The sequence below is a fragment of the Methylobacterium currus genome, from assembly GCF_003058325.1.
Lineage (GTDB): Bacteria > Pseudomonadota > Alphaproteobacteria > Rhizobiales > Beijerinckiaceae > Methylobacterium > Methylobacterium currus.
This window is the reverse complement of the sequence record NZ_CP028843.1, coordinates 938092-994223: the sequence shown is the minus strand read 5'-3', so window position 1 is coordinate 994223 and position 56132 is coordinate 938092. Positions and strand designations below refer to the sequence as shown.

56 protein-coding genes (2 of these 56 only partly in view) are annotated in these 56132 nt (G+C 71.4%); 37 read left to right on the top strand and 19 right to left on the bottom strand.

From position 1 onward, the window contains the following. A protein-coding gene (locus tag DA075_RS35715; protein WP_123834127.1) for a hypothetical protein crosses the window boundary here: on the top strand, nt 1-224 show its 3' portion. 109 nt of this gene lie to the left of the window's left edge; 224 of the gene's 333 nt are visible here — the last part of the coding sequence; its start codon lies off the left edge, out of view; it ends in the stop codon at nt 222-224. 84 nt (nt 225-308) lie between these two features. Here the strand turns inward: DA075_RS35715 and DA075_RS04535 are convergent, their stop codons facing one another. Beyond that, a complete protein-coding gene (locus tag DA075_RS04535; RefSeq protein WP_099952201.1) occupies nt 309-1022 on the bottom strand; it encodes a TetR/AcrR family transcriptional regulator in 714 nt (237 codons plus the stop codon). 99 nt (nt 1023-1121) lie between these two features. Between DA075_RS04535 and DA075_RS04530 the strand changes: the two genes are divergently transcribed. The 8 genes from DA075_RS04530 to DA075_RS04495 all read left to right on the top strand — a co-directional run bounded on the left by DA075_RS04530 (nt 1122) and on the right by DA075_RS04495 (nt 9801). Next, nucleotides 1122-2033, top strand: a complete 912-nt coding sequence (locus DA075_RS04530; RefSeq protein ID WP_099952200.1) for an FAD binding domain-containing protein — start codon at nt 1122-1124, stop codon at nt 2031-2033. Then, on the top strand, nt 2023-2535 hold the full coding sequence (locus DA075_RS04525; protein WP_099956403.1) for a (2Fe-2S)-binding protein: 513 nt from the start codon (nt 2023-2025) through the stop codon (nt 2533-2535). Before DA075_RS04530 ends, DA075_RS04525 begins: the two co-directional genes overlap by 11 nt. Then, nucleotides 2532-4916 carry a xanthine dehydrogenase family protein molybdopterin-binding subunit gene (locus DA075_RS04520; RefSeq protein ID WP_099952199.1) on the top strand — a complete coding sequence of 795 codons (2385 nt, stop codon included), beginning with the start codon at nt 2532-2534 and terminating at the stop codon, nt 4914-4916. Before DA075_RS04525 ends, DA075_RS04520 begins: the two co-directional genes overlap by 4 nt. A 138-nt stretch (nt 4917-5054) precedes the next feature. Continuing rightward, complete coding sequence (locus DA075_RS04515; protein ID WP_099952198.1) at nt 5055-6290, top strand: ABC transporter substrate-binding protein; 1236 nt, start codon at nt 5055-5057, stop codon at nt 6288-6290. A 37-nt stretch (nt 6291-6327) separates the two neighbouring features. Next, nucleotides 6328-7227, top strand: coding sequence for a branched-chain amino acid ABC transporter permease (locus tag DA075_RS04510; protein ID WP_099952197.1), 900 nt, complete (start codon nt 6328-6330; stop codon nt 7225-7227). Beyond that, a complete protein-coding gene (locus DA075_RS04505) occupies nt 7224-8252 on the top strand; it encodes a branched-chain amino acid ABC transporter permease (RefSeq protein ID WP_099952196.1) in 1029 nt (342 codons plus the stop codon). Before DA075_RS04510 ends, DA075_RS04505 begins: the two co-directional genes overlap by 4 nt. After that, complete coding sequence (locus tag DA075_RS04500) at nt 8246-9028, top strand: ABC transporter ATP-binding protein (protein WP_099952195.1); 783 nt, start codon at nt 8246-8248, stop codon at nt 9026-9028. The genes DA075_RS04505 and DA075_RS04500 overlap by 7 nt, the downstream gene beginning before the upstream one ends. Further along, nucleotides 9025-9801: an ABC transporter ATP-binding protein gene (locus DA075_RS04495; RefSeq protein WP_099952194.1), complete on the top strand. Its 777-nt coding sequence runs from the start codon at nt 9025-9027 to the stop codon at nt 9799-9801. Before DA075_RS04500 ends, DA075_RS04495 begins: the two co-directional genes overlap by 4 nt. Nucleotides 9802-10207: 406 nt before the next feature. Here DA075_RS04495 and DA075_RS04490 read toward each other — a convergent pair whose 3' ends face one another. The 3 genes from DA075_RS04490 to DA075_RS04480 form a co-directional block, all read right to left on the bottom strand. Continuing rightward, the gene (locus DA075_RS04490; RefSeq protein ID WP_099952193.1) at nt 10208-10831 is read right to left on the bottom strand and encodes a response regulator transcription factor; all 624 of its coding nucleotides are present in this window, start codon (nt 10829-10831) and stop codon (nt 10208-10210) included. A gap of 89 nt (nt 10832-10920) precedes the next feature. Next, complete coding sequence (locus DA075_RS04485; RefSeq protein WP_099952192.1) at nt 10921-11304, bottom strand: response regulator; 384 nt, start codon at nt 11302-11304, stop codon at nt 10921-10923. Continuing rightward, on the bottom strand, nt 11286-12824 hold the full coding sequence (locus DA075_RS04480) for a sensor histidine kinase (protein ID WP_099952191.1): 1539 nt from the start codon (nt 12822-12824) through the stop codon (nt 11286-11288). Before DA075_RS04480 ends, DA075_RS04485 begins: the two co-directional genes overlap by 19 nt. A gap of 179 nt (nt 12825-13003) precedes the next feature. On the opposite strand from DA075_RS04480, the gene DA075_RS04475 reads away from it, so the two are divergent. Next, on the top strand, nt 13004-13906 hold the full coding sequence (locus DA075_RS04475; protein WP_099952190.1) for a helix-turn-helix domain-containing protein: 903 nt from the start codon (nt 13004-13006) through the stop codon (nt 13904-13906). A 197-nt stretch (nt 13907-14103) separates the two neighbouring features. Then, entirely contained in the window at nt 14104-15015 is a 912-nt protein-coding gene (locus DA075_RS04470; protein ID WP_099956402.1) for a helix-turn-helix domain-containing protein, read from the top strand. 11 nt (nt 15016-15026) lie between these two features. On the opposite strand, the gene DA075_RS04465 is transcribed toward DA075_RS04470, so the two are convergent. The 6 genes from DA075_RS04465 to DA075_RS04440 form a co-directional block, all read right to left on the bottom strand. Next, nucleotides 15027-15716: a TetR/AcrR family transcriptional regulator gene (locus DA075_RS04465; RefSeq protein WP_232386311.1), complete on the bottom strand. Its 690-nt coding sequence runs from the start codon at nt 15714-15716 to the stop codon at nt 15027-15029. Nucleotides 15717-15860: 144 nt separating this feature from the next. Then, on the bottom strand, nt 15861-16319 hold the full coding sequence (locus DA075_RS04460; protein WP_244936502.1) for a cupin domain-containing protein: 459 nt from the start codon (nt 16317-16319) through the stop codon (nt 15861-15863). Between the two features lie 13 nt (nt 16320-16332). Next, nucleotides 16333-17997: a cation/acetate symporter ActP gene (gene actP / locus DA075_RS04455; protein ID WP_174800058.1), complete on the bottom strand. Its 1665-nt coding sequence runs from the start codon at nt 17995-17997 to the stop codon at nt 16333-16335. Beyond that, a complete protein-coding gene (locus tag DA075_RS04450) occupies nt 17994-18323 on the bottom strand; it encodes a DUF485 domain-containing protein (RefSeq protein WP_244936501.1) in 330 nt (109 codons plus the stop codon). The genes actP and DA075_RS04450 overlap by 4 nt, the downstream gene beginning before the upstream one ends. A 15-nt stretch (nt 18324-18338) precedes the next feature. Then, nucleotides 18339-19571 (bottom strand): FAD binding domain-containing protein, encoded by a 1233-nt coding sequence (locus tag DA075_RS04445; protein ID WP_414468060.1) that lies wholly within the window; start codon nt 19569-19571, stop codon nt 18339-18341. Between the two features lie 125 nt (nt 19572-19696). After that, nucleotides 19697-20572, bottom strand: a complete 876-nt coding sequence (locus DA075_RS04440; protein ID WP_099952186.1) for a LysR family transcriptional regulator — start codon at nt 20570-20572, stop codon at nt 19697-19699. A 120-nt stretch (nt 20573-20692) separates the two neighbouring features. On the opposite strand from DA075_RS04440, the gene DA075_RS04435 reads away from it, so the two are divergent. The 5 genes from DA075_RS04435 to DA075_RS04420 all read left to right on the top strand — a co-directional run bounded on the left by DA075_RS04435 (nt 20693) and on the right by DA075_RS04420 (nt 24490). Then, on the top strand, nt 20693-21880 hold the full coding sequence (locus DA075_RS04435) for an MFS transporter (protein WP_210207017.1): 1188 nt from the start codon (nt 20693-20695) through the stop codon (nt 21878-21880). A 90-nt stretch (nt 21881-21970) separates the two neighbouring features. Continuing rightward, nucleotides 21971-22531, top strand: a complete 561-nt coding sequence (locus DA075_RS04430; RefSeq protein ID WP_099952185.1) for a hypothetical protein — start codon at nt 21971-21973, stop codon at nt 22529-22531. Nucleotides 22532-22757: 226 nt separating this feature from the next. After that, nucleotides 22758-22931 carry a hypothetical protein gene (locus tag DA075_RS36390; protein WP_164712206.1) on the top strand — a complete coding sequence of 58 codons (174 nt, stop codon included), beginning with the start codon at nt 22758-22760 and terminating at the stop codon, nt 22929-22931. After that, nucleotides 22915-23259, top strand: a complete 345-nt coding sequence (locus tag DA075_RS04425) for a hypothetical protein (RefSeq protein WP_123834122.1) — start codon at nt 22915-22917, stop codon at nt 23257-23259. The genes DA075_RS36390 and DA075_RS04425 overlap by 17 nt, the downstream gene beginning before the upstream one ends. Before the next feature lie 415 nt (nt 23260-23674). After that, complete coding sequence (locus DA075_RS04420) at nt 23675-24490, top strand: alpha/beta fold hydrolase (protein WP_099952183.1); 816 nt, start codon at nt 23675-23677, stop codon at nt 24488-24490. 177 nt (nt 24491-24667) lie between these two features. On the opposite strand, the gene DA075_RS04415 is transcribed toward DA075_RS04420, so the two are convergent. After that, on the bottom strand, nt 24668-25909 hold the full coding sequence (locus tag DA075_RS04415) for an adenylate/guanylate cyclase domain-containing protein (RefSeq protein ID WP_099952182.1): 1242 nt from the start codon (nt 25907-25909) through the stop codon (nt 24668-24670). A 282-nt stretch (nt 25910-26191) separates the two neighbouring features. Between DA075_RS04415 and DA075_RS04410 the strand changes: the two genes are divergently transcribed. The 6 genes from DA075_RS04410 (at nt 26192) to DA075_RS04385 (ending at nt 32230) form a co-directional block, all read left to right on the top strand. Next, nucleotides 26192-26842, top strand: coding sequence for a hydrolase (locus DA075_RS04410; RefSeq protein ID WP_164712531.1), 651 nt, complete (start codon nt 26192-26194; stop codon nt 26840-26842). A 47-nt stretch (nt 26843-26889) separates the two neighbouring features. Then, nucleotides 26890-27123, top strand: a complete 234-nt coding sequence (locus DA075_RS04405; protein WP_099952180.1) for a DUF1427 family protein — start codon at nt 26890-26892, stop codon at nt 27121-27123. Between the two features lie 38 nt (nt 27124-27161). Beyond that, entirely contained in the window at nt 27162-29051 is a 1890-nt protein-coding gene (locus tag DA075_RS04400) for an amidohydrolase (protein WP_099952179.1), read from the top strand. Nucleotides 29052-29154: 103 nt separating this feature from the next. After that, complete coding sequence (locus tag DA075_RS04395; RefSeq protein WP_420813112.1) at nt 29155-30042, top strand: glyoxalase; 888 nt, start codon at nt 29155-29157, stop codon at nt 30040-30042. After that, nucleotides 30039-31442: an alginate export family protein gene (locus DA075_RS04390; RefSeq protein ID WP_099952177.1), complete on the top strand. Its 1404-nt coding sequence runs from the start codon at nt 30039-30041 to the stop codon at nt 31440-31442. The genes DA075_RS04395 and DA075_RS04390 overlap by 4 nt, the downstream gene beginning before the upstream one ends. A gap of 29 nt (nt 31443-31471) precedes the next feature. Then, nucleotides 31472-32230 (top strand): YoaK family protein, encoded by a 759-nt coding sequence (locus DA075_RS04385; RefSeq protein ID WP_099952176.1) that lies wholly within the window; start codon nt 31472-31474, stop codon nt 32228-32230. A gap of 203 nt (nt 32231-32433) precedes the next feature. On the opposite strand, the gene DA075_RS04380 is transcribed toward DA075_RS04385, so the two are convergent. After that, entirely contained in the window at nt 32434-34533 is a 2100-nt protein-coding gene (locus tag DA075_RS04380; protein ID WP_164712205.1) for a methyl-accepting chemotaxis protein, read from the bottom strand. 222 nt (nt 34534-34755) lie between these two features. Here DA075_RS04380 and DA075_RS04375 point away from each other — a divergent pair, with 222 nt between their 5' ends. Together DA075_RS04375 and DA075_RS04370 are read left to right on the top strand one after the other, a co-directional pair. After that, nucleotides 34756-36618 (top strand): tetratricopeptide repeat protein, encoded by a 1863-nt coding sequence (locus DA075_RS04375; RefSeq protein ID WP_174800057.1) that lies wholly within the window; start codon nt 34756-34758, stop codon nt 36616-36618. A 134-nt stretch (nt 36619-36752) separates the two neighbouring features. After that, nucleotides 36753-37640: a 4-(cytidine 5'-diphospho)-2-C-methyl-D-erythritol kinase gene (locus tag DA075_RS04370; RefSeq protein WP_099952174.1), complete on the top strand. Its 888-nt coding sequence runs from the start codon at nt 36753-36755 to the stop codon at nt 37638-37640. Between the two features lie 220 nt (nt 37641-37860). Here the strand turns inward: DA075_RS04370 and DA075_RS04365 are convergent, their stop codons facing one another. Beyond that, nucleotides 37861-38889, bottom strand: coding sequence for a polyprenyl synthetase family protein (locus DA075_RS04365; protein ID WP_099952173.1), 1029 nt, complete (start codon nt 38887-38889; stop codon nt 37861-37863). A gap of 205 nt (nt 38890-39094) precedes the next feature. Between DA075_RS04365 and DA075_RS04360 the strand changes: the two genes are divergently transcribed. Beyond that, nucleotides 39095-39337, top strand: coding sequence for a putative signal transducing protein (locus tag DA075_RS04360; RefSeq protein WP_099952172.1), 243 nt, complete (start codon nt 39095-39097; stop codon nt 39335-39337). After that, nucleotides 39334-40098 carry a tRNA1(Val) (adenine(37)-N6)-methyltransferase gene (locus DA075_RS04355; protein WP_099952171.1) on the top strand — a complete coding sequence of 255 codons (765 nt, stop codon included), beginning with the start codon at nt 39334-39336 and terminating at the stop codon, nt 40096-40098. The genes DA075_RS04360 and DA075_RS04355 overlap by 4 nt, the downstream gene beginning before the upstream one ends. Nucleotides 40099-40102: 4 nt before the next feature. Here the strand turns inward: DA075_RS04355 and dprA are convergent, their stop codons facing one another. From dprA to DA075_RS04330, 5 genes are all read right to left on the bottom strand, one after another. Beyond that, nucleotides 40103-41293, bottom strand: coding sequence for a DNA-processing protein DprA (gene dprA / locus DA075_RS04350; RefSeq protein ID WP_099952170.1), 1191 nt, complete (start codon nt 41291-41293; stop codon nt 40103-40105). Between the two features lie 56 nt (nt 41294-41349). Continuing rightward, complete coding sequence (plsY, locus tag DA075_RS04345) at nt 41350-41949, bottom strand: glycerol-3-phosphate 1-O-acyltransferase PlsY (protein ID WP_099952169.1); 600 nt, start codon at nt 41947-41949, stop codon at nt 41350-41352. Then, the gene (locus tag DA075_RS04340) at nt 41949-43244 is read right to left on the bottom strand and encodes a dihydroorotase (protein ID WP_099952168.1); all 1296 of its coding nucleotides are present in this window, start codon (nt 43242-43244) and stop codon (nt 41949-41951) included. The genes plsY and DA075_RS04340 overlap by 1 nt, the downstream gene beginning before the upstream one ends. Further along, nucleotides 43241-43648: an endonuclease domain-containing protein gene (locus DA075_RS04335; protein ID WP_244936500.1), complete on the bottom strand. Its 408-nt coding sequence runs from the start codon at nt 43646-43648 to the stop codon at nt 43241-43243. The genes DA075_RS04340 and DA075_RS04335 overlap by 4 nt, the downstream gene beginning before the upstream one ends. A 238-nt stretch (nt 43649-43886) precedes the next feature. Further along, nucleotides 43887-44834: an aspartate carbamoyltransferase catalytic subunit gene (locus DA075_RS04330; RefSeq protein ID WP_099952166.1), complete on the bottom strand. Its 948-nt coding sequence runs from the start codon at nt 44832-44834 to the stop codon at nt 43887-43889. A gap of 188 nt (nt 44835-45022) precedes the next feature. On the opposite strand from DA075_RS04330, the gene topA reads away from it, so the two are divergent. Then, a complete protein-coding gene (gene topA / locus DA075_RS04325) occupies nt 45023-47776 on the top strand; it encodes a type I DNA topoisomerase (protein ID WP_099952165.1) in 2754 nt (917 codons plus the stop codon). Between the two features lie 238 nt (nt 47777-48014). Here topA and ruvX read toward each other — a convergent pair whose 3' ends face one another. Beyond that, nucleotides 48015-48506 carry a Holliday junction resolvase RuvX gene (ruvX, locus tag DA075_RS04320; protein WP_099952164.1) on the bottom strand — a complete coding sequence of 164 codons (492 nt, stop codon included), beginning with the start codon at nt 48504-48506 and terminating at the stop codon, nt 48015-48017. Between the two features lie 110 nt (nt 48507-48616). Here ruvX and DA075_RS04315 point away from each other — a divergent pair, with 110 nt between their 5' ends. The 10 genes from DA075_RS04315 to DA075_RS04270 form a co-directional block, all read left to right on the top strand. Continuing rightward, on the top strand, nt 48617-49318 hold the full coding sequence (locus DA075_RS04315) for a metal-dependent hydrolase (protein WP_099952163.1): 702 nt from the start codon (nt 48617-48619) through the stop codon (nt 49316-49318). A gap of 253 nt (nt 49319-49571) precedes the next feature. Continuing rightward, the gene (locus DA075_RS37000; protein WP_174800055.1) at nt 49572-50093 is read left to right on the top strand and encodes a hypothetical protein; all 522 of its coding nucleotides are present in this window, start codon (nt 49572-49574) and stop codon (nt 50091-50093) included. 111 nt (nt 50094-50204) lie between these two features. Further along, a complete protein-coding gene (gene gatC / locus DA075_RS04305) occupies nt 50205-50492 on the top strand; it encodes an Asp-tRNA(Asn)/Glu-tRNA(Gln) amidotransferase subunit GatC (RefSeq protein WP_099952162.1) in 288 nt (95 codons plus the stop codon). 65 nt (nt 50493-50557) lie between these two features. Further along, nucleotides 50558-52066 (top strand): Asp-tRNA(Asn)/Glu-tRNA(Gln) amidotransferase subunit GatA, encoded by a 1509-nt coding sequence (gatA, locus tag DA075_RS04300; protein ID WP_099952161.1) that lies wholly within the window; start codon nt 50558-50560, stop codon nt 52064-52066. Next, nucleotides 52057-52371: a hypothetical protein gene (locus tag DA075_RS04295; RefSeq protein WP_420813111.1), complete on the top strand. Its 315-nt coding sequence runs from the start codon at nt 52057-52059 to the stop codon at nt 52369-52371. Before gatA ends, DA075_RS04295 begins: the two co-directional genes overlap by 10 nt. A gap of 87 nt (nt 52372-52458) precedes the next feature. Further along, nucleotides 52459-53931, top strand: a complete 1473-nt coding sequence (gene gatB, locus DA075_RS04290) for an Asp-tRNA(Asn)/Glu-tRNA(Gln) amidotransferase subunit GatB (protein ID WP_099952160.1) — start codon at nt 52459-52461, stop codon at nt 53929-53931. 132 nt (nt 53932-54063) lie between these two features. Next, a complete protein-coding gene (locus tag DA075_RS04285; protein WP_099952159.1) occupies nt 54064-55209 on the top strand; it encodes an oxidoreductase in 1146 nt (381 codons plus the stop codon). Nucleotides 55210-55582: 373 nt separating this feature from the next. Continuing rightward, nucleotides 55583-55792, top strand: coding sequence for a cold-shock protein (locus DA075_RS04280; RefSeq protein ID WP_048449032.1), 210 nt, complete (start codon nt 55583-55585; stop codon nt 55790-55792). A 22-nt stretch (nt 55793-55814) separates the two neighbouring features. Continuing rightward, nucleotides 55815-56102 (top strand): hypothetical protein, encoded by a 288-nt coding sequence (locus DA075_RS04275; protein ID WP_420813110.1) that lies wholly within the window; start codon nt 55815-55817, stop codon nt 56100-56102. A gap of 3 nt (nt 56103-56105) precedes the next feature. Next, on the top strand, nt 56106-56132 hold the 5' portion of the coding sequence (locus DA075_RS04270) for a DUF6481 family protein (RefSeq protein WP_164712204.1). It continues 357 nt past the right edge of the window; 27 of the gene's 384 nt are visible here — the first part of the coding sequence; it begins with the start codon at nt 56106-56108; the stop codon falls past the right edge of the window.

Below are 56132 nucleotides of genomic sequence, written 5' to 3'. Positions count from 1 at the left end.
AGATCCCGGCTCCGCCCCGTCCCGGATCGTGCGAAGCGTTTGCTGTCGATTTCAGGGCAGCCGCGGCGATGGGATGCCGCCTCGCCTTCCTGCCGGGCCGGCTCATCGGCGCGGCGATGGACGCCGTCGACGCCGCGCTGCGGGACGTCATCATCGAACCGGCGTCGCCGGTTTCGCTGATACCGCCGCGCCTTCGAACGGACCCGTTCGAAGGCGCTGGCTAAGCCCGAACGGGCGTCGGCGCTGATGCGCCGGACGCCTTGGCATCGACGTGTCGATGCCAAGGCGCGAGGGTATGAGAAGACCGTTCACTCGCCGATCGGCGTGATGGATCTGGCCCTCGTCACCACTCGGCGATGGGTCGCGAGCAGGCCGGGCAAGGCGGCATCCAACATCGCGGCGCGGACGGCGTCGCGATCGGCCGTGCCATCCATCCCGTAGACCCTCGAGCGCAAGCCCACATAGACCAGGGCACCGTGGATTCCGAAGAGCAGCTCGAACTCGTCCGCCGCGAGGGGCTGGGCCTGCGGGCTCGGCAGGTTGGATTCCGCCCGCATGTCTTCGAGGAGCGGCGCGAAGATGCGCTCGCGCACCATGCCGAGGTAGCGGCTCGGGAGATCGAAGCCTTTCAGCCCGGCCGAGACGAAGATCCGCAACCAGGCATAATCGTCGATCGTTCGCTGGTAATCGATCTCGAAGCGCCGGAACCGCTCCAGGCACGGCAGTGAGGCGTCGCGCACCGTCTCCTCCCAGGCGAGCTTCCAGCGCTTGAGGTAGACTTCCTCGTAGATGCGCTCGATCAGCGACGCCTTGGTGGGGAAGTACCTGAACAGGAGCGGCTGCGCGATGCCGAGGCGGCGGGCGAGCTCGCGGGTATGCCCGTCGAGGCCGACCTCGGCGAAATAGGCGATCGCCCCCTCGACGATCTGGCGCTCGCGGCTCTCCGCCGTCAGCCGCCGTCCGGTCGGGGCGCTCGCGGCCCTGTTCGCCGCCTGTTGGCCTTCAGGCCTGCTTGACGCCATCGCGGATTTGGCCTTCTCTTGAGCGGTCGATCAACAAGGGCATCCAGCCTGTCCCATCGGGGCGGTCATGGGCAAGCCCATCGGGAGGAGGACCAGCGCGTGAAGGCGCCCGACTTCGCCTATGTGCGTCCCGCCTCGCTCGATGCGGCTCTGGCGCTGCTCGCCGAGCACGGCGAGGATGCGGTGCCCCTCGCGGGCGGCCAGAGCCTCGTCACGGCGCTGAACATGCGGCTCGCCTCTCCCCGCCTGCTGGTCGACCTGAACGCGATTCCCGATCTCGCCGGCGTCTCCGAGGCGGGCGGCCAGGAGGGCGGCCAGGAGGGCGGCTTCGTGCGGATCGGCGCCATGACGCGCCATCGCGACGTGGGCACCGCGTCGGTCGTGCGCGAGCGCTTGCCGCTCCTGGCCGCGGCCATGCCCCACATCGCCCATCCGGCGATCCGCAACCGCGGCACGATCGGCGGCTCGGTGGCTTTGGCGGATCCGGCCACCGAATGGCCCGCCTGCTGCCTGGCCGCCGGCGCCACCATCGTGGCGCGCGGGTGCCATGGCGAGCGGCGCATCGCCGCCGAGGACTTCTTCCTCGGTCTCTACGCGACGGCTCTGGAGCCCGGCGAGATCGTCACCGCGGTCGAGTTCCCGGTGCCGGGTCCCGACGCGGTGTGGGGGTTCGAGGAATTGTCGCGCCGCCACGGCGACTACGCCCTCGTCGGGCTCGCCGCGACCGGGCGGCGGGCCGGCGGGCGCCTCACCGATCTGCGCCTCGCCTTCTTCGGGGTCGCCGACCGGCCGGTCCTGGCGCGGGCCGCCGCGGCGGCGGTCGAGGCTGGGGACGTCGCGGGCGCGCAGGCGGCGCTCGCCGGCGAGATCGACCCGCCGGACGACCCCGCCACGAAGGCCGCGACACGGCGGCACCTCGCCCGCGTCCTCCTCGGCCGCGTGGCGGGCCGGCTCCGGGAGGATGCCGCACCGATAGGGACCGTTCGCGGTGGAGGCCTCGATGGCGTCTGAGAGCCCGGACCGCGAGCACGCGGTCGCGTTCACGCTCAACGGCGAGGCCGTGCGCGCCCGGGTCCCGGCGCGGATGCATCTCGGCGACCTCCTGCGGGGAACCTTCGGCCTCACCGGGGTGCATCTCGGCTGCGAGCACGGCGTCTGCGGCGCCTGCACGATCCTGGTCGACGGGCGGGCGGTGCGCGCCTGCCTGATGCTCGGGGTCCAGGCCGACGGCGCCACCGTCGAGACCGTGGAGGGACTGACCGAGAGCGGCCGCATCGGCGACCTGCAGGACGCCTTCCACGCCCGCAACGCCCTGCAATGCGGCTACTGCACACCCGGGATGCTGGTGACCGCCGCCGAGCTTCTGGCCGACGAGACGGCTGCCGCCTCGCGCGAGGAGATCCGCGCGGTGATCTCCGGCAATTACTGCCGCTGCACCGGCTACCACGCCATCGTGGACGCGATCGCCACCACGGCGGAGGCGCGCCGCAACCGCCGGGAGACCGCCGAATGAGCACGGATCCGGGTGGCCTGACCTTCCTCGACCGGCCGAACAGCTATATCGGCCGGTCGGTCCCGCGGCCGAACGCGCGGCGCCTGCTGGAGGGCCGCGGGACTTACGTCGACGACGTTCCCGCCGCCCGCCTCGCCCACGTCGCCTTCCTGCGCAGCCCCCACGCCCATGCGCGCATCCTCTCGATCGAAACGGATGCCGCCCGGGCGATGCCGGGGGTGATCGCGATCGTGACCGGGCCGGAGCTGGCGCGGGTCTGCACGCCGTGGATCGGGGTGCTCGGCCACTTCAAGGGCCTGCGCTCGGCGCCTCAATACGCCCTGGCGCCCGAGCGGGTGACCTGGGTCGGGGAGCCGTTCTGCGCGGTCGTCGCCCGGAGCCGCGCCGAGGCCGAGGACGCGCTCGCCGCGATCGAGGTCGCGTTCGAGCCCCTCCCCGCCGTGGTCGAGATGGAGACGGCCCTCGATCCCGAGACGCCGGCGATCCACCCGGATCTCGGCGACAACCTCGCCTTCGAGCGCGTCCTCGACGTCGGCGAGGTGGATGCGGCGTTCCGCGACGCGGCGGTGGTGGTCGAGGAGACGTTCCGGTTCGGCCGGCATACCGGCGTCTGCCTGGAGCCCCGGGCGATCCTGGCCGACTGGGCCCCGGCGGACGGCCTGCTCACCGTGCATCACTCCTTCCAGGCGCCGCACATGATGCAGGACATCCTGTGCAAGCACCTCTCCCTGCACGAGGGGGCGGTGCGGGTGATCTGCAAGGATGTCGGCGGCTCGTTCGGGATCAAGGTCCATATCTACCCCGACGAGATGGCGACCTGCGCGCTGGCGCTGATGCTCAAGCGCCCGGTCAAGTTCGTCGCCGACCGGCTGGAGAGCTTCCAGAGCGACATCCACGCCCGTGACCACCGGGTCGCCGCCCGGATGGCGTTCTCGGCCGAGGGCGACATCCTGGCGATCGACATGGACGACCTGACGGGGATCGGGCCCTACTCGGTCTATCCGCGCACCAGCGCGGTCGAGGCCAACCAGGTCGTCAACCTGACCGGCGGCCCCTATCGCCACCGGCATTACCGTGCCCGGGCCCGGGTCGTGCTCCAGAACAAGGCGCCGACCTGCCAGTACCGGGCGGTGGGCCACCCGATCGCCACGATGGTCGCCGAGGGCCTGGTGGATCTCGGCGCCGCCCGGCTCGGGCTCGATCCGCTGGCCCTGCGCGAGCGCAACGTCATCCCGGACGATGCCTATCCGTGCGCCGGCGTCTCGGGCATCAAGCTCGAGAAGCTGTCCCACCAGGCGGCGCTCGCCAAGCTCAAGGCGATGATGGGCTATGACGCGTTGCGCGCCGAGCAGGCGGTCTTGCGCGAGCAGGGCGTCCATCGCGGCATCGGGCTCGCCGCCTTCATCGAGATCACCAACCCGTCCGCCGCCTTCTACGGGGTCGGGGGCGCGCGCATCTCCTCGCAGGACGGCTGCACGGTCCGGCTCGACCCGCAGGGCGGCGTCGTCGCGGCCATCAGCGTGACCGAGCAGGGCCAGGGCACCGAGGGCATCATCGCCCAGATCGTCGCCACCGCCACCGGCGTGCCGATGGACAAGGTCCGGGTGGTCTCGGGCGACACGCAGGCGACCCCCTATGGCGGCGGCACCTGGGCCTCGCGCGGGGCCGGCATCGGCGGCGAGGCCGCCTGGCAGGCGGGCAAGGCCCTTCGCGAGAACGTCGTGGCGGTGGCGGGCGCGATCCTCCAGGCCGATCCCCGGAGCCTCGACATGCGCGACGGGGCCGTGGTGGATGCCGCCACGGGCGCGGAGCGCATGACGCTCGCCGAGCTCGGCCGCATCGTCTACTTCCGGCCCGACACCCTGCCGCCCGGCGTGCAGCCGGAATTCGTCGCGACCCGGCACTACGTGCCGAAGGACTACCCCTTCGCGTTCACCAACGGCGTGCAGGCCTCCTATGTCGAGGTCGACCCGCAGACCGGGTTCGTGCGGCTCCTCAAGCATTGGTGCGTCGAGGATTGCGGCACCGTCCTGAACCCGCTCCTCGTCGACGAGCAGATCCGCGGCGGCATCGTCCAGGGGATCGGCGGGGCCTTGTTCGAGCACTGCCTCTACGACGCGGACGGCCAGCTTCAGAACGGCTCGATGGCCGATTACCTCGTGCCGATGGCGTGCGAGATGCCGGATATCGAGGTCGCCCATGTCGTCTCGGCGACGGCCTCCTCGGAGATCGGGGCCAAGGGCGCGGGCGAGGCCGGCACCGCCGGCGCGCCGGCGGCGGTGGTCAACGCCATCAACGACGCGCTCCGGCCCTTCGGGGCCCGGGTCTCGCGCCAGCCGGTGACGCCGGAGGTGGTGCTGGAGGCCATGGGCCTGATCTGAGCGCACGCCCGGCGCGCCGCCCCGACCGGGCGGCGGCCGGGGGTCGCGTGAGGCAGAGGGACACGACATCCGGCAACCGGTCCGCCCGAACGAGACCGGTCCCGGCGAGGACGACGCCACTTCAGGAGGGACGACAGGATGACGACGGGCTTCGACAGGCGCCGGCTGCTCCAGGGCAGCGCCGCCGCATCCGCGCTGGCGCTCGCCGCCCCCGCCCTCCTGCGCTCCGCGGCGGCGCAAGGAGGCCCGATCAAGATCGGGTTCCCGGTGCCGCTCACCGGCGCGTTCGGGGCCGAGGCGAACGACCAGGTCCGCGCCGCCCAGCTCGCGATCAAGGAATTCAACGAGGCCGGCGGCTTCCAGGGCCGCCAGGCCGAGCTCCTGGTGCGGGACGACAAGCTCAATCCCGGCGAGGCCGCCGGCCGCACCCTCGAGCTGATCGAGAAGGACAAGGTCAACTTCCTCGTCGGCGGGTTGTCGGCGGCGGTGACGCTCTCGATCAACAACGTCGCCCGCGAGCGCCGGGTGATCTACAACTCGATCAGCCAGTCGGACGCGATCAACGAGGCCAAGGATTTCGGCCGCACCACCTTCCACGAGGCGTTGAACCCGCACATGACCGCCGGTGCGGTCGGCCGCTACGTCTTCCCGAAGAGCGGCAAGCGGGTCGCTTTTCTGAGCGCCGACTACGCCTACGGCCACGAGATGGTGCGCGGCTTCAAGCGCGCCGGCGAGGCCTCGGGCATCGAGGTCGTCGCCGATATCCGCCACCCGATCGGCGCCTCGGACTACTCGGCCTTCCTGCCCCGGATCGCCGCGCTCAAGCCCGACGTGCTGTGCCTGTGCAATTTCGGCCGCGACCAGGTCGTGTCGATCCAGCAGGCGACCGAGTTCGGCCTGAAGCGCAACACCAAGCTCGTGGCGCCGGTCCTCCTCTTCACGTCGCGCAAGGCCGGCGGCGAGGCCTTCGACGGCGTGATCGGCGGGACCTCGTATTACTGGCGCCTGGAGGACACCGTGCCGAGCGCCAAGGCGTTCAACGACAGGTTCCGTGCCGCCTATAACGGGGCGGTGCCCTCCGATTACGGCGCGCTCGGCTATGCCGGCGTGCGCTCGGTCCTGGAGGGCGTGAAGGCGGCCGGATCGGTCGAGACCGACAAGGTCGTGACCGCGATGGAGGGCCTCAAGGCCGACTTCTACAAGGGGCCGCAGAGCTTCCGGAAGTGCGACCACCAGCTGGTGCAGTCGGTGCTGATCGTCGAATCGAAGTCGAAGGGCCTGAAGACCCCGGACGACGTCTTCACGATCCTGGGTACCGAGGGTCCCGACGAGCGCTTCCTGCGCGGCTGCGACGAACTCGGCCACAAGGCATGAGCCGGATCCTCCGCCCCGTCACCGGGAGTGTGCCGCTGTGAACGACATCAGTATCGGCGGCTTCCCCCTCGACCTCCTCGCGCTGCAGCTCGTGACCGGCGTCGCGCTCGGGGCGATCTACGTCCTGGTCGGCATCGGCCTGTCGCTGATCTTCGGGCTGATGAACGTCGTCAACTTCGCGCACGGCGCCTTCTTCATGGTCGGCGCCTATGTCGGGGTGTTCCTCTACGGCTATACCGGCAGCTTCTGGCTGAGCCTGGTCGCCGCCCCGCTGGCGATGGGACTGCTCGGGCTCGCGGTCGAGCGGGTGCTCGTGCGCCCGCTCTACGGGCGCGGCATCGACGATCCGCTGCTCCTCACCTTCGGCCTGTCCTACGTCATGGTCGAGAGCGTGCGCATCGCCTTCGGGCTCACCGGCCTGCCCTTCGGGGCGCCGCCCGAGCTGCGGGGAGCGGTCGATCTCGGCATCGGCTACTTCCCGCTCTACCGGCTGTTCCTGATCGCCTTCTCGCTGACGGTCGTCGGCGCGCTCTGGCTCTTCATCGAGCGCACCTCGTTCGGCCTGGTGATCCGGGCCGGCGCCCGGGACCCGCAGATCGTGCAGGTGCTCGGGATCGAGATCTCGAAGGTCTGGCTCGCCGTGTTCGGCCTCGGCTGCGCGCTGGCCGGTCTCGCCGGCATCCTCGCCGCTCCCCTCCAGGGCGTGACGCCGGAGATGGGCATCCCGGTCCTGGCCGAAGCCTTCGTGGTCACGGTGGTCGGCGGCATGGGATCCCTCGCCGGCGCCGTGCTCGCCGGTCTCCTCGTCGGCATCGTCGTGGCGATGACCTCGCTCGTCGCGCCCGACATGACCAAGATGGCGATCTTCGCCCTGATGGCCCTGGTCCTGCTCGTGCGGCCCCGCGGCCTCCTCGGCCGGGCGGGGGCGCTCGGATGAGCCCGCCCGCCCCCGGACACGCCCTTGCGCAGGGCACTCCTCTCGCCGCACCCCGGCCGGGCTCGGGCCGGACCGGGCGCTGGCTGGCCCTTGCCTCGCGCCACCGCGTCGCCCTGACCCTCGCCTTCCTGGTCGTCTTCCCGTGGATCGCGCCCTACCAGGCGCTCGCCGTGAACATCCTGGTGCTCGGGCTCTACGCGCTCGGGTTCAACCTCCTGTTCGGCTATACCGGGCTCCTGTCCTTCGGCCACGCGGCGTTCCTGGGCGGCGGCGCCTATGGCAGCGGCATCGCCATCGCCCATTACGGGCTGCATCCGGCGCTGGCGCTCGTCGCCGGCACGCTGCTCGCCACCCTCATCGCCGCCGCGATGGGCGTGCTGGCGATCCGCACCCGCGGCATCTACTTCGCGATGACGACCCTCGCCCTGTCGATGTGCGTCTACTACGTCTTCTACCGGGCGGAATCCTTCACCGGGGGCGAGAACGGCCTGCGCGGCATCAACGTGCCGGTCCTGACGCTGCCGGGCCTGCGCCTCGACCTCCTCGACCCGATGGTGAAGTACTACGCGGTCCTGGCGGTGGTCGGGGGGGCCGTCTGGCTGTTCTCGCGTCTCCTCTCCTCGCCCTTCGGGGCCGCCCTCGAGGCGATCCGCGAGAACGAGGGCCGGGCCCAGGCCTGCGGCTACGACGTGCGCCGGATGAAGCTCGTGGCCTTCGTGATCTCCGGCGCCCTGTGCGGGCTCGCGGGCGCCCTGCAGGCGATTCATCTCTCGATCGTGCCGATCGAGACGATGCACTATTCGACCTCCGGCCAGGCGGTGATGATGGCGCTGCTCGGCGGCATGGGCACCTTCTTCGGGCCTTTCATCGGAGCCGCCACCTTCTCGCTGCTCCAGGACGGGCTCGCCACGCTCACCAGCCATTGGCAGCTCTTCGTCGGCGCGATCTTCATCGCCTTCGTGCTGTTCCTGCCGCTGGGCATCTGGGGCGAGGTGCTGGCGCGCCTGAGGAGGACCGGATGGTGAGCGTGGCTCCCCTCGCGGCATCGGCCGCTTCCCCGTTGCCGATCCTCGCCACGGAGGGACTGGGCAAGCGGTTCGGGAATTTCCGGGCCCTGTCCGGCGTCAGCGTCGGGTTTCCCGAGGGCGGCATCACCGCGATCATCGGGCCGAACGGGGCCGGCAAGTCGACCTTCTTCAACCTGATCTCGGGTGCGTTCCCGCCGAGCGAGGGTCGCGTGCTGTTCCGCGGGCGGGACATCACCGGGGCGCCCCCGCACCATTTCGCCCGGATGGGCATCGCCAAGTCGTTCCAGATCACCAACGTCTTCCCGCACCTCACGGTGCGCGAGAACGTGCGGGTCGCCGCCCAGGCGCGCCGGGTCCGCTTCGCCTTCTTCCGCGACCGCTCGGCCTATCCGGAGCTCGCCGAGCAGGCCGAGGCTCTGCTCGGCGAGGTCGGGCTCGGGGCCCGGATGGACCGGCTCGCCCGCGAGCTGGCGCATGGCGAGCAGCGGGCGCTGGAGATTGCGGTGGCGCTCGCCGCCGAGCCGACGCTCCTCCTCCTCGACGAGCCGACCGCGGGCATGAGCCCGGAGGAGACGCGCGAGATGATGGACCTCGTCCAGCGCCTCGCCGAGACCCGAACGCTCATCCTCGTCGAGCACAAGATGAAGCTCGTGATGGGCCTGTGCCGCCGCCTCGTCGTCCTCCACCAGGGCCAGCTCCTCGCCGAGGGCAGCCCCGACGACATCCGCGCCCATCCCGAGGTGCGCCGCGTCTACCTGGGCAAGACCGCATGAACGCCGTCGCTCCCGCACCGCTGCTGGCGGTCGAGAATCTCAGGGCGTGGTACGGCCACTCGCACATCCTGCAGGGCCTCTCGCTCGAGGTCCGTGCGGGCGAGATCGTGACGCTGGTCGGCCGCAACGGTGCCGGCAAGACGACGACGCTCAAGTCGATCATGGGACTCGTGCCGAAGCGCGAGGGCCGCGTGACCTTCGCGGGGGCGGACATCCTCGACCGGCCGCCGCACGAGCGGTTCCACCGGGGCCTCGCCTACGTGCCGGAGGAGCGGCGCATCGTGCCAGGCCTGACGGTGGAGGAGAACCTGCGCCTCGGCATCCTGGCGGCCAAGGGGCCCTGGGCTGCGAAGGGTGACCGGGCGACGAAGGGCGAGCGGGCGTCGCGCCATCACGAAGCGCGGCGGATCGAGGCGATCGCCGAGACCTTCCCGCGCCTCAAGCAGCGGCTGAAGCAGGAGGCGATCACGATGTCGGGCGGCGAGCAGCAAATGCTCGCCATTGCGCGCGCGCTCATGGCCGAGCCGGTGATGGTGCTCCTCGACGAGCCCTCCGAAGGCATCATGCCGATCCTGGTCGAGGAGATGTTCGAGCAATTCGTGGCGATGAAACGGGCGGGCACCACCATCCTGCTCGTCGAGCAGAACGTCGAACTCGCCCTCGAGATCTCGGACAGGGTCTACATCATCGACGGCGGCGCGGTCGTCTACCATGCCCAGGCGGCCGAGCTGCGGCGCGATCCTGAAATCCAGGCACGCTACTGCGCCGTCTGATCGTCGCTGCGCCGTCCGGGCGTTCAGTCGAGACGACCAGCACCTGTGATGTCGACCATCGTCGCCGCGATTGACGACCTGCCGCACAGACCGAAACGGTCTTGCAGACGCGCGATTCCGTGCGCCGCAGGCGCCACTCCCGTCGCGAACCGGGCCCTGCTGGCTCCGTTCCTGCGATTGATACCCTCGCGCTTTCGCGTCGACACGTCGATGCGAAAGCATCCGGCGCATCAGCGCCGGCGCCCGTTCGGGCTTAGCCGGCGCCTTCGAACGGGCCCGTTCGAAGGCGCTGCGGTATGACATCCGCCCAGGAGCCGAATCCGGGCTCGGGCCCCGACTCCCCGCCGAGAATGACGGTCAGGTGCCGGTCGCCCTCTGGGAGGCGCGCGAAATCGGGGCCGGTACCTCAGCGCTGGCGCGGTGCCTCGATGCCGAGTTCGCCGGCCATCCGGACGAGGTCGGCGAGCGAGCGGGCCTCCATCTTCTCCATCACCCGGCGCTTGTGGACCTTGGCGGTGATCTCGGAGACCCCGAGCTCGGCGGCGATCTGCTTGTTCATCAGGCCGCCGATGGCGAGGCCGAACACGTCGCGCTCGCGCACCGTCAGGGAGGCGAGCCGGAGCGCGAGGGCGTCCCGGGCGATCCGCGCCGCGACCGAGGCCGCATCGAGGGCGAGCGCGCGGTCGATGGCCGCGAGGATGTCGTCGCCCTCGGCCGGCTTCGTCAGGAACTCGACCGCCCCGCCCCGCATCGCCCGCACGGTCATCGGGATCGTGCCGTAGCCGGTCAGGAAGATGATCGGGATCGTGGTGCCGGAGGCCTGAAACCGGGCCTGGACGTCGAGGCCGTCATCATGCGTCAGCCGGACGTCGAGGAGAATGCAGGCCGGGCGCTCGACATCCGGGTTGGCGAGCAGGCCCGACGCGTCGGCATGTCCTTCGGCCTTCAGCCCGGCCGAGCCGCAGAGGCGGACGAGGGCCGTGCGCAAGGCCGCGTCGTCGTCGACGATGTGAACGGTGCCGGTCTGCATCGGGATCGGGGTGAACGCGCCGCCGGCGAGCGGGCCGGTCGACGGGGACCGGCGCGGGGAAGCGCGGCCGGCGATGATCTAACACAGAATCAGGGCGTGTCGAACACGCCGGCGAGGCAGCGCTCGAGCTCCTCGGCGTCGAACGGCTTGGCGAGGCACGCGAAGGCGCCGCAGGCGAGTGCCTGCCTGCGGGTCGCGTCGCTCGGGGTGGCGGTGATGAGGATCACCCGCAGCCGGGGGCGGCGCAGCCGCAGCCGGCGCAGCAGGTCGAGGCCGGAGAGGCCCGGCATCTGCAGGTCGGTGACGACGCAGCCGGGCTCGACGGTGCCGAGCGCGGCGAGCAGCTGCCCGGCGGTCTCGAACGGCATCGGCACGTAGCCCAGCGCCTCGGTGAGGCGGGTCAGGGCGCGGCGGACCGCCGGATCGTCGTCGACGATCGCGACGGCGCGGGGGGTCAGGCCGGGTCCCGGCATGCGGTCGGAAGCCGGACGTGGAAGGCGGCCCCGCCCCCCGGCGCCTCGTCGAGCCAGAGGTCGCCGCCATGGGCATCGATGCAGCTGCGGCAGATCGCCAGTCCCATGCCCATGCCGCCGGGCTTCGTCGAGTGGAACGGCTCGAAGATGCGGGCCCGCTGCTCCGGGGGCACGCCCGGTCCGGTGTCGCTCACCGTGACCCGGACGGCACCGGGCTCGCCCCGAACCGTGATCCCGACATCGCGCCGCCCGGCCGATCCCGCCACCGCCTGGGCGGCGTTGACGAGCAGGTTGACGAGGACCTGCTCGAGCTGGACGAGGTCGCCGGTGACCGGCTTCAGGCCGGGATCGGCGCTGAGGAGGAGGGCGGCGCCGTTGGCGCGCAGCTCGCGCTCGGCGAGCAGCGTCGCCTCGCGGGCCGCCTGCACGAGGTCGACGGGCGCCAGCGCCAGGGATGCCGTGCCGAACAGGGAGCGGGTGCGGGCGACGACGTCGCGAGCCCGCCGCGCCTCGGAGACGACGTCCGTGAGGGCGGCCGTCACCTCGGCGAGGTCCGGCTCGGGCCGCTTCAGCCAGCGCAGGGCGGCCTGGGCATTGGCGGCGATCGCGGCGAGCGGCGTGTTGACCTCGTGGGCGATCGACGCGCTCACCGCCCCGACGGTGATCGAGCGGGCGGCCCGGGCGAGGTCGCTCTCGGCGGCGGCGAGCCGCGCCTGCGCCTGCTTGTAGGCCGTGATGTCGAGGGAGGTGACGAGGATGTCGGAGAACTCGGCGCAGTCGCGCGGCAGCATGGCGGTGAACAGCACGTCGCTCTGCTGGCCGTCCGCCCGGACGATGTGGGCCTCGGAGCGGAAGAAGCGGTCGCCGCGACCGATCGCGACGAGCCACTGCATGAAGGTCTGGTCGGTCTCGGGCAGCAGCCGGTCGAGCGGGCCGAGGAAGGCCGCCTTGTCGCGTGCGCCGGTCTCCTCCAGCGTGAAGGCGTTGACGTCCTTGATCAGCACCCGGCCGCAGAGCGCCCGCAGCTCCGCCGGCCGCGCGGCGAAGTAGCCTTCGAGGTCCGCGACGCCGGCCCGGCGCAGGCGCGCGACGGCCTCGCCCACTGCGCTCCAGTCCTCCCGCCACATCGAGATCCCGGCGCGCTCGAAGATCGCGGAGAACCGCGCCTCGCTCGCCCGCAGGGTGCGCCGGAGCCGCGCGACGTGCAAGGTGCCGAAGACGGCGGCGAGCAGGCCCGCCCCGGCGGCCGCGACCGAACCCGCCGCGATACCCCATCCGGCGAGCAGCGCCGGAACCAGGACCGCCAGGCCGGCCTTCGCGCCGTCCTCGACGAGGCCCGGCCAGCGGCGGCGGGGGGCCGAGTGCATCCAGGCCGGCAGCGCGTCCGTGCAGGCGGAGCCGGCATGGGCCGAGGCGAGGCTGGGCCACCGCGAGAAGACCTGTCCCGAGCCCTGCCCCGAGTTCTGCCCCAAGTCCTGCCCCAAGCCCTGCCCCAAGCCCTGCTCTGAGCCGTGCCCCATGCCGTCCTCCGCCCGGGGCGTGGTTCGGGTGTCGTCGCGACACGCCCGATCGCCGTGATGCGCGCGGGCCGGCCTCGGTGGCGCGCGCGTATGCGGAGGCTCTAGGCGAACCCGCCGCCCCCGTCGTCGATACGGGTGTATAATAGCGCGGCCGTGCGGCGGCTTGGACATTGTCGCGCATGGATCTGCATTCTCACGGCGCGTTCAAGTTTCCCAAGGCCGGCCTCGTCGCCTCGTCGCAGGAGCGGGGCTGGTCGGGCGTGGCGGCGGAGCTGCGCTGTCACCCGCCCGGGGAGCTGCCGGCGATCGTGCCGACGCAGATGGAGATCACCATCGCGACGCGGCGCAGCCCCGGCGCCTATGTCAGCCGCAAAGGCGCGGGCCAGCGCCAGCGCACCGCCGTGGAGGCGGGCACCGTGTGGTTCTGCCCGGTCGGCGTGGCCGAGGACGACATCGTCATCTCGGGCGCCCTGCACGACATCCTGCATGTCTACCTGCCGGTCGAACGCTTCGCCCACATGGCGGACCTCTACGGCGACCCGCGGATCCGCGCCGACGCGGTCCGCTATCTCGCCGATGTCGACGACGACCTCGTCCGCCAGCTCGGGCTCGCGATCGGCCGCGAGCTCCAGGCCGAGACCTCCGCCGGACGGATGCTGGTCGAGGCGGCCTCGCTGTCGCTGGTGGCGCGGGTCGCGCAGATGTACGGGCACGACCGCCCGGAGCGGGCCGAGGCGGTCGAGGCCGCCTCGACCTGCCAGGCCCGGATCCGCCGGGTGACGGACTTCATCCGCGACAACCTCGACCGCGACCTCACCGTGGCCGAACTCGCGGAGGTGGCCTGCCTGAGCCCGTTCCACTTCTCGCGGATGTTCAAGGCGGTCACCGGGAGCACGCCGCACAGCTTCGTCAGCGCCGCGCGTCTCGAGGAGGCCCGTCGCCTCCTGTCCCGGACCGCGGCGCCGCTCGGCGAGATCGCCCATCGCTCGGGCTTCTCCGGACAATCCGCCTTCAACATCGCGTTCAAGCGGGCGACCGGCTGCACGCCGGGCGACTATCGACGCCAGCAAAATCCGCAATAGCAAGCGCTGCAAAGACCAGAGCAGGAATCGAAAAGACGGTTCTTTCAGCCTCTGTGATCATGCACCCGTAGCCTCCGGGTGCTGGAATGATTCTCGATTACGCTTCCTCATCGCCTCGCACGCGCAAGGTGCCGCTATGGCCCGACCGTGACGGGCGTGCGTCGCCCGGCCGGATGCCGGGCCTGAACGGTGCGCGCATGGCCGATCACCTCGGTGTCCGGGCGGGCGCGACGCTGAGCGTGCCGCACCGGACCGGCGGCCCCCTGGTCGTCACCCGCCTCCAGGGCCTGCTCGCGCCCGGCGTCCAGACCCCGCCCCTGAAGCAGGAGGCGGCGTACAGCATCGTGGTGCAGGTGCGGCCGCTGCAGCATCACGACTTCATCGTGGGCGGGCGGCAGGTTCATGCCGGCGCCGTTCCGGCCGATGCCGTCAGCGTCGTGAGCCTCGCGGATTGTCCACGCTCGGTCATGAGCGGCCCTCTCGACGCGGTCCAGTTCTACGTGCCGCACGCCCTCGTCGACGCCGTGGCCCGGGAGAACGACGTCCCGCCTCCCTCCCACCTCGCCTGGCCGCGGGCGGACCGGGATCCGGTCGCCGCCGGCCTCGTCGCCCTGCTGCTTCCGGCGCTGGCCGAGCCCGGGCCGGCGCGGGCGATGTTCGTCGAGCACACCGCCATGGCCTTCCTCGCCCATGCCCTCGCGCGCTACGGCGGCGGTGCCGCTCCTGCGGCACGGCCGGTCCGAAGCGGCCTCTCGCCCTGGCAGGAGCGCCGCGCCCGGGACATGATGCAGGCGCGCTTCGGGACGGCCCTGACGATCGCCGAGGTTGCCCGGGCCTGCAAATTGTCGCCGAGCTACTTCGCGGCGGCCTTCCGGCGCAGCACCGGCCAGTCGCCGCACCGCACCCTGTCGGATCTCCGCATCGCCGAGGCGAAGCGCCTGATGCTCGGCACCGGGCTGCCGTTGGCGGAGGTGGCTTTGCTCTGCGGCTTCGGCGACCAGAGCTACTTCACGCGAGCGTTCTCGCAGGCAATCGGCACGAGCCCGGGGCAGTGGCGGCGGCTGAACCGGCAGGGTGGTAGCGCGGCGCACCAAGCAGAGGATCTTTAGGCAGAGGAGATTCAGACGGCGCGCGGCGCGGCCCCCTCGACGCCGATCACCGATCCCGCCCCGTCAAGGAACAGCCGCACCTTCATGGCGACGATCTCCGACACGTCGTCGACCGGCATGGTGTACACGAACTTGCGCACGCCGAGATAGAAGATTCCGGCGTGCAGGCTCCAGATCGCCTCGATCTCGAGCGGCGTGATCGGCCGCTCCGCGATCGGCGGGCGGCCCAGCTCGTCCCGGATTTGCGCGATGATCAGGGTGAAGACCCGCTCCTTGAGCAGGTCGAGGTAGCGGGTGTTGAAGTCGAGGCCTTTCAGGCCGGCGAACATGAACAGGCGGATCCACTCGTAGGTGAGGATCACGCTCGCATAGTCGGTGTAGAAGGCAGTGAGCCGCTCGCGCAGCGGGCGGGACGTGTCGCGGATCGTCTCCTCCCAGAACGGGTTCCAGCGGCGCAGGAACACCTCCTGGTAGACGCGCTCGACGAGCGCCTCCTTGGTCGGGAAGTAGCGGTAGAGCAGCGGCTGGGTGACGTTGAGGCGCTTGGCGAGCTCCCGCGTCTGGCCCTCGAACCCGAACTCGGCGAAGAAGCCGACCGCTTCGCGCACGATCTCCTCCTCGCGCTGGGCGGGCGTCAGGCGGCGGCGCGCCACCTCGGACGGTCGCGCGGGGGCCGGGGGCGTGCGGCGGGGAGCCGTCACGAATTTCGTCGTCGCATCCACTCCCACGACTTATCACGCGGCATCGCGGCTTGGCCACCAGGTGCCATGATCGGGTGCCGAGGCGGGTGGCGGCGGAACCGGCACTGAAGGCGGAGTGATCGCATGATCACTCCGCCGGCGACCTCACGCGGCGCCGTCGAGCCGGAGGGGCGGGTTGGCGCTGTCGAGGAACTCGACGGTGGTGAACACGAGCTCGGTCTCGCCGATATTCTCGAGGTCGTGGATCATGAAGTCGCCTGCCGCGTAGCGGTGGTGCTGGGTGTCGCCGGGGGCGTAGGTCACCTCGGCGACCCGGCCGTCGGCGTAGTGCGAGCGCGCCCGTCCGCCCGTGACCGCCGTCCAGAAGTAATCGAGCACGTGGGTGTGGAAGCCGATCCGCTCGCCCGGCTTGAGGCTGAGCAGCCAGACCCGGACCCGGTCGGTCTCGGAGACGAGCCGGCTGCCGACCCGCCCGTTGCCGGCGCGCGCGGCGAAGTCCCGGCGCAAGGATTCGGGCCAGGCCTCGGGCGGGGTCGGCCAGTCGTAGGGTGCGGAGCCGCAGGGCGCTGAGGCGTGGGATGCGGAGTCGTAGGACGCGGTCATGGGAGGCTCCTCATCAATGGGCGGCGACGGGGTGGGGCCGGGCGCGGCCGGTCTGGGCGGTGACGTGCTGGGCGCGGAAGGCGGCGCGGGCGGCGGCCGCCGCCGGGCTGCGGTCGAGGCGCGAGACCGCGACCGCCGTCAGGAAGGCGAGCGGTACCGAGACCAGGGCCGGATTGTCATACGGGAACGGCGCGGCGCCCAAGGACAGGATTGCGGTCCAGATCCCGGGCCCGAGGAGCATCAGGCCCAGCGCGCCGACGAGCCCGGCGAGGGATCCGGCGACGGCGCCCCGCGTGGTCAGGCCCGGCCAGGAGACCGAGAGCACCAGGACCGGGAAGTTGGCGCTCGCCGCGATGGCGAAGACCAGCCCGACCAGGAAGGCGATGTTCTGGTTCTCGAAGGCGAGGCCGAGCGCCATCGCGCAGAGGCTGATGGCCACCGTGGCGCCCTTCGAGACCCGCACCTCCTCGGCTTCGCTGGCTCGGCCCCGGCGCAAGACCCGGGCGTAGAGGTCGTGGCTCGCCGCCGAGGCGCCGGCGATGGCCAGCCCCGAGACCACCGCCAGGATGGTCGCGAAGGCGACGGCCGAGATGAAGCCGAGGAGCGGCGCGCCGCCGAGCCGCTCGGCGAGGTGGAGCGCCACCATGTTGGGCCCGCCGATCAGCCGTCCGGCGGCGTCCGTGAAGGCCGGCTCGCCGAGCACGAGCGCGATCGCCCCGAAGCCGAGGACGAACAGCAGGGTATAGAACACCGTGATGAAGCCGGTGGCGACCAGCACCGAGAGCCGGGCCTGGCGGGCATCCGCCACGGTGAAGAACCGCATCAGGATATGCGGCAGGCCGGCGGTGCCGAAGATCAGCGCGACCCCGAGCGACAGGGCCGAGACCGGATCGCGCACGAGGCCGCCCGGCGCCATGATCGCGTGGCCCTTAGGGTGGAGGGCGACCGCCCGGGCGAACAGGGCCTCCGGGCTGAAGCCGAAGCGGGCGAGGATCAGCCCGGCCATCAAAGCCGTGCCGAAGAGCAGCAGCACCGCCTTGATGATCTGCACCCAGGTCGTCGCCCGCATGCCCCCGAAGGCGACGTAGAGCATCATCAGCACGCCGACGAGGGCGACCGCGGTGGCGTAGGGCAGGCCGAACAGCAGCTCGATCAGCTTGCCGGCTCCGACCATCTGGGCGATCAGGTAGAGGAGCACGATGACGAGGGTGTTGAGGCCCGCGACCAGGCGCACCGGCACCTCGGACAGGCGGTAGGCGACCACGTCCGCGAAGGTGTATCGGCCGAGGTTGCGCAGGGGCTCGGCGATGAGGAACAGGATCATCGGGAAGCCGACCAGGAAGCCGACCGCGTAGATCATCCCGTCATAGCCCGAGCCGTAGACGAGGGCCGTCACGCCCAGGAAGGTCGCGGCCGAGGTGTAGTCGCCCGCGATGGCGAGCCCGTTCTGGACCCCGCCGAGGGAGCCGCCGGCGGCGTAGAAGTCGCTCGCCGTGCGGGTGCCGCGCCGCGCGGCCCGGGCGGTGATGGCCAGCGTGAGGGTCACGAAGGCGACGAAGAGCCCGATCGCGACCGGGTTGAGGGCCTGGCGGCTCGTCGGGCCCGACAGGGCGTCGGCCGCGGCCGGTCCCGTGAGCGCCAGCGCTGCCAGCGCCGGCAGGAGAATGCGGGCGATCATCGCAGGTCCTCCCGCAGGCGGTCGCTCAGGGTGTCGAGCCGGGTATTGGCGACCGCGACGTAGATTGCCGTCAGGACGAAGCCGAGGGCGAGCAGCCCCGCCCCGGCGACGATGCCCCAGGTCGTCGTCGCGCCCTCCGCAATCGGCCTGCCGAGGAGGCCCGGCCGGAACGCGATGGTGAGGATGTAGGCGAAGTAGGCCCCCGCCATCGCCGTCGCGAGCACCCGCCCGAGGCAGCAGCGCTCGAAGGCGAGGCGGCGGAAGGCCGGATGGCCTTCGATCCGCTCGATCTCCATGGGGTCGTCCTCCTGTGTTTCTCTGGGCATGAGGTTTTTTCGGAGTCAGGCGGCGAGCCCGGCCGCCACGGCGGTTTCTGCCATCACGGCCTCGGGCGACCGGTGGCGCTCGGCGAGCGCCCGCTCGCGGGGGGTGAGGATCTGCGCCTGCATGGAGGCGCCGAGCTCCCGCGCCCGCAGGACGACGGCGCGGCCGACGGCGAGGCGCGCGGCCTCGAACTGCGACAGCGCGGCGGGGAGGTCGTGCGGGTGGGCGTCGAGCGCCCGCGCCAGGGCGTCGGCGTCGGCGGCCGCCTTGGTCACCCCCATGCCGACATGCGGCCGGGCCACGAAGGCGGCGTCGCCCAGGATCACCGTGCGGCGGCCGAGCGCCATCCGGGGCGTCTCGAGGTCCTGGATCGCCTGCAGGAACGGCTGTCCGGTGCGCTCGACGACCTCCGCGAAGGGCGGCGCGAGGAGCCGGCGCGCATCCCGCCGCATTCCGGCGATCACCTCCGGGCGGATCCGGTTCGGGGCGATCGAGAGCGGCTGGGCGAGGCCGTCGATGTCGGTGAGCAGCCCCGCGAGATCGGGCCCGGCGGCCGGGCGGTACCAGACGAAGTTGAAGCGCCGCCCGCCCCGTCCTTCGCCGGCGACCGGATAGCCCAGCATCTGCTCGCCGGGCGGCAGGCAGAAGCTGAAATGGTCGCAGAGCGCCGCGCGGGTCTCGTCCGTCAGGTCGGCCTCGTCGACGAGGCCGCGCCAGGCGACGTAGCCGGCATAGAGCGGTGCCACCTCGGGGAGATGGTGCGTCCGCACCGTCGAGCCGATGCCGTCGGCGCCGACGAGCAGGTCGCCGCGGGCGGTGCTGCCGTCGGCGAAATGCGCGGTGACCGCGTCCTCCGCCTCCTCGACGCGCACGAGGCTGCGGCCCGACCGGTAGGCAATCGCGGGGAGCGCCTGGTGCAGCAACCCGTGGAGATGGCCCCAGGCGGTAAGCACCTGCGGCAGGGCGCGCTCGGCGAGGAGCGCCCCGTCGATGCCGAAGACCCGGCGCCCGCTCACCGCGACGCCGACCTCGGCCTCGTCCCGCGCGATGCCGGCGCGGGCCAGCACCGCGAACAGCTCCGGATGGGTGACGATCCCCGCGCCGCGCCCCGACAGGCCGCCGGCCACCCGCTCGTGCACCTCGACCTCCCAGCCGGAGCGGCGCAGCAGCAGGGCCGCGAACAGCCCCCCGAGCGAGCCTCCGACGATGATCGCCCGCCTGGCTGCGGGCTGCGCCTCGATGGCCATCATGGTCCTCCCCGGCGTCCGGGCGCGTCGTGCGGCAGCCCGTCGTGCCTACAAATTATCGATCGATAATTTGCGCGGCGACCAGGAAGGCGTCAAGCGCTATTTATCAATCGAACATTAAGGCCGCCTCACGCTTCCAGCCGCCCGGCGAGGAACCGGATGAACAGCCGCACCTTGGCCGGGACCATCCGGCGCGTCGGGTAGACCGCCCAGATCGCCAGCGGCTCCGGCTCGCCCTCCGCCAGCCGCACCTCCGCGAGGAGGCCGCGCTCGACCTCGTCGGCCACGTCCCAGCGCGACAGCATCGCGATGCCGAGGCCGCCGAGGCAGGCCTGGTGCAGGCCCTCGATGGTGTTGGCGGTGAAGCGGCCTGTCACCCGCACGGAGACCGGCTGCCCGGCCGCTCCGATCGCCCAGTGGCCGGCGCCCGCCAGCGCCAGGCATTCATGGGCGGCGAGATCGGCCGCCCGCACCGGCATCCCGGCGGCGGCGAGGTAGCCGGGCGTCGCGAACAGGCCGCGCGGGCTCGCCCCTAAGCGGCGCGCCACCAGGCTCGAGTCGCTCAAGGCCGCGATGCGGATCCCGAGATCGAGCCCCTCCCCCACCAGGTCGACGACGCTGTCGGTGAGGACGAGGTCGACACGGACTTCCGGATGCGCCCGCATGAAGGCGACGAGCGCCGGGGCGACGACCTTGCGGCCGAAGGCCGTCGAGGCGGTGAGGCGCAGCCGCCCGGTGGCGCCGGCCTCCGCCGGGCGCACGCTGGCGAGCGCCGCGTCGCGCTCCTCCAGCAGGGCCTGGGCGTGGGCGAGGAAGACCTGCCCCTCGTCGGTGAGGGAGAGCGAGCGCGTCGTGCGGTGCAGCAGGCGAACCCCGAGCTCGCGCTCGAGACCCGACAGGCTGCGGGTCGCGGCCATCGGGGTGATGTGCAGTCGCCGCGCCGCCGCCGCGAGGCTGCCGGCGCCGACCGCCTCGGTCAGGACGGAGAGAGCGAGAAAGTCCACAATAACGCGCCACGTTACAATCGCATATCACACGACGCTACTTCACCGCCTGGCGTGACGAAATACCTTGTCGGCGGACTGGCGCCGGCGAACGGAGCGGCCGGCCGATGGAGAAGGACCATGTCCGCTGAAGCCGCGGCCGAGAGGCCGGAGACCCGTGCGGCGACGCCTCGGGCGCGCACCTTCGCGATGGCGGCCGCCGCCGGCCTCGCGGTCGCCAATATCTACTACAACCAGCCGATGCTGGCGCTGATCGAGCGCGACCTGCCGGGCGAGGCGACGGCCTTGATCCCGACCGCGACTCAACTCGGCTACGCGGCGGGGCTGTTCCTGCTGGTGCCCCTCGGCGATATTGTCGAGCGGCGCCGGCTCATCGTCGGTCAGTTCGGCGTGCTGGCGGCGGCGCTGGTCCTCGCGGCGGCGGCGCCGAGCGCGGGGCTCGTGGTGCTCGCCTCGCTCGCCGTCGGGCTCTCGGCGACGGTGGCGCAGCAGATCGTGCCCTTCGCGGCGCATCTCAGCCCGCCCGAGCGGCGCGGCGCCACCGTCGGCACGATCCTGTCGGGGATCCTGACCGGCATCCTGCTCAGCCGGACCCTCGCCGGGTTCGTCGCCACCCATGCCGGCTGGCGCGAGATGTTCTGGCTCGGCGTGCCGCTGTCCCTCGGCGCCGGCGCCCTGATGGCACTGACACTGCCGCCGAGCCGGCCCGACGCGACCCTGCGCTACGGCCCGCTGCTGGCCTCCCTCGCCGGGCTGTGGCGGGACTTTCCGCCCTTGCGCCTCGCCGCGGCCACGCAGGCGCTGATCTTCTCCGCCTTCACGGTGTTCTGGACCGTGCTGGCCTTCCGGCTTGCCGGGCCACCCTACGGCTACGGCGCCGACATCGCCGGCCTGTTCGGCATCGTGGGCGCCGTCGGCATCGCCGCCGCGCCGCTCGCCGGACGCCTCGCCGATCGCAGCGGCCCCGCGCGAATCGTCGCGACGGGCGCCGTCCTGACGCTCGTCTCGTGGGCGACCTTGAGCCTCTCCCCCTCTCTCGTCGTCCTGGTGGCCGGGGTGATCCTGCTCGATTTCGCCATGCAGGCGGCCCTCGTCGCCAACCAGCACATCGTCTTCGCCCTCAAGCCGGAGGCCCGGGCGCGGCTCAACACGATCCTGATGGGCGCGATGTTCCTCGGCGGCGCCGCCGGCTCGGCGTCCGGCACCGCCGCCTGGCAGGCGGGCGGCTGGCCGGCGGTGGCGGGCTTGGGGATCGCCCTCGGGACATTGGCGAGCGTGATCCAGGGTCTCGCGCTGCGGCGGCGCTGACGGAGCGCGCAGATGTCCAAGAGCTCCCGCGATCCCACAAGCACCGCCGCCCCCGGGCCGTGCTCCGATCCCCCGACAGGAGATGCCGTCATGCGCGTGAGACGCGTCATCGCCGGACTCGGGATCCCCCGGCCTTGCCGCCGCCGGGGGCGTTCCCCGCCGTCGCCCACCATCACCCCGGACCCGGGGACCGGGATCGGCCGCCGGTCCCAAGCCGCCTTCGCCCGCACCCTGCGCGAGGGCGTCGACCGCGCGGGGCGCCAGCTCGACCCGGCCTTCCCCTACGACCATCACGGCGCGACCACCGACGACGTGCGGGCGCTCTACGCCTTCTTCATGACCTGCCAGGCGGTCGCCGGGACAGCGGCGCCGAACGGACTCCCCGTCCCGCTGAACCTGCGCGTGACGCTCGCGGGCTGGAAGCGCCTGTCCCCGCGCCCCAAGGATCTCGCGCCTGGTCCGGGCAAGGACGAGGCGTGCACTGCGGCCACTACCTCGTTGAGGGCCTCGGCCATGCTGCGCGAGGAGTTCGGGCTGAACGCCGCCAAGTTCGGCGCCGAAGGCGCGCGGTCGCGTGAGCCTGCTCGCGGTGTCGGGTGCCACCAGGGCTGCGGAGCCGGAAAAGCTGCTCTTCCCCGACGACGGAGATGAGGTCCGCGACGATGCCGACGAACGCCGCATCGTCGACTTGGCCCATGGCGGCGAGGCGCCGTTCTCGCGAAAAGCCTGGCCTGCGCGGAGCAGCACCGCGTGTCCTTCTGCCGCCCGCATACCTGCATGACCCTGCGATATGGGACTTCGATACTGGTGCAACCCAGCCGTGCTTTACTTTAGCAAGCTTTGCTGACAGAGCATTCGCAAGAAGACGGGGGCAACGATGGCGGATTTCAAGCGGATGGTGATCGGGGCGGCGCTTCTGGCCTGCCTCGCCGGTGAGGTCGCGGCCCGGCAGATCAACCTTCCGTCGCGCGCCGATCGTCGGCATCGATGTCCCGGCCGCGTGGAAGACGAGCCCGACCAGCCGCGGCGTCGAGGTGAAGTCGCCCGATGAGGAAGTGTTCTTCTGGCTCGAGACCTATCGTCCCGCGGACGAGGCGGCGGTTCGCAAGGAGCATAACGGCTATTTCGCCGGGCAGGGCGTGACGATGGCGGGCGACCCGCAGATCTCGCGCTTCGAGGAAGGCTCGTTGAAGGTGCAGGCCACCGATCTGCCGGCGACGTGGCAGGGCAAGCCGACGGTGCTGCGCTACCTCGCGATCGATGCCGGCCTGCCTGACGGCCGCATGGTGTTGCTCTCCTATTGGGCTTCGCCGGAGGGCGACCGCCGGCACGCGGCGGCCTTCAAGGCGATCGTGAACAGCCTCGGCTCGCCGAAGTAGGAGTCCAGCCGTCGGCCATGTCTCGCCGTACCGGCGGTGCTTGGGGCCGCCGAGCGCGTATTTCGACGAATCGGATACCGGTTCGTCGACGAACGTGCGGCGAAATCATGGACTGGGAACACGGCCGGGTGGCGAGGCGATCGGGCGGTGTTCACGCTCGCCGGGCTTGCCGTGGGTAGGCCGGCCCCCTGAGATTCCCGCGGATCGGCGGAAGGCGGATGCCCGCGATGGGGCGCGAGCGGGCACGCGCGGAGGTGCCGATCGCGTGTCGGTCCGGGGATGCCGCTCGTCCTGGAACCCCTGACCCGACCGCAGGCACGGCAGCGCGGATCCGCACAAGCCGCGCCGCGATCGTCCAATCCGCCCGACTCTCTCGGAGCCTATCCTGCGCCCGCCACACAAGCGGAAGCAGGACATGCCGACGATCAAGACCAAGGACGGGACCGAGATCTACTACAAGGATTGGGGCACCGGCCAGCCGATCCTGTTCAGCCACGGCTGGCCACTCTCGGCTGACATGTGGGACGCGCAGATGCTGTTCTTCGCCGAACGCGGCTACCGCGCGGTGGCGTTCGACCGGCGCGGCTTCGGCCGGTCGGGCCAGCCCTGGGGCGGCTACGATTACGACACGATGGCGGACGACATTGCGGCGCTGATCGACACGCTCGGCCTGCGCGACGTCGTGCTGGTCGGCTTCTCGATGGGCGGCGGCGACGTGACCCGCACCCTCGCCCGGCACGGCGCGGACCGGGTCGCCAAGCTCGCCCTCGTCAGCGCCGTCACGCCGATCTTCGGCAAGACCGCCGACCATGACGGGCCGGACCCGTCCTTCTTCGATGCCCTGAAAGCCGGGATCGTCAAGGACCGGGCGCAGTTCCTCGACGATTTCAATCCCGTCTTCTATGGCACCAACAAGGGGATGACCGTCTCGCAGGGCGTCTTCAAGCAGACGCTGCAGATCGCCCTCATGGCCTCGATCAAGGCCACGGTCGACTGCGCCACGGCCTTCGCCGAGACCGACTTCCGGCCCGACATGCACAAGATCGACGTGCCGACCCTGGTGGTCCACGGCGATGCCGACCAGGTCGTGCCGTTCGAAGCGACCGGCAAGCTCGCCGCCGAGATGATCCGCGGCGCGACGCTCAAGGTCTATCCGGGGGCGCCCCACGCCATCCCGACCACCCATGCCGACCGGCTCAACGCCGACCTCCTGGCCTTCATCGAGGGCTGACGGCGGCGCCGGGCCCAAATGCACCTCGCTGAACTCCCGCTGCGCTGACGCCGCCACCGCGAGCGACGACGGTGACCGGGAGTTTCGTGAGGGACATGTATGCCTTCGCGCCGACACGTCGATGCGAAGGCGTCCGGGGCATCAGCGCCGGCGCCCGTTCGAAAGCGCGTCGGAATTTTACTCCCCGGCGAGGCGATAGACCTCCAGCGGCTCGCCGACGCCGCGCAGCGGGTAGCTCCCGAGGCACGCCAGCGCCGTCGGCGCGTCGAGCAGGGCCGCGAAGGCGCCCGAGACCAGCACGTCGGCCTCGAGCACTTTGGTCAGCCCCTCCAGCCGGGCGGCGACGTTGACGGCCGGGCCGATGACGGTGAAGTCGAGCCGGGTGCGCGAGCCGATATTGCCGTACATCACCGCGCCGGCATGGACCCCGATCCCGTAGCCGAGGGCCTCGAGGCCTTGGCCCGTGCGGGCCCGGTTGAGGTCGCGCATCGCCCGGCGGGCCTCGTGGGCGGCCCGCAGCGTCGCGCCGCCGGCATCCGGCCGGTCGAGCGGGAAGATCGCCAGGAGGCCGTCGCCCATGAATTTCAGGATCTCGCCGCCGTTGCGCTCCACCGGGCAGCACACCGCGTCGAAATAGTCGTTGAGGAGGGCGATCACGTCGTCGCGCGGCCACAGCTCGGAGATCCGGGTGAAGCCGCGCAGGTCGATCACCATGATCGCCGCCTCGACGGTGACGCCGCTGCCCCGCCGCGTCGCGCCGTCCAGGATCATCCCGCCCGCATGCGGGCCGACATAGGTGTCGAGGAGGAGGCGCGTCAGGCGGTTCTTGTGGCGCACCTCGGTGACGACGGCGAGGGCCGGCAGCAGGTCCGCCAGGAGGGCGATCTCGGCGGCTGCGAACCCGCCCGGCCGGTCGCTCGCGAAGGTCGCCACGTGCCGTTTGCCCAACGAGTAGCGCAGCGGCCAGGCGACGAGGTCGGTCAGGCCCTGCCCCGCCATCAGGCGCGCCGTCTCGGGATGCCCGTCGTCGTCGGTTCCTCGGCCGGTTCCTCGGTGGGTTCCTTGGCGGCTTCCTTGGCTGGCCCCGCGGCGCTGTCGCACCATCGCGGCGCCGTCACGGATTCGCTGCCCCGGGCTGCCGCGAAAGCCCTCGGTCTCGAACAGCCCGTAATCGAGGTTGCGGGATTCCGGCCCGCTTCCCCCGAGCCGCCACCGGATCTCGATGCCGAGCCATTGCGGGTGGTTGGTGCGCAGGTGCAGCGCGGCATGCGCGACCGCGACGCCGTGGCGGCGCAGCCGGTCGCAGAACCCCGCGAAGACATCGTCGAGGTAGCGCTCGTCCAGCGTGTCGCGCAGCAGCCAGCCCAGCATCGCGTCGCGCGAGGTCTGCCCGTCGAGGGGATCGTGAGTCTCCGTCATGGCTCTCCCGGTCGGCCCGTGCCGCGGGCGCGGCCGGAACAGGATCGGCCGGCGCGCCGCCCGAGTCTTGTCGATTCTCGCGGTGTTCGGGCGCGCCGAGGAATGTTCCGCCGCGGGCCGGCGGAGAGCGGGCGTCGCAGCGCATTCGTCCAACCCGCGCGCAAAGCCTCCAATCCGCAGGGCGACCGCCGGCCTAGAAACCGGGCGCCGCCGACGCAACGCCGCGACGGCCGCGCCGGTCACGGTCCGAGAGGACGAGCGTAAGGAGCCCGACTCATGCCCATCACAGCGACGCCGACGCCCGGGAAGCGCCTCGTCTCGCCGCACGATCACACGCTGATCATGATCGACTTCCAGTCGCAGATGTCCTTCGCGACGAAGTCGATCGACGCCGTGACCCTGCGCAACAACGCCGCCCTGGTGTCGCGGGCGGCGGCGGGCTTCGGCGTGTCGACGGTGCTGACGACGGTGGCCGAGAAGAGCTTCTCGGGCCCGATGTTCGAGGAGATCACCTCGGCCTTCCCGGAGGAGACGCTCCTCGACCGGACCTCGATGAACACCTGGGAGGACGCCGCCGTGGTGGCCCGGGTGTCGGCGATCGGCAAGGACCGCCTCGTCTTCGCCGGCCTGTGGACCTCGGTCTGCATCGTCGGCCCGACCCTCTCGGCCCTCGACCAGGGCTTCGAGGTCTACGTCATCGCCGATGCCTGCGGCGACGTCTCCGACGAGGCGCATGAGCGCGCCATGCAGCGGATGATCCAGGCCGGCGTGCAGCCGATGACCTCGCTGCAATACATGCTGGAGCTGCAGCGCGACTGGGCCCGCACCGAGACCTACGAGATGACAACCGGCATCGCCAAGAAGTACGGCGGCGCCTACGGGCTCGGCATCATCTACGCCAAGTCGATGTTCGGCGCGTCCGAAGGCCACTGAGCCCGAGATCATCGGCCCAAGGTCATCGAGACAAGACCGGCGCGGCGATGCTGCCGTACCTCCTCTCCCTCGGCGCCGGCCTCGCGGTCGGCGTCGCCTACGGGCTGATCGGCGTGAAGTCGCCCGCGCCGCCGATCATCGCCCTCGTCGGCCTCCTCGGCATCCTGGCCGGCGAGATGGCCGTCTCCTCCTGGCGCGGCCACCCGGCCGCGCTGTCGAGCCTGCTCCACCGCAAGAGCTTCGCGGTCGAGCCGAAGGCGCCGAAACACCCGCCGGCCTGAAGGCCGGCCCCCGATCGTCCCCGACTAAGGAGCTTCGATTGAGCGCTGTGGCTCACCCCGACCTGATCCTGCGCGGCGGCCTCGTCACCACGCTCGATCCGGGCAATCCTACCGCCTCGGCGGTCGCGATCGCCGGCGGCGTCTTCACGGCGGTCGGGTCGGACCGCGAAGTGATGGGGCTCGCCGGGCCGGAGACGCGGGTCGTCGACCTCAGGGGCCGCCGGGTGGTGCCGGGCCTCATCGACAACCACCTCCACCTGATCCGCGGCGGGCTCAACTTCAACATGGAGCTGCGCTGGGACGGCGTGCGCTCGCTCGCCGACGCGATGGCGATGCTCAAGCGCCAGGTGGCGGTGACGCCGCCGCCGCAATGGGTGCGCGTCGTCGGCGGCTTCACCGAGCACCAATTCGCCGAGAAGCGCCTGCCGACTCTGGAAGAACTGAACGCCGTCGCCCCCGACACGCCGGTCTTCCTGCTCCACCTCTACGACCGGGCGCTCCTCAACGCCGCGGCGCTCCGCGCCGTCGGCTACACCAGGGACACGCCCGAGCCGCCGGGCGGGTCGATCCTGCGCGATGCGTCCGGCAACCCGACCGGGCTGCTCCTCGCCAAGCCGAACGCCGCGATCCTCTACGCCACCCTCGCCAAGGGCCCGAAGCTGCCCTTCGAGTACCAGGTCAACTCGACCCGCCACTTCATGCGCGAATTGAACCGGCTCGGCGTGACCGGGGCGGTCGATGCCGGCGGCGGCTTCCAGAACTATCCGGAGGATTACCGGGTCGTCCAGACGCTCGCCGAGGCCGGCCAGCTCACCGTGCGGCTCGCCTACAACCTGTTCACCCAGAAGCCGAAGGCCGAGAAGGAGGACTTTCTCGCCTGGACGACATCGTCCCGATACAAGCAGGGCGACGACTACTTCCGCCACAACGGCGCCGGCGAGATGCTGGTCTTCTCGGCCGCCGACTTCGAGGATTTCCGCCAGCCGCGGCCCGATCTGGCGCCCGAGATGGAGGACGAGCTCGAGGGCGTGGTGCGGGTGCTGGCCGAGAATCGCTGGCCCTGGCGCCTGCACGCCACCTACGACGAGACGATCTCCCGCGCCCTCGACGTGTTCGAGCGGGTCAACCAGGACATCCCGCTCCGGGGCCTGAACTGGTTCTTCGACCACGCCGAGACGATCTCGGAGGCCTCGATCGACCGGATCGCCGCGCTGGGCGGCGGCATCGCGATCCAGCACCGGATGGCCTATCAGGGCGAGGACTTCGTCGAGCGCTACGGCCACGGCGCCGCCGCCGCGACCCCGCCGGTGGCGCGGATGCTCGAGAAGGGCGTGCCGGTCTCGGCCGGCACCGATGCGACGCGGGTCGCCTCCTACAACCCGTGGGTCGCGATCTCCTGGCTCGTCACCGGCCGAACGGTCGGCGGGATGCAGCTCACGCCCCGCCGCAACTGCCTCGATCGCGAGACGGCTCTGCGGCTATGGACCGAGAAGGTGACCTGGTTCTCGAACGAGGAGGGCAAGAAGGGGCGCATCCAGGTGGGCCAGCTCGCCGACCTGATCGTCCCGGACCGCGACGTGCTCGCCTGCGCCGAGGCCGAGATCGCCGATACGGTGAGCGACCTGACGGTCGTGGGCGGCAAGGTGGTATACGCGGCGGGCCTCTTCTCGGCCCTCGACGACAATCCTCCGCCCCCGGCGATGCCGGACTGGTCGCCGGTGCGCACCTTCAAGGGCTACGGCGCCTGGGGCGAGCGCCCGGTGCGGGCGGAAGCCGCGGTGGCACGCGAGGCGAGCGCGTCCTGCGGCTGCGCGATGTCGTGCGGGCTGCACGGCCATGCCCACGCCACCGCCTGGTCGTCACAGGCGCCGGTCTCGGACCTGAAGAGCTTCTGGGGCGCGCTCGGCTGCGCCTGCTGGGCGGTGTGAGCCGCCGCCCCTGAACCCTCCCCCCCTGTGCGGTGGAGGGTCGGGCGTGCGCCTCACTTGACCCAACGAGATTTCATCACCGGCCAAGGGCCCGGAGATCACCATGACACGTACCCTCGCCGCTTCCCTCCTCGCGGCCGCCCTCCTCGCCACACCGGCTGTCGCGGAGGAGTACAAGGTCGCGGTCGCCCCGCAATACGACACCACCCACGTCTACGTCGCACCCGAGGAGGTCGACCGCTTCGTCGAGAGCTTCACCGCCACCTTCGGGGGCCGGAGCACCAAGCAGGTCGTCGCGACCGTGACGCCGACGCCGTCGAGCACCACCTCGCAGCTGATCCAGACGCCGGTCGGGACCGTCTCGCTGTTCGGCTTCAGGACGCCGATCCCCTACCCCTTCGGAGCGGAGCGGACCGGCTACCTCGTCACCGACATCGACGCGGCGGTCGCCGCCGCGCGCTCGGCCGGCGCCGCGGTGATCGTCCAGACCTTCCCCGACCCGATCGGCCGCGACGCCGTCATCCAGTGGCCGGGCGGCGTCGCCATGCAGCTCTACTGGCACAAGACGAAGCCCGACTACGCGCCCTTCGCGACGGTGCCGGAGAACCGCGTCTACGTCTCGCCCGACAGCGTCGAGGCCTTCGTCGGCGGCTTCCGCCGCTTCTCGCACGGTCAAGTGGTCTCCGATGACGGGAAGGCCCCCGGCATCGAGATCGGCCGGCCGGGCGAGACCTACCGGCGCCTGCGCCTGACTTCGGATTTCGGCCGCCTGACGGTGCTGGTGACCGACGGCCACCTGCCCTACCCCTACGGCCACGAGACCACCGGCTACGAGGTCGCCGACCTCGCCGGCACCCTCGCCAAGGCGACGGCGACCGGCGCGACCGTGCTCGTCGCCCCCTACTCCGCCGGCGACCGCAATGCCGCAATGGTGCGCTTCCCCGGCGGCTACGTCGCGGAAATCCACCAATCCGGCGCGGCGGCCCGGTGAGGTTCGCGCGGCCGGGTCTGCTCGTCGCGCTCTGCGCGCTGCTGAGCGCCGGCGCGCGCGCCGAGGACGTCGCGTCCGGCGCGGTCACCCGGCCGGCTACGAAGACGAACCGCTGGGCCGAGGACTGGTCGGGGCTCGCCGATCCGGCCCGGCGCACGCAAGCTTTCGACGACCTGAAATACATCCCGCTCTTCGCCGCCGACCCGAAGAGCTACCTGTCGCTCGGCCTGACCCTGCGCGAGCGCGTCGAGAGCAACCGCATGCCGGCCTTCGGCATCGGCGGGCCGCGGGGCGATTCCTACCTGCTGCAACGCCTGCAGATCCACCTCGACGCCCGCCTGAACGAGAACTGGCAGATCTTCGCGCAGCTGGAGGACGTGCGCGCGCCGGGGAAGCGCGTCATCACCTCGGTCGACGAGAACATCCTCGATCTGCGCCTCGCCTTCCTGTCCTACCGCGCCGCGGGCGAGGACGGGACCGTCAAGGCGCGGGTCGGACGCCAGGACTTCGCCTTCGACCTGCAGCGCTTCGTCTCCTCGCGCGACGGGCCGAACGTGCGCCAATCCTTCGACGCGCTCTGGGCCGATTGGGAATCCGGGCCGTGGCGGGTGCTCGGCTTCGTCAGCCAGCCGGTGCAGTATCGATTTGCCGAGCCCTTCGACGACATCTCCACGCGCGCCTTCCGCTTCAGCACCCTGCGGGTCGAGCGCAAGGTCCTGGGCGACCAAGAGCTCTCGGCCTATTGGGGCCTCTACGAGCGCGACGGCGCCCGCTTCCTCGACGCCGCCGGCACCGAGACCCGTCACGTCCTCGACATCCGCTATGCAGGCAGCGCCGGCAGGTTCGACTGGGATGTCGAGGCGATGGGCCAGTTCGGGCGTGTCGGCCGCGACGGCATCGCCGCCTGGGCGGCCGGCAGCCGCGTCGGCTACACGCTCGCCGACCTGCCGTGGCAACCGCGCCTCGGCCTCCAGGGCGACGCGGCCTCCGGTGACGGCCGCCGCGACGACGGCGTCCTCGGCACCTTCAACCCGCTCTTCCCGAACGGCTACTACTTCACCCTGGCCGGCTACACGAGTTACGCCAACCTCCTCCACCTCAAGCCCTCGCTGACCGTGCATCCGACGACCGGCCTCGCGGTCAGCGCGGCCCTGGGTCTGCAATGGCGCCAGACCGTTTCTGACGCGATCTACGTCCAGCCGAGCAACCCGGTGCCGGGCACCGCCGGCCGCGGGCATCCGTGGAGCGGCGCCTACGGCCAATTGCGGGCCGACTACGTCTTCGCGCCCGGCCTCACCGGCGCGGTCGAGGCGGTGCGCTTTTCCGCCGGCGACACGATCCGCCGGGCCGGCGGCAAGGACGGCACCTATCTCGGCGTCGAGCTGCGCACCGCTTGGTGACCCCCCCCTTCCCTCCACCGGATCAGCCCATGCGCCCCTCCCTTGCCCAGATCCTGAGCTTCGTCGGCGGCTATGTCGACACGATCGGCTTCCTCGCCCTGCAAGGCCTGTTCACCGCCCACGTCACCGGCAACTTCGTGACCTTCGGCGCCGCGATGGTGCACGGCGCCACCGGCGCCTGGGCGAAGCTCCTGGTGCTGCCGGTCTTCTGCGTCGCGGTCCTCCTGACCCGCCTGGCGAGCCACCGCCTGGAGGAGACGGGCCGGCCGGCCCTGCGCGTGCTGCTCGCCGCCCAGGGCGCCTTCCTGGCAATCGGAGCTTTCCTCGCCGTCGCCCTCGGGCCGTTCGCCGATGCCGACCGCCCGGCGGCGCTCCTCACCGGCATGGTGCTGGTCGCCGCGATGGCGGTCCAGAACGCGGCGCACCGGGCGCATCTTCCCGAGGCGCCGCCCTCGACCCTGATGACCGGCACGACGACGCAGATCATGATCGACCTCGCCGACCTCCTGCGCGGCGTGCCGGCCGAGCACGCGGCCCGGCGCCGGATCGCCCGCATGAGCGCCGGCGTCGCGGCCTTCGCCCTCGGCTCCGGGCTGGCGGCTCTGCTCTATTACCTCGTGGGGCTCGCGGCCCTGGCCCCCGCCCCGGCGCTGATCCTCGTCGCCGCCAAGGATCCGGCCTCCGCCAAGGATCCGGCCTCCGCCAAGGATCCGGCCTCCGCCAAGGATCCGGCCTCCGCCAAGGATCCGGCCTCCGCCAAGGATCCGGCCTCGGCGAAGGCGGCGTGACCCGGGCTGCCCCTCGATCCCGCACCTGATCCGGCTCGCCGTCGGCCGTGCCGCTTCTCCCGAATGCCTGCCTCCCCCCGTGCCCGATGCTGGGGTTCGGGACCGGGGCGCTCCCCGCGCGTCGCACCCGGCGAGCACCCGGAGCCGATGCGGCGAGGCCGAAGCCCGTCGAATCGGGAAGCCTCAGGCTCGGGAATCGCCGCTCACGCCGCCCGCACGGTGGTGAGGAACCGCCCCACCTCCCCCCGCAGGTGCTCGGATTGGCGCGACAGCTCGCTCGCCGCCGACAGCACCTGGCTGGCCGCCGCGCCCGTCTCGTCGGCCGCGCCCGCGACCCGCACGACGCTGCCCGTCACCTCGTCGGTGCCCTTGGCGGCCTCCGAGACATTGCGGACGATCTCATGGGTCGCCGCGCCCTGCTCCTCGACCGCCGCCGCGATGGCGGTCGAGGCGGTGCTGATCTCGCCGATCTGCCCGGCGATGCCGCCGATCGCCGCGACGGCCTGCTCGGTCGAGCCCTGGATGCGGGTGATCTGGTCGGCGATCTCGGCGGTGGCGCGGGCGGTCTGGCCGGCGAGCTCCTTGACCTCGGCGGCGACGACCGCGAAGCCGCGGCCCGCCGCCCCGGCGCGCGCCGCCTCGATCGTGGCGTTGAGCGCCAGGAGGTTGGTCTGGTCGGCGATCGACGAGATCAGGCCGAGCACGTCGCCGATCGTCGCCGCGCCCTGGCGCAGTTCCTGGACGAGGCGGGCCGTCTCGCCCGCGGAATCCGCGGCGGCCCGGGCCATCTCGGCGGAGCAGCCGACCCGCCGGCCGATCTCGTGCACCGAGGCGCCGAGCTGGTCGGCCGCCGCCGCGACGGTCGCGACGTTCGACGAGGCCTCCTCGGCGGCGGCGGCGACGCTGGTGCTCTGCTGGGCCGTGCGGCCGGCGATGTCGCTCATGCCGCGGGCGGTGGCCTCCATCTCGGCCGCCGCGGCGGTCACCGCGGCGAGGACGCCGCCGACCGAGCCCTCGAACCGGTCGGCGAGCTCGCGCAGGGCCGCGCGGCGCTGCGCCTCGGCCCCGGCCCGGGCGGCCGCCGCCTCCTGCTCCAGGGCGGCCGCGCGGGCGAGGCCGTCGCGCAAGCGCACCATCGCCGTCGCCATCGCGCCGATCTCGCTGCGGGACGAGGCCGCCGGCACCGCGACCGTGAGGTCGCCGGCGGTGAGGCGGCGCATCGCCTCGATCATCCGGGCGAGGGGCCCGGTCACGCCGCGCACCAGCATGAGCGCGCCGCCGCCCACCGCCGCGCAGGCCCCGACGAGGATCGCCAGCGAGACGAGGAGCCAGGTCTCGCTCGCCCGGCTCTCCGCCGCCACGATCGCGCCGAGCGAGGCGGTGGCGGCTGCCCGCGCCTGGGCGATGCCGGCGATCACGTGGCTGGCCTGGCGGAACCACTCCTCGGCGGCGATCGGGTAGGGCTCGCGCGCGGCGCCGGCCCGGAGCACCGCGGCGCGGGTCGCCTCGAACGCCTCGACCCGGCGGGAGGCCGCCGCCAGCGCGTCCCGGAACTCCGTCGCGAGGGCCGGCCCGGAGGCGCGGGCTTGAGCGAGCGCGGCGTCGACGCGCCCGGAGAGGGCTGCGACGGCACGGACCTGATCCACCGCCAGCCCCTGGCGCCCGGCGATCGCGGCGTTGAGCCGCCCGCGCTCGCGCCCGGCGAACTCGCCCGCGTCCCACAGGGCCCGCTTGATGTCGAGGCCGTGATGGATCGCTCCCGGCACCGAGCCAGTGATGCCGGCCCGCACCGCGTCGAACAGGGCCTGCTCGCGGGCGATCACCGCGGTCGCGGCCGGGAACCAGGCGGCCGCCAGATCGGGATCGGGCGTGCCGGCGAGGACGTTGTCCACCCGCTGGCGCAGGGCCGCGAGATCCCGGCGCGCCTCGGCGAGGGCCGCCGTCGCCGTCGACACCGCGTCGTCGCGCCGCAGATTCTCCAGGGCCGCGGCGAGCTGACGGTCTCCCTCCTCGCGCAAGCGTGCCAGGGCCGGGTGCTCCGCAGCCGCCGGCAGCTTGGCGAGCCAGCCATTGGTCAGGCCCCGCTCGGCCGCCAGCGACGCCGCGGCGGCATCGAGACCGTCGGTCACCCGGTTGGCCTCCGCCGCCCGCCGCATGATGTCGGCCCGGTTCCAGGCGTCAGTGACCTGATAGCCGGCGAGCCAGACCAGCAGGCAGCCGATCAGACCCAGAATAAGGAATATTTGTCTACGCAGCGACATGTCGGGCAGCTCGGAAAAAAATCTTGAGCGATCGTCCTGCATCGTCGGTGTCATCGCTTAAGATTGATGTTACAGGACGCATCGTTAATGTTCTCACGGTTATCCGCCGCTCCGGAATGGCGCCCGGCGGGTTCCGGCCGGGCCGTAGCCCCCGACACATCGCCGCCGCCGTTTGGTCTTGCCGCTGCCCCGCGCAGGGTCCAATGTCGCGCCGATTTCGCGTGCCGGCTCCGCGGCCGGCGCGATCACGGAGCCACGAGTTTGGTGCTCAAGACCCGAATCCCCGCCCCCCGCCGCGGAGTTGCGCGCGCTGCGCTGGCCCTCCTCCTCGCCGCCTCGACGGCGCCGGCCCTCGCGGCCCGGCTGCCGGCGCGGGAGATCGCGGCCCCGCAGGCCTACGAGCCGGCGGATTCGCTGGAGGGCAATTTCCTCGCCGCGTACATCGCCGGCGCCTCCCGCGACACCGCCGCCGCCGCCACCTATTACCGCGAGGCGGTGAAGGGCGACCCCCGCAACGCCGAGCTCCTCGAACGCTCCTTCGTGGCGCTCCTCGCCGACGGCTCCCTGCCGGAGGCTTTTCGCGCGGCCGAGCGCCTGACGGCGCGGGACGGGGCCAACGGCCTCGCCCAGCTCGCCCTCGGGGTGCAGAAGATCAAGGCGAAGCAATTCGCCGCGGCGCGCCAGAACCTGCAGCGCGGCGGCAAGGGCGCGGCCGCCGACCTGACCTCGACGCTGCTGACCGCCTGGTCCTACGCCGGGGCCGGTGAGGGCAAGAAGGCGCTCGAGACGATCAACAAGCTCAAGGGCGAGCGCTACTACAACGTCTTCCGCGACTACCATGCGGGGCTGATCGCCTCGCTCGTCGGCGACAAGGTCGAGGCCGAGCGGCGGCTCAAATCGGCCTACGATGCCGACCGCAACACGCTGCGCATCGTCGATGCCTATGGGCGGTTCGAGGCGGAATCCGGCCGGCCCGACCTCGCGGTGGCGGCCTACCAGGAATTCGACAACGTCCTGCCGCGCCACCCGATCGTGCGCGACGCCCTCGACAAGCTGAAGGCCGGCAAGCCGCTGACCCCGCTGATCGGCTCGGCCCAGGAGGGCGCCGCCGAGGTGCTCTACGGCCTCGGCTCGGCCGGGACCTCGCAGGGCGACGAGCTGCCCGCGGTGGTGTATCTGCGCCTCGCCCTCTCCCTCGCCCCCGAGCACTCGCTGGCGCTGCTGACCCTTGCCGACACGCTGGAGCGGATGAAGGCGCCCGATCGGGCGAACGAGGTCTTCGCCCGCATGCCGGCGACGTCGCCGCTCAAGCTCAATGCCGACATCCAGATCGGCCTCAACCTCGAGCAGATGGGCAAGGGCGAGGAGGCGCTCGCCCATCTCGACCAGGTCGCCAAGACCTATCCCAACGACATCGACGTGATCTCGGCGCTCGGCAACGTCCAGCGCTCGCGCAAGAAATACGCCGAGTCGGCCCAGACCTACACACGGGCGATCGACCTGATCGGCGACCAGCCGGCGCGCAACTACTGGACCCTGTACTACTTCCGCGGCACGTCCTACGAGCGGGCCAAGGAATGGCCGAAGGCCGAGGCCGACCTGAAGAAGGCCCTCGACCTCGTGCCGGCGACGCAGCCCAACGGCCGCGCCCAGGTGCTGAACTACCTCGCCTATTCCTGGGTCGACCAGAACCTCAACATCGACGAGGCGTTCCGCATGCTCAAGCAGGCGGTCGACCTCCAGCCGCGCGACGGCATGATCATCGACAGCCTCGGCTGGGCCTATTACCGCCTCGGCCGCTGGGACGACGCGGTACGCGAACTCGAGAAGGCGATCGAGCTGAAGCCCGGCGACCCGACCATCAACGACCACCTGGGCGACGCCTATTGGCGCAGCGGCCGGCGGCTCGAGGGCAAGTTCCAGTGGCAGCACGCCAAGGACCTGAACCCCGAGCCGGAGGACCTGGCCAAGATCGAGGCCAAGCTGAAGGACGGGCTGCCGGAGCTGGAGAAGCCCGCCGCCACCGCCGAGAGCCAGCCCGCTCCGGCCCAGCCCGAGATGCCGAAGGGCGCCCCGGCCCCGTCCGAGCCGCCGGCGATGGGAACCGAGCAGAAGAGCGGGGGCTGAACGCCCCCTCCTCTCTCCCAGTCGAGACGATCATGCGGGCGCGGCGCCGGACAGGCGCCGCGCCCCTTGTCCATTCGAGCCTTGTCCGGTTGAGGCTTGCTCGGTTGAAACTTGCCCGTTCGAGAGACGTCGCCGTGCTTCCCCTCACCACCCGCGCGCCCGCCAAGATCAACCTGACCCTGCACGTCCTCGGCCGGCGCCCCGGCGACGGCTACCACGCCCTGGAGAGCCTGGTGGTCTTCGCAGGCGCGGGCGCCGGCGACCTCCTGACCCTCGAGCCGGGACCGGCGCTCGACCTCCTCGTCACCGGGCCGACCGCGGGGCCTGCGGGCCCGACCGACGACAACCTGGTGATGCGGGCGGCCCGCCACCTCGCCGCCGAGCTGCCGGATCTGAAGGCGGGACGGTTCCGCCTCGTGAAGCGCCTTCCCGTGGCGGCGGGGATCGGCGGCGGCTCGTCGGATGCGGCGGCGGCCCTGCGGCTGCTCGGCCGCCTCAACGGCCTTGCGCCCGATCATCCGGCCCTCACGGCGGCGGCGCGCCGCACCGGCGCCGACGTGCCGGTCTGCCTCGATCCCCGGGCCCGGATGATGCGCGGCGCCGGCGAGGCGGTCGGCCCGGCTCTGCCCTTGGCCCCGGTGCCGGCGGTGCTGATCAATCCCGGCGTGCCGGTCGAGACGGCACCGGTCTTCCGCGCCCTCGGGCTCAAGGTCGGCGAGGCGCATCCCCGTGCGGCGGAGACCCATCCGGAGATCGGCGCCACCGAGGATCTCGACGGGCTGATCGCCCGTATTGCGCCTGCCCGCAACGACCTCGAAGCTCCCGCCCTCACGGTCGCGCCGGTGATCGGCGACACGCTGGCGGCCCTGCGCGACCAGGCGGATTGCCGGCTCGCCCGGATGTCGGGCTCCGGCGCGACCGTGTTCGGGTTGTTCGGCCACCGCTCGGCAGCCGTGCGGGCGGCGCGGGCGATCGCGGCGGCCCAGCCGGGCTGGTGGGTGCGGGCGACCTTGTTACGCTGACCGCGGTGCGTGCGGGAGGCGAGGTCGGCCGGGAACGGGCCGGCGCGCGGGGATGCGAGCGTCGGCTGGGATCCCGTTCGAATGAGCCGACCGCATCCAGCCTCTCCGCGTCATCCCGGGTTCTCGCCTGCAACGAGTTCGGGGATGACGAACAGAGATGTCGGCCTGTGTGCCGGATGGATCCGACGAGACCGATCGAACAGGCTTCGAGACGGGCGCCTCAGCGCGCCCGAGCGATGCAGAAATCCACCGCTTCCAGCAGCGCCTGCTTCATCGGCGAGGCCGGGAACAGCGCCAGCGCGTCCTTGGCCATGGCGCCGTAATGGCGGGCGCGCTCGATCGTGTCCTCGAGGGCGCGGTGGCGGCGCATGATCGCGATCGCCGCGTCGAGGTCGTGGGGCTCCTCGATCTCCTGGCGCTCCAGGGTGCGGCGCCAGAACGTCCGTTCCTCGTCGCTGCCGCGGCGGAACGAGAGCACCACCGGCAGGGTGATCTTGCCCTCGCGAAAATCGTCGCCGACATTCTTGCCGAGATCGGCGCTGGTGCCGCCGTAATCGAGGGCGTCGTCGACGAGCTGGAAGGCGATGCCGAGATTCATGCCGTAGCTGCGGCAGGCGGCGATTTCGGCCTTCGACCGCTCGGCGATGACCGGGCCGACCTCGCAGGCGGCGGCGAACAACTCGGCGGTCTTCGCCCGGATCACCGCCAGGTACTCGTCCTCGGTGGTCTCGGTGCTGCGGGCGGCGGTGAGCTGCATCACCTCCCCCTCGGCGATCACCGAGGCGGCCGAGGAGAGAATGTCGAGGGCGCGCAGCGAGCCGACCTCGACCATCATCTTGAAGGCTTGGCCGAGCAGGAAGTCGCCGACGAGGACGCTGGCCTCGTTGCCCCACTTGATCCGGGCCGCGACCTTGCCGCGGCGCATGTCGCTCTCGTCGACGACGTCGTCGTGCAGGAGCGTCGCGGTGTGCATGAACTCGACGCTGGCGGCGAGCTTCACGTCGCCGTCGGCGGCCGGGTCGTAGCCCGCCAGGGCGGCGGTCGCGAGGGTCAGGATCGGGCGCAGGCGCTTGCCGCCCGAGGAGATCAGGTGATTGGCGACCTCCGGGATCATCGTCACGTCGGAGCCGGTGCGCGACAGGATCATCGCGTTGACGCGCTCCATCCCGCCCGCCACGAGCCCCACCAGGGCGTCGAGGCTGGCCTCCGGATCGGAAGGTCTGTCCTGAAGGGGAAGTACGACGCCCACGCCCGCGCGATCTCCTCGGAGGCGGCCCCGGAAGGCGGGGCTCCTCGATCTAGTCCCGCCCCCTTTGGCACGTGAGCGCCCCCGGCGGCAACACGCAAGCTGCCGCAAGGCCCTGAAGCCGCGGCCGCGGCCTGGGGATGCGGCGCACCCGGCACGCTTGTGTGGTATGGCCGCCGCGATCCGAGCAAGGACCGTGTGCCGCACCATGATCGAGCTGATCCGCACCAACGATCTCGTCCTGATCGGCTTCGCGGAATCCCTTCTCACCGGCGCCGAGATCCCGGTGCTGGTGGCCGACAACCACATCAGCGTGATGGAAGGGATGATCGGTGCCTTCCCGCGCCGGCTGCTGGTGCCGGAAGACCATGCGCGCCAGGCCCGGCGCATCCTCACCGATGCGGGCCTCGCGCACGAGCTGCGCGACCCGCGCGAGCCGGGTCGCCCATGAGCGGCGCGACCGACGCCCTGCCCCCCGCCGAATCCTGGCTCGGCGGGCGGCTCTCCCTGCGCCAGCCGCCGAGGGGCGCCCACCGGGCCGGGACCGACGCGGTGCTGCTCGCCTCTGCGGCCGCGGCGCAGGCCGGTGACGTCGTGTGCGATCTCGGTGCGGGGACCGGCGCGGTCGGGCTCGCGGTCGCCCGCGCCCACCCGGAGGCCCGGGTGATGCTGGTCGAGCGCGATCCGGAGGCCGCCCGCCTCGCCGGCCTCAATGCGGAGGAGAACGGGCTCGCCGCCCGCGTGCGGGTGATCGAGGCCGACGTGACGGCGCCGGGCCGCGAGCGCCGCGCCGCCGGACTCCTGCCCGATTCGGTCGACCTGCTCCTCACCAACCCGCCCTTCTTCGAGGCCGGCCGGCACCGCGCCTCGCCGGTGGCGGTCCGGGCCGCGGCGCACGGGTTTCCCGAGCCCGGCGGGCTGGAGGCCTGGCTGCGCACCTGCGCCGACCTGCTGCGCCCCGGCGGCCGGCTGGTGCTGATCCACCGGGCCGATGCGCTGCCCGCCTGCCTCGACGCGCTGGCGGGCCGGTTCGGTGCGCTCCAGGTCACGCCGGTCCAGCCGCGGACGGAGGCTCCGGCGATCCGCGTGCTGGTGGCGGGGGTGCGCGGCAGCCGGGCACCGTTCGCCCTGGCGCCGGCCCTGGTGCTGCACGGGCCGGACGGGCGGTTCACCGAGCGCGCGGAGGCGATGCACCGGGGCGAGACGCCCTGACGGATCACCGCAGCGACACCGTCCCGCTCGGATGCCGCCAGATCGTCCCGTCGAGCTCCAGCTCCATCAACAAGCCCTGGACGACCCGCGCCGAGACCCCGGCCTGCCGCGCCAGCGCATCGACCGGCACCGGCGACGGCCCGAGGAGCTCGAGAAGGATGGCCCTGTCGTCCCGTGGCGACGGCCGCGGAGGCGCCTCGTCGAGGGCGCTCTGGGCCGGCTCTGCCGCCATGGCAGTGACCGGCTCCTCGGCGGAAAAATCGATCTCGTCCCAGTAGAGCGCCGGCTCAGTCCGGTCCGCCGCATCCTCGGCCCCCGTCTCCGGCGCCGGCCCGCCGATCAGGGGCGCGAGCACCGCCATCACGTGCTCGGGGGCGGCGCAGAGCGTGGCGCCGTCGCGGATGAGGTCGTTGGTGCCCTCGGCCCGGGGATCGAGGGGCGAGCCCGGCACGGCGAAGACCTCGCGCCCCTGCTCCAGGGCGAAGCGGGCGGTGATGAGCGAGCCGGAGCGCCGCGCCGCCTCGACCACGACCGTGCCGAGGGACAGGCCGGAGATGATGCGGTTGCGGCGCGGGAAGTCGCGGCCCCGCGGCTCCCAGCCCATCGGCATCTCGGCGACGATCGCGCCGCCGGAATCGAGGATCCGCGCGACCAGATCCTCGTGCTCGGACGGGTAGATCCGGTCGTGCCCGCCGGCCAGCACCGCGACGGTGCCGCTCGGGAGCGCCGCCTTGTGGGCGCGGGCATCGATGCCGCGGGCCAGCCCCGAGACGATCACCAGCCCCTCGCCCCCCAGCGCGTGCGACAGGCGCTCGGTGAAGGTGAGGCCGGCGGCGGAGGCGTTGCGCGAACCGACGATGGCGATCGCCGGCCGCTTCAGGCAGGCGGCGTCGCCGCGGATCGCCAGGAGCGGCGGCGCGTCGGCGGTGGCCTGGAGCGGCAGCGGGTAGTCCGGCTCGCCCATCGCCACGAACCGGGCGCCGAGCCGGGCGGCCGCCGCGATCTCGCGCTCGGCCTCGGCCTTGGTGGTCACCCGGATCGGCTTGCCCCGGGCCTTGGCGAGGCCCGGCAGGGCCTTCAGCGCTGGCCCGGCGCCGCCGAAGCGGTTCACCAATCCCCGGAAGGTGCGCGGGCCGACGCCCTCCGAGCGGATCAGGCGGAGCCAGTCGAGGCGCTGCGCGTCGCTCAAGTTCACGACCCTCTCCCCCTCAAAGGCTCGTCAAACCTTGGGTGAGGGTCGGTGTGAGACCTTCAGCCCTTCTGCCCGATGCGCCCTTCCGTTCCCGCGGCGAGGCGGCGGATATTGGGCGCGTGCTTCCACCATAGCAGCAGGGCGAGGATGCAGAACAGCATCGCGAGCCGCCCCTGGCCGAAGGCCCACAGGGCGGCCGGGGTGGCGGCCGAGGCGGCCAGCGCCGAGGCCGACGAGTAGCGGAGCAGGAAGGCGAGGCCGAGCCAGACCACGGCGAAGACCAGCACCCCGAGGGGAAAAAGCCCGAGCAGCACGCCGATGAAGGTGGCTACGCCCTTGCCGCCCTTGAAGCCGAGCCAGACCGGGAAGAGGTGGCCGAGGAAGGCGCCGAGACCGGCGGCGAGCGCGGCCTCCGGCCCGCCGAACCGGGCCGCGACCAGCACCGCGGCGGTGCCTTTCAGCGCGTCGCCGAGCAGCGTGGCGGCGGCGAGCCCCTTGCGCCCGGTGCGCAGCACGTTGGTGGCGCCGATATTCCCTGAACCGATCGCCCGCACGTCGCCGAGGCCGGCGAAGCGGGTGAGGATCAGCCCGAAGGGAATCGCGCCGAAGATGTAGCCGACAGCGAGCCAGAGGGCGATCTGCGTCCAGTCCGGCGCCATCAGCGCGACTCCTCGATGCGGTGGACGATGCGGCCGGCGACCATAGTGAGGGCAGCCTGTCCCTGCAGCCGGGCCTCGTCGAAGGGCGAGTTCTTCGAGCGCGACTTCAGCTGGCGCTTGTCGAGGACATACGGAGCGTCCGGATCGATCAGCACCAGGTCGGCCGGGGCGCCGGGGCCGAGGCGCCCGGTCTCGCGGCCGAGCACCCGCGAGGGCGCCGCCGAGAGGGCGGAAAGCAGCCGCGGCAGTGCGATGTCGCCCGCATGCACGAGGCGCAGGGCGGCGGCGAGCAGGGTCTCGATCCCGAGCGCCCCGTCGGCAGCCTCGGCGAAGGGCAGTCGCTTGGTCTCGACGTCCTGCGGGTTGTGGTCGGACACGATCACGTCGATCACGCCCTCGTTGAGCGCCGCCACCACGGCCTGGCGGTCCTGTTCGGTGCGCAAGGGCGGCGAGAGCTTGCAGAAGGTGCGGTAGTGGCCGATGTCGTTCTCGTTCAGCACCAGGTTGTTGACCGAGACGCCGCAGGTCACCGGCAAGCCGGCCTCCTTGGCCCGCCGCACGATCTCGACCGAGTCGGCGCAGGAGATCATCGCTGCGTGGTAGCGCCCGCCGGTCAGGCGCACGAGGCGGATGTCGCGTTCGAGCAGGATCGTCTCGGCCTCCCGCGGGATGCCGTGCAGGCCGAGCCGCGAGGCCATCTCGCCCTCGTTCATGACGCCGTCGCCGACGAGCGTCGGCTCCTCGACATGCTGCATCAGCAGCACGCCGAAGTCGCGGGCATAGGTGAGCGCCCGGCGCATCACCTGGGCGTTGGTGACGGCCTTGAGCCCGTCCGTGAAGGCGACCGCTCCCGCCTCGGTGAGCAGGCCGAACTCGGTCATCACCTGGCCGGCGAGGCCCTTGGTGATGGCGGCGGCGGGCAGCACATGGATGCTGGCGGTGTCCCGCGCCCGGCGCAGCACGAAGTCGACGATCGCCGGCTCGTCGATCAGCGGGTTGGTGTCGGGCATGCACACGAGCGTGGTCACGCCGCCGGCGGCCGCCGCGGCGCTGGCGCTCGCCAGGGTCTCGCGGTGCTCGGCCCCCGGCTCGCCGACGAAGGCGCGAAGATCCACGAGGCCGGCGGTGAGCACCTGCCCGCCGCACTCGATCACCTCGGCGCCCTCGGGCACGGAGGCGGGTTTGCCCCAATGGACGTCGGCGATCGACCGGTCGCGGACGAGCACCGCGCCCGGTCCCTCGCGGCCGGAGGCGGGATCGATCAGGTGGGCGTTGGTGAGGAGGATTGCGTTCATGCGATGCGGTCTGCGTTCGGCGGAAGCGGTGTAGTGCGGCGCTCGACCGCGGCGAGCGCAGCGTCGAGCGTGCGCTGGGGGGGGCCGAGGAAAGCGTCGTTCGAGAACCGCATGATTTCGAAAGTCTGGCTTCGGAGCCAGGCGTCCCGGGTCGCGTCACGCCTGCGACGTTCGACGGTGTCGTGCGGCTCGCCGTCGAGTTCGACAATCAGGCGGGCTGAGGGGCAGAGCAAATCGACGATGTAGGGGGTGATAGGGACCTGCCGCTTGAACGTGTGCCCGGAGAGGCGGCCCGCACGGACTTGGCTCCAGAATAGCGCTTCGGCACGGGTCGCGAGGGAGCGCTGATCCTTGGCAAAGTCTCTGAGGCGCCCGGAGGCTGGATTTCGCTTTTCATGCTCCACCCGCCCCTCCTCAAGCTCACGCCCCTGACCCCTCCCCGCTCTGCGGGGGAGGGTGCCCCGCGGATGCGGGGCGGGAGAGGGGAACCACGTTTCCGGATAAAGCGGAACCGTTCTGACGGGCACCATATTCGGCACCGTCGCGCTGCCCCTCTCCCGGCTCACTCCGTTCGCCACCCTCCCCCGCAGAGGGGGGAGAGTTCAGGGCGTGGTGCCCTTCACCAAAGTCATGCGTTTCGATTCACGCGTTCGGCAGGTGCGTGGCCAGCGCCTCCAGCACCGCCATCCGCACCGCGACGCCCATCTCGACCTGCTCCTTGATCAGCGACTGCGCCCCGTCGGCGACCTCGGACGAGATCTCGACGCCGCGGTTCATCGGGCCCGGATGCATCACGAGCGCGTCGGGCCTGGCGTGGCGCAGCTTGTCGCCGTCGAGGCCGAAATAGCGGAAGTATTCCTTCACGGAAGGCACGAAGGAGCCGTTCATCCGCTCGCGCTGGAGGCGCAGCATCATCACGATGTCGACATCCTTCAGGCCCGCCCGCATGTCGGTGAACACCTCGACGCCGAAGCGGGGAAGGCCGGGCGGCAGCAGGGTCGAGGGGCCGATCACCCGTACCCGGGCGCCGAGCGCCTGGAGCAGGATGATGTTCGAGCGCGCCACCCGCGAATGCAGGACATCGCCGCAGATCGCGACGGTGAGCCCCTCGACCCGGCCCTTGTTGCGCCGGATGGTCAGCGCATCGAGGAGCGCCTGGGTCGGGTGCTCGTGGGCGCCGTCGCCGGCATTCACCACCGAGCAATCGACCTTGCGGGCGAGGAGATGCACCGCTCCCGCCTGGTGGTGGCGCACCACGATGATGTCGGGGCGCATCGCGTTGAGTGTCGCGGCGGTGTCGATCAGGGTCTCGCCCTTCTTCACCGACGAGGAGGCCACCGACATGTTCATCACGTCGGCGCCGAGGCGCTTGCCGGCCAGCTCGAACGAGGACTGGGTCCGCGTCGAGGGCTCGAAGAACAGGTTGATCTGGGTCCGCCCGCGCAAGGTGGTGCGCTTCTTCTCGACCTGGCGGCTGATCTCGACGGCCTCGTCGGCACGGTCGAGGAGCGCCGCGATATCGAGGGGCGAGAGGCCCTCGATGCCGAGGAGGTGGCGGTGCGGGAAGCCGGGGGGTGCCTGGGTGCTCATCCTGAGACGAGCGCTATAGGAGCCGTGCGGGCCGCCCGCAAGGACGGCCTTCGACCATAGGCGGTATTTGACAACCGCCGCGTCATCACCCACTTGTCCGCTTCGCCGCGCGAAAACCCGTGCCGGCCGCCCCGCACAAGTTGAAGCCCGATCTGCCGCGGTGTGCTCTTCGAAGAGGCAGCCCGTCCATGAAAGTCGTCGTCGTCGAGTCGCCTGCGAAAGCCAAGACGATCAATAAATACCTCGGCAGCGACTACGAGGTGTTGGCCTCGTTCGGGCATATCCGGGATCTTCCGGCGAAAGACGGCTCGGTCGACCCCGAGCAGGACTTCCATATGCTGTGGGAGCTGGAGGATCGCGGGGCGAAGCGCGTCGCCGAGATTGCGAAAGCCGTGAAGGGCGCCGACACGCTGATCCTGGCGACCGACCCGGACCGCGAGGGGGAGGCGATCTCCTGGCACGTGCTGGAGGCGCTGCAGGCCAAGAAGGTGCTCAAGGACGTCGCGGTCGAGCGCGTCACCTTCAACGCCATCACCAAGGACGCGGTCGAGACCGCGATGGCCCAGCCGCGGGCGATCGACCAGGCCCTCGTCGATGCCTACCTGGCGCGCCGGGCGCTGGACTACCTCGTCGGCTTCAACCTCTCGCCGGTCCTGTGGCGCAAGCTCCCGGGCGCCCGCTCGGCGGGGCGCGTGCAGTCGGTGGCGCTCCGCCTCGTCTGCGACCGCGAGCGCGAGATCGAGACCTTCAAGCCGCGGGAATACTGGTCGATCGTCGCGACGCTCAAGACCGCGAGCGGGGCCGTGTTCGAGGCCCGGCTGGTCGGCGCCGACGGCAAGCGGATCCAGCGCCTCGACGTCGGCACGGCGGAGGAGGCGGAAGGCTTCCGGCGCGACCTGGAGCTCGCCACCTTCACGGTCGCCTCGGTCGAGGCCAAGCCCGCCAAGCGCCACCCGCAGCCGCCCTTCACCACCTCGACCCTGCAGCAGGAGGCCTCGCGCAAGCTCGGCCTCGCGCCGGCCCAGACCATGCGGGTGGCGCAGCGCCTCTACGAAGGCGTCGACATCGCCGGCGAGACCGTCGGCCTCATCACCTACATGCGGACCGACGGCGTCGACATGGCGCCCGAGGCCGTCGCCCAGGCGCGTCAGGTGATCGGCGCCGAGTATGGCGACGCCTACGTGCCGGGGGCTCCCCGCAAGTACAGCGTCAAGGCCAAGAACGCCCAGGAAGCCCACGAGGCAGTGCGCCCGACCGATCTCGCCCGGCTGCCGAAGGAGGTCGCCCGCTTCCTCGAGCCCGAGCAGGCCAGGCTCTACGAGCTGATCTGGACCCGCACGGTGGCGAGCCAGATGGAATCGGCGGAGCTGGAGCGCACCACGGTCGAGATCGCCGCCCAGGTCGGCCCCCGCCGCATCGACCTGCGCGCCACCGGCCAGGTGGTGAAGTTCGACGGCTTCCTCACCCTCTACCAGGAGGGCAAGGACGACGAGGAGGACGAGGAATCCCGCCGCCTGCCGCCGATGCGCCAGGGCGACGGGCTCGCCCGCGAGCGCATCGCCGCGACCCAGCACTTCACCGAGCCGCCGCCGCGCTACTCCGAGGCGAGCCTGGTCAAGCGGATGGAGGAGCTCGGCATCGGCCGGCCCTCGACCTACGCCGCCGTGCTCCAGGTCCTGCGCGACCGTGAATACGTCAAGATCGACAAGAAGCGGCTGGTGCCGGAGGACAAGGGCCGGATCGTCACCGGCTTCCTCGAGAGCTTCTTCCGCCGCTACGTCGAGTACGACTTCACCGCCGACCTGGAGACGCAGCTCGACCGGGTCTCGAACGCCGAGATCGACTGGCGCGCGGTCTTGCGCGACTTCTGGCGCGATTTTTCGGCGGCGATCGCCGGGACCAAGGAGCTGCGCACGGCCGAGGTGCTGGAAGCCCTGAACGGGCTTCTGGCCGAGCACATCTTCCCGGCCAAGGCCGACGGCTCGAACCCCCGCGCCTGCCCGAACTGCGCCAGCGGCCAGCTCTCGCTCAAGCTCGGCAAGTTCGGTGCCTTCGTCGGCTGCTCGAACTATCCGGAGTGCAAGTACACCCGCCAGCTCAACGCCACCGGCCTCGACGGCGACGGCGAGGGGGCCGGCGAGGGCGGCCAGCCCGGCGTGCGGGTGCTCGGCGACGATCCCGAGACCGGCTTAGCCGTGACTCTTCGCGATGGCCGCTTCGGCCCCTTCGTCCAGCTCGGCGAGGCCTCGGCCGAGAAGGGCGCGGAGAAGCCGAAGCGCTCCTCCCTGCCCAAGGGTCTGTCGCCCTCGGCGGTCGATCTCGAAAAGGCCTTGAAGCTCCTCTCGCTGCCGCGCGAGGTGGCCCGCCACCCGGAGACCGGCGAGCCGATCCTCGCCAATATCGGCCGCTACGGTCCCTACGTTCAGCACGGCAAGACCTACGCCAATCTCGGCAAGGACGACGACGTGCTGGAGGTCGGCGCCAACCGCGCCATCGACCTGATCGTCCAGAAGGAGCAGGGCGGCGGGCGCCCGGCGCAGGATCCCGGCCGGCTGATCGGTACGGCGCCCGACAGCGGCAAGCCCGTCACCGTCAAGGCCGGCCGCTACGGGCCCTACGTCACCGACGGCGAGATCAACGCCACCCTGCCGAAGGGGGCTTCCGCCGAGGCCGTGACCCTCGACGAGGCCCTGCGCCTGATCGCGGCCCGCCGCGAGGCCGGGGGTGGGACGAAGAAGAAGGCCGGGGCGCGCAAGGCACCGGCCAAGTCGGCCGCCGGTAAGGCGAAGGCGGCGGCCAAGGATGCGGCGGGCGACGAGTCTGCCGAGGCGAAGCCGAAGCCTGCGGCGCGCAAGGCCCCCGCCAAGGGCGCCGCCGCGAAGCCGCCAGCCAAGAAGGCCCCGGCGAAGAAGCCGGCGGCGAAGAGCGCGGCCGGCGAGTAGGGCGCGACGGCCGAGTGCGAACCCTCCCCCCTCTGCGGGGGAGGGTGGCCTGCGGAGCAGGCACAGCGGGACAAAGTCCCACCGAGACGGGCAGCGCGACGCTTGTCCAGGGGGCGCCCGTCAGAACGGTTCAGCCCCTTCCGGAAGCGTGGTTCCCCTCTTGCGGGACTTTGTCCCGGCCCGCCCGGCCTTCGCCGGGCGCCCTCCCCCGCAGAGGGAGGAGGGTCGGGGGCGGGCCCTATTCCTCCAGGAAATCGCCCTCGTCCCGCAGCCCGTCCAGCACATCCAGGCAGCCCTGCAGGATGTAGGCGGCGGCGAGCTTGTCGACGAGTTCGCTGCGGCGTGCCCGGGAGGCGTCGGCCTCCAGCAGGGTGCGGGTGACGGCCGCCGTGGAGAGGCGCTCGTCCCAGAACAAAACCGGCAGCGGCAGGATGGGCTTCAGGTTGCGCACGAAGGCCCGGGTGGACTGCACCCGCGGGCCCTCGCTGCCGTCCATGTTGAGAGGCAGCCCGACCACCAGCCCGCCGACCCCGTGCTTCGTCGCGATTCCGGCTAGGGCCGCGGCGTCGGGCGTGAACTTCACCCGCTTGATCGTCTCCAGCGGCGAGGCGATCCGGCGCTGCACGTCCGAGAGGGCGAGCCCGATCGTCTTGGTGCCGAGATCGAGCCCGAGCAGGCGGGCGCCCCCGCGCGACTCGGTCGCGAAGGCTTCGATGGTCTCCCGGTTCACGGCCGGCCTCCGCGCGTTAGGTAGGCGGGGCCGACCCCGCCCTGTCGCTGCGTCGGGGCGGTCGGCCGCCGATTCCCACTCCGAAGAATCCTTCGTCCGGAGGTCATCCGATGCGCATCACTTGGTTCGGCCATTCCGCCTTCCGTCTCGATTTCGGCTCGGCTCACGTGTTGATCGATCCGTTCTTCAGCGGCAACCCGGCCTTCGCGGGCGACCGCAAGACGGCGACCGAGGGCGCCACCCATATCCTGATCACCCACGGCCACGGCGACCATGTCGGCGACACGGTCGAGATCGCCGCCGAGACCGGTGCCAAGGTCGTCACCAACTACGACCTGTGCATGTGGCTGTCCTCGAAGGGCGTCACGCAATTCGAGCCGATGAACACCGGCGGCACCGTCGATGTCGGCGGCTTCCGGGTCAGCCTGGTGCGGGCCGACCACTCGGCCGGCATGAGCGAGGCCGGGGTCACGGTACCGCTCGGGCTGCCGAACGGCGTGATCGTGCGGGCCGAGGGCGAGCCGACCATCTACCACATGGGCGACACCGACATCTTCGGCGACATGGCGCTGATCCAGGAGATCTACCGCCCCGACGTGCTGATGGTGCCGATCGGCGACCGCTTCACCATGGGGGCCGAGACCGCGGCGCTCGCCGTCAAGCGCTTCTTCCGGCCCAAGGCCGTGATCCCCTGCCACTACGGCTCCTTCCCGATCGTCGACCAGAGCGCCGACCGCTTCGTCGCCGCCCTCGACGGCAGCGGCGTGCAGGTGATCGTGCCGCACAAGGGCACCGCGGTCACGGTGCAGTAGGGATCCGCGAACGGCCGCCCTCCCCTCGAGCATCGTCCGACGAAGGGGGACATCGGTCCGTCAAAGAAAATTCTGCAAAATAAAAGACATAGGCCGCCATCCGATCGCAGCTCGATCGGATGGCGGTCCAGGGGCGGCCGGCGCGGGCCGGACCGGACGGCGCGGTTAAGGTTAACGAAAGGTTGACGTGGCGAAGCGGGGCCGGTGGGATTAACGAAGCGTTAACCTGCCGTCTTCCCGCAACGAGGTCGCCGTGGCTGCCGTCATCCTTCCCTTCGCGCTCGCAACCGACCGGCAGGTGCGGAGCACCGCCCAGGACCCGGCCCCGCGGATGCAGGGCGCGATGACCCTCGACCTCGACGGGGGCCTGAGCCCGCTGCGGGGCCCGCTGCCCGCCGCCAGCGGGAGCTTCGCGCCGGGCGAGATCGCTCCGCGCCGGCGCGTCCCGGCAGAGGCGATCCTCGCCATCGGCCGCCGCATCCGCCGGACCGCGAGCCTCCCCGCCACGCCCAGTCCGGCCGCGCAGGACGCCGCTGCCGTCCAAGCCTCTGCCCAAGCCTCTGCTCAAGCCTCTGCTCAAGCCTCCGCTCAGGCGGCGGCGCGCCCGCGGATGCCGCGCAAGCACAAGCTGATGCTGGTGACCGCCGCGGCGGTGCTCTACACCGGCGGCATGGAGGCGCGCCGGCATTTCAAGCCGCGGGCGGTGCTGATCGAGGTGCCGAATGCCCGGGCCCACGCCATCGCGGCGCTTCCGCTGCGGATGCCGGCCGCCTGACCGTCCCGCCCGTTGCGGCAGCGCGAAAGCCGGTGTTATAGCGCCCCGCGGCCGCGAGACGGCCGCCGGGCCGCGTGAGCCCGGTCCCTCGCTTGTCCGAACGGAGTGCCCATGTCGGTCGACGCCAAGACGGTCCGGCGCATCGCGCACCTGGCGCGGATCGCAGTCACCGACGAGGAGGTGGCGCCGCTCCAGGACGAGCTGAACGCCATCCTGTCCTTCGTCGAGCAGCTCGACGCGGTCGACGTCTCCGGCGTCGAGCCGATGACCTCGGTGATCCCGATGGCGATGAAGAGCCGCGAGGACGTGATCACCGATGGCGGGCACGCCCGCGAGATCGTGTTCAACGCGCCGCTGACCGAGGACAATTATTTCCTGGTGCCGAAGGTCGTCGAGTAATCTCGACCACAGACCGACAAGCGCGCACCCATGGCGGCCGACGGGCCGCGACAGGACGGACGATCGTGAGCACCAAGCCGGCAGAGCTGACCGACCTCACCCTGGCGCAGGCCCGCGACGGCCTGCGGGCGAAGGAGTTCTCCGCCCGGGAGCTGGCCCAGGCCCATCTCGACGCGATGGAGAAGGCCCGCCTCCTCAACGCCTACCTGCTCGAGACGCCCGACCGGGCGCTCGCCATGGCGGAGGTCGCCGACCAGAAGCTCGCCGCCGGAGAGGCCCGCCCCCTCGAGGGCCTGCCGCTCGGCATCAAGGACCTGTTCTGCACCCACGGGGTCGTGACGACGGCGGGCTCGAAGATCCTCGAAGGCTTCCAGCCGCATTACGAATCCACCGTCAGCCACAACCTGTGGCGCGACGGCGCGGTGATGCTCGGCAAGCTCAACCTCGACGAGTTCGCCATGGGCTCGTCGAACGAGACCAGCGCCTACGGCCCGGTGATCTCGCCCTGGCGCCGCAAGGGTGCCGACGGCGCCTTGTCCGACATCAAGCTGGTGCCCGGCGGCTCGTCGGGCGGCTCGGCCGCGGCGGTCGCGGCCCGCCTGTGCCTGGGCGCCACCGCCACCGATACCGGCGGCTCGATCCGCCAGCCGGCGGCCTTCACCGGCACGGTCGGCATCAAGCCGACCTATGGCCGCTGCTCGCGCTGGGGCACCGTCGCCTTCGCGTCGTCCCTCGACCAGGCCGGGCCGATCGCCCGCACGGTGCGCGACACCGCGATCCTGCTCACCTCGATGTCCGGCCACGACGACAAGGACACGACCTCGGTCGACATCCCGGTGCCGGATTTCGAGGCGGCGGTGAATCGCGGCGTCAAGGGCCTGACCATCGGCATTCCGAAGGAGTACCGGGTCGAGGGCATGCCGGCCGAGATCGAGCGACTGTGGCAGCAGGGCGCGGAGTGGCTGCGCGACGCCGGCGCCAAGGTGGTCGAGGTCTCGCTGCCCCACACCAAGTATGCGCTTCCGGCCTACTACATCGTCGCCCCGGCCGAGGCCTCCTCGAACCTCGCCCGCTACGACGGCGTGCGCTACGGATTGCGGGTGCCGGCGAAGGACATCGTCGGGATGTACGAGCAGACCCGCGCCGCCGGCTTCGGCCGCGAGGTCAAGCGCCGGGTAATGATCGGCACCTACGTGCTCTCGGCCGGCTACTACGACGCCTATTACGTCCGCGCCCAGAAGATCCGCACGCTGATCAAGCGCGACTTCGAGCAGGTCTACGCCTCGGGCGTCGACGCGATCCTCACCCCCACCACCCCGTCCGCCGCCTTCGGGTTCGGCGAGAAGGCGAAGGCCGATCCGGTCGAGATGTACCTCCTCGACGTGTTCACCGTGACGGTGAACATGGCGGGCCTGCCCGGCCTCGCGGTGCCGGCGGGGCTCGACGCGCAGGGTCTGCCGCTCGGCCTTCAGCTCATCGGCCGTCCCTTCGACGAGGAGACGCTGTTCGCCGTAGGGCAGGTGCTCGAGGAGGCGGCGGGCCGCATCGCCCTGCCGCAGGCGTGGTGGGCGTGAATCACCCGACCGTCCCCTACTACCCGCCCGAAGTCTGGATCCTGGCGGCCTTCGATCCCGTCCTGATCGGGCTCGCGCTCTTTCTCGGCTGGAAGGCGGACCAGTTCGGCAAGGTGGTGCTGGTCGCGATGATCGCGCTGGTCGTCTCGGTGCTGGTGTCGTGGGTGCTGACCGGCATCGGCGTACCGTGGCCGGCCCCGATCGGGCGGGAGCTGCCGACCTTCTTTCCCGTGCGCACCGGCGCGGCCCTGATCTACGCGATCATCGGCTACACCGCCCGCCGCACCTTCGCGCCGCGCGCTTGACGCCTGAGCGCCGCCCTTCCTACTAGGCATGAAACCGTCCCCTCTCCCGCGGGAGAGGGGCGTTCGTGCGAGAGACAGAAGACCCTCATGAACGCTCCCGTGAACCCCAAGAAGCTGATCAAGGGCGCGCTGGGCGACTGGGAGGTGGTGATCGGCATGGAGATCCATGCCCAGGTCACCAGCCGCTCGAAGCTGTTTTCCGGCGCGCCGACCGCCTTCGGGGCCGAGCCGAACGACAACGTCTCGCTGGTCGACGCCGCGATGCCCGGCATGCTGCCGGTGATCAACCGCGAATGCGTCGCCCAGGCGGTGCGCACGGGCTTAGGCCTCAAGGCGCAGATCAACCACCGCTCGGTGTTCGACCGGAAGAACTACTTCTACCCGGATCTGCCCCAGGGCTACCAGATCAGCCAGTACAAGAGCCCCATCGTCGGCGAGGGCGAGGTGCTGGTCGATCTCCCCGACGGCGAGAGCATCCGGGTCGGGATCGAGCGCCTGCACCTGGAGCAGGATGCCGGCAAGTCGCTGCACGACCAGAACCCCACGATGAGCTTCGTCGACCTCAACCGGTCGGGCGTGGCGCTGATGGAGATCGTCTCGAAGCCGGACCTGCGCTCCTCGGAGGAGGCCAAGGCCTACGTGACGAAGCTGCGCACCATCCTGCGCTACCTCGGCACCTGCGACGGCGACATGGAGAAGGGGTCCTTACGTGCCGACGTGAACGTCTCGGTCCGCAAGCCCGGCGACCCCTTCGGCACCCGCTGCGAGATCAAGAACGTCAACTCGATCCGCTTCATCGGCCAGGCGATCGAGGTCGAGGCGCGCCGCCAGATCGCGATCATCGAGGATGGCGGCACGATCGACCAGGAGACCCGCCTGTTCGACCCGAATAGGGGTGAGACCCGCTCGATGCGCTCGAAGGAAGAGGCGCACGATTACCGCTACTTCCCCGATCCGGACCTGCTGCCGCTCGAATTCGACCAGGCCTTCGTCGACGCGCTGGCGGCAGGCCTGCCGGAACTGCCCGACGCCAAGAAGGCGCGCTTCATCGAGTCCTACGGCCTCTCGCCCTACGACGCGACGGTGCTGGTGGCCGAGCGCGCCTCGGCCGACTACTTCGAGGCGGTGGCCAAGGGACGCGACGGCAAGATCGCGGCGAACTGGGTCATCAACGAGCTGTTCGGCCGCCTGAACAAGGAAGGCAAGGGGATCGAGGACAGCCCGGTCTCGGCGGCGCAGCTCGGCGCGATCGTGGATCTCATCGGCGACGGCACCATCTCGGGCAAGATCGCCAAGGACGTGTTCGAGATCGTCTGGAGCGAGGGCGGCGACCCGCGTCAGGTCGTCGAGAGCCGCGGCCTGCGCCAGGTCACCGATACCGGCGCGATCGAGGCGGCGATCGACCAGATCATCGCCGCCAACCCGGACAAGGTCGAGCAGGCCAAGGCCAAGCCGACCCTGCTCGGCTGGTTCGTCGGCCAGACCATGAAGGCCACCGGCGGCAAGGCCAACCCGGCAGCGGTGAACGCGCTCCTGAAGGCGAAGCTCGGGATCGAGTAAGGCGACGAGCTGCCTCACGCCGAGGTCAAGGCGGCGGACGATCGTCTGCCGCCCCAATCCCTTGCGGGCGATGGTTTTACTGGCCTAGGCTCTGGGTCCCAGGGCGGGATCCGCCCGATCCCGCGAGGCCGCATGCCCGACCTGTTCAGCCCCTTCATCCTGAAGGACGTCACGCTCCGCAACCGGATCGCGATGTCGCCGATGACCATGCACCGGTCGGTCGACGGGGCGATGGGCGATTATCACGTGATGCTCTACGGCTCCCGGGCGGCGGGCGGGTTCGGGCTCGTCTTCCCCGAGCAGATCGCGATCACCCCCGAGGGACGCACGACCAGCGCCTGCGCGGGCATCTGGGACGAACGCCACATCGAGGGGCTCGCCCGCGTCACCCGCATCATCAAGGACATGGGCGGCGTGCCGGCGATCCAGCTCGGGCATACCGGGCGGAAAGGCAGCGAGCAGAAGCCCTGGGAGGGCAAGCTGCAATTGCCACCGGACCATCCCGACGGCTGGCAGCTCAAGGCCCCCTCCCCGATCTCTTATGGCGGACGCTACACCTACCCGGTCGAGGAGCTGACCATCGAGGAGATCGCCGGCCTCCATCGGGCCTACGCGGAGGCGGCGCGGCGCGCCCACGAGGCCGGGTTCGAGTGGCTGGAGATGCACTTCGCCCACGGCTATCTCGGCGCCAGCTTCTTCTCGCCGCTCGCCAACCAGCGCAACGACCGGTACGGCGGCAGCCTCGACAACCGGCTGCGGTTCCACCTCGAGGCGCTGGACGCCGTGCGGGCGGTGTGGCCGGAGCGCCTGCCCCTCACCATGCGTCTCGGCTCCGACGATCTCCACCCGGAGGGCGTGCAGTTCGACGAGGCGGTCGTGGCGGTCGGCCGGATGAAGGCGCACGGCCTCGACCTCGCCGACCTCTCGATCGGCTTCAACACCGACGAGATGACCGATCCGCCCTTCGCCCGGATGTCGTTCATGGTCGAGCGCGGCACGCGGGTGCGGCGCGAGGTCGGGATCCCGGTCGGGGTGAGCTGGAATCTCGGCCTGCCGGCCGTGGCCGATCAGGTGATCCGCGACGAGCTCATCGATCTCGTCTTCCTCGGGCGGCCCGCACTCTCGAATCCGCACTGGCCGGTCTGGGCGGCGCGGGAGCTGGCGCATCCCGACCCGTTCTCGCTAGTGCCGGAGGATTGGGGCTGGTGGCTGCGCAACTTCCGCGCCCACGAGGCCTGCATCGGCTGGCCCGCCCCGGCGACGGCCGGCGCCGCCTGAGCGAGCGGGAGCCGCATCCTGGGCCCGGACTCGGACCCGTCGCGGGGCTCGCTCCGGCCGCCGGCCCATGCTCGAATTCGTGAGTGCAGACAGCGTTTTACAGGACAATTTTCCGGAAATTTCCGCGATCTTGGCCGGACTTTTTCAGTCGTTCCGGCTGGTGCTCCAAATATTTTTCCAAGCGCCTTGCTATCTGGCGCGATCTGATTTAGAAATGATATATCGATTGTTGGCCTGACTACCGAGCCTCTCCGCCGCCTCGTTGCTGGCGCATGCTCTGCCACTCGCTCCAAATCCGTCGATTGACTTGAGTCTTGGCGCTGCCGACGGCGTGCCGAGCTCCACCATGCGCTTGCAGATTATGGATACGACAATGACCATCGGCACCGTGAAGTGGTTCAACGTCCAGAAGGGTTTCGGCTTCATCCAACCGGATGACGGCGGCAAGGACGTGTTCGTGCATATCTCCGCCGTCGAGCGGTCGGGCATGCAGACCCTCTCGGAGGGACAAAAGATCTCCTACGAGATGGAGACCGACCGTCGCAGCGGCAAGCAATCCGCCGGCAACCTGCGCGCCGCGTAACTGCTTCACGATCGGGATGCGGATGGTTTCATCCGCATTCCTCGCCCTGCGCCACGGTGCGGGCCTGACCTCAAATGGATTACTCTGGGTGAATTTTACTTTTATTTCACGTTCTGCTTCTGCCGGTGCGGCGATCGAGCCGGCCACGTTCCAGGTGCAGCAGATCTGGCAGCAGGTCGATGACCAAAGCCAGGACATCAGCCACCTGATCGACCGAACCTACCGCTATCACTCGGTCCGGGAGCTGCACTGGCACCTCGCCGACCGGTTCTCGCGCCCGATCCGCTCCCTCGCCCTGAGCCGGGTCTGAGCGATGGGCAAGTTCAAGGAAGCCTCCCTG

Excerpts from the sequence above, each read along its gene's own strand:
- DA075_RS04535 (WP_099952201.1), bottom strand. The coding sequence starts at position 1,022 with ATGGCGTCAAGCAGGCCTGAAGGCCAACAGGCGGCGAACAGGGCCGCG.
- DA075_RS04525 (WP_099956403.1), top strand. The coding sequence starts at position 2,023 with ATGGCGTCTGAGAGCCCGGACCGCGAGCACGCGGTCGCGTTCACGCTC.
- DA075_RS04520 (WP_099952199.1), top strand. The coding sequence starts at position 2,532 with ATGAGCACGGATCCGGGTGGCCTGACCTTCCTCGACCGGCCGAACAGC.
- DA075_RS04515 (WP_099952198.1), top strand. The coding sequence starts at position 5,055 with ATGACGACGGGCTTCGACAGGCGCCGGCTGCTCCAGGGCAGCGCCGCC.
- DA075_RS04505 (WP_099952196.1), top strand. The coding sequence starts at position 7,224 with ATGAGCCCGCCCGCCCCCGGACACGCCCTTGCGCAGGGCACTCCTCTC.
- DA075_RS04500 (WP_099952195.1), top strand. The coding sequence starts at position 8,246 with ATGGTGAGCGTGGCTCCCCTCGCGGCATCGGCCGCTTCCCCGTTGCCG.
- DA075_RS04495 (WP_099952194.1), top strand. The coding sequence starts at position 9,025 with ATGAACGCCGTCGCTCCCGCACCGCTGCTGGCGGTCGAGAATCTCAGG.
- DA075_RS04490 (WP_099952193.1), bottom strand. The coding sequence starts at position 10,831 with ATGCAGACCGGCACCGTTCACATCGTCGACGACGACGCGGCCTTGCGC.
- DA075_RS04485 (WP_099952192.1), bottom strand. The coding sequence starts at position 11,304 with ATGCCGGGACCCGGCCTGACCCCCCGCGCCGTCGCGATCGTCGACGAC.
- DA075_RS04480 (WP_099952191.1), bottom strand. The coding sequence starts at position 12,824 with ATGGGGCACGGCTCAGAGCAGGGCTTGGGGCAGGGCTTGGGGCAGGAC.
- DA075_RS04475 (WP_099952190.1), top strand. The coding sequence starts at position 13,004 with ATGGATCTGCATTCTCACGGCGCGTTCAAGTTTCCCAAGGCCGGCCTC.
- DA075_RS04470 (WP_099956402.1), top strand. The coding sequence starts at position 14,104 with ATGGCCGATCACCTCGGTGTCCGGGCGGGCGCGACGCTGAGCGTGCCG.
- DA075_RS04460 (WP_244936502.1), bottom strand. The coding sequence starts at position 16,319 with ATGACCGCGTCCTACGACTCCGCATCCCACGCCTCAGCGCCCTGCGGC.
- actP (WP_174800058.1), bottom strand. The coding sequence starts at position 17,997 with ATGATCGCCCGCATTCTCCTGCCGGCGCTGGCAGCGCTGGCGCTCACG.
- DA075_RS04450 (WP_244936501.1), bottom strand. The coding sequence starts at position 18,323 with ATGCCCAGAGAAACACAGGAGGACGACCCCATGGAGATCGAGCGGATC.
- DA075_RS04445 (WP_414468060.1), bottom strand. The coding sequence starts at position 19,571 with ATGATGGCCATCGAGGCGCAGCCCGCAGCCAGGCGGGCGATCATCGTC.
- DA075_RS04435 (WP_210207017.1), top strand. The coding sequence starts at position 20,693 with ATGTCCGCTGAAGCCGCGGCCGAGAGGCCGGAGACCCGTGCGGCGACG.
- DA075_RS04430 (WP_099952185.1), top strand. The coding sequence starts at position 21,971 with ATGCGCGTGAGACGCGTCATCGCCGGACTCGGGATCCCCCGGCCTTGC.
- DA075_RS36390 (WP_164712206.1), top strand. The coding sequence starts at position 22,758 with ATGGCGGATTTCAAGCGGATGGTGATCGGGGCGGCGCTTCTGGCCTGC.
- DA075_RS04420 (WP_099952183.1), top strand. The coding sequence starts at position 23,675 with ATGCCGACGATCAAGACCAAGGACGGGACCGAGATCTACTACAAGGAT.
- DA075_RS04415 (WP_099952182.1), bottom strand. The coding sequence starts at position 25,909 with ATGACGGAGACTCACGATCCCCTCGACGGGCAGACCTCGCGCGACGCG.
- DA075_RS04405 (WP_099952180.1), top strand. The coding sequence starts at position 26,890 with ATGCTGCCGTACCTCCTCTCCCTCGGCGCCGGCCTCGCGGTCGGCGTC.
- DA075_RS04395 (WP_420813112.1), top strand. The coding sequence starts at position 29,155 with ATGACACGTACCCTCGCCGCTTCCCTCCTCGCGGCCGCCCTCCTCGCC.
- DA075_RS04385 (WP_099952176.1), top strand. The coding sequence starts at position 31,472 with ATGCGCCCCTCCCTTGCCCAGATCCTGAGCTTCGTCGGCGGCTATGTC.
- DA075_RS04380 (WP_164712205.1), bottom strand. The coding sequence starts at position 34,533 with ATGCAGGACGATCGCTCAAGATTTTTTTCCGAGCTGCCCGACATGTCG.
- DA075_RS04360 (WP_099952172.1), top strand. The coding sequence starts at position 39,095 with ATGATCGAGCTGATCCGCACCAACGATCTCGTCCTGATCGGCTTCGCG.
- DA075_RS04355 (WP_099952171.1), top strand. The coding sequence starts at position 39,334 with ATGAGCGGCGCGACCGACGCCCTGCCCCCCGCCGAATCCTGGCTCGGC.
- plsY (WP_099952169.1), bottom strand. The coding sequence starts at position 41,949 with ATGGCGCCGGACTGGACGCAGATCGCCCTCTGGCTCGCTGTCGGCTAC.
- DA075_RS04340 (WP_099952168.1), bottom strand. The coding sequence starts at position 43,244 with ATGAACGCAATCCTCCTCACCAACGCCCACCTGATCGATCCCGCCTCC.
- DA075_RS04330 (WP_099952166.1), bottom strand. The coding sequence starts at position 44,834 with ATGAGCACCCAGGCACCCCCCGGCTTCCCGCACCGCCACCTCCTCGGC.
- topA (WP_099952165.1), top strand. The coding sequence starts at position 45,023 with ATGAAAGTCGTCGTCGTCGAGTCGCCTGCGAAAGCCAAGACGATCAAT.
- DA075_RS04315 (WP_099952163.1), top strand. The coding sequence starts at position 48,617 with ATGCGCATCACTTGGTTCGGCCATTCCGCCTTCCGTCTCGATTTCGGC.
- gatC (WP_099952162.1), top strand. The coding sequence starts at position 50,205 with ATGTCGGTCGACGCCAAGACGGTCCGGCGCATCGCGCACCTGGCGCGG.
- gatB (WP_099952160.1), top strand. The coding sequence starts at position 52,459 with ATGAACGCTCCCGTGAACCCCAAGAAGCTGATCAAGGGCGCGCTGGGC.
- DA075_RS04285 (WP_099952159.1), top strand. The coding sequence starts at position 54,064 with ATGCCCGACCTGTTCAGCCCCTTCATCCTGAAGGACGTCACGCTCCGC.
- DA075_RS04280 (WP_048449032.1), top strand. The coding sequence starts at position 55,583 with ATGACCATCGGCACCGTGAAGTGGTTCAACGTCCAGAAGGGTTTCGGC.
- DA075_RS04275 (WP_420813110.1), top strand. The coding sequence starts at position 55,815 with ATGGTTTCATCCGCATTCCTCGCCCTGCGCCACGGTGCGGGCCTGACC.